The organism is Streptococcus sp. 477 (genome assembly GCF_013277295.1).
Taxonomy (GTDB): Bacteria; Bacillota; Bacilli; order Lactobacillales; family Streptococcaceae; genus Streptococcus; species Streptococcus pseudopneumoniae.
Genome location: NZ_VMMQ01000007.1, coordinates 6,701 through 61,268, shown reverse-complemented (window position 1 = coordinate 61,268; position 54,568 = coordinate 6,701). Strand labels below are relative to the sequence as shown.

Annotated in this window: 41 protein-coding genes and 3 pseudogenes; 35 read left to right on the top strand and 9 right to left on the bottom strand. The window is 40.4% G+C overall.

Features of this window, described 5'->3' with window-relative positions; translation table 11 throughout:
• Positions 1–120: 120 nt before the first annotated feature.
• The 5 genes from HT691_RS00865 to HT691_RS00845 form a co-directional block, all read right to left on the bottom strand.
• Complete coding sequence (locus HT691_RS00865; protein ID WP_119941694.1) at positions 121–1,779, bottom strand: iron ABC transporter permease; 1,659 nt, start codon at positions 1,777–1,779, stop codon at positions 121–123.
• The gene (locus HT691_RS00860) at positions 1,769–2,860 is read right to left on the bottom strand and encodes an ABC transporter ATP-binding protein (RefSeq protein ID WP_023939666.1); all 1,092 of its coding nucleotides are present in this window, start codon (positions 2,858–2,860) and stop codon (positions 1,769–1,771) included. The genes HT691_RS00865 and HT691_RS00860 overlap by 11 nt, the downstream gene beginning before the upstream one ends.
• A gap of 12 nt (positions 2,861–2,872) precedes the next feature.
• Complete coding sequence (locus HT691_RS00855) at positions 2,873–3,919, bottom strand: ABC transporter substrate-binding protein (protein ID WP_023935593.1); 1,047 nt, start codon at positions 3,917–3,919, stop codon at positions 2,873–2,875.
• Between the two features lie 111 nt (positions 3,920–4,030).
• Positions 4,031–4,804 (bottom strand): response regulator, encoded by a 774-nt coding sequence (locus tag HT691_RS00850; RefSeq protein WP_023935595.1) that lies wholly within the window; start codon positions 4,802–4,804, stop codon positions 4,031–4,033.
• Positions 4,797–6,446, bottom strand: a complete 1,650-nt coding sequence (locus HT691_RS00845) for a histidine kinase (protein ID WP_138705966.1) — start codon at positions 6,444–6,446, stop codon at positions 4,797–4,799. Before HT691_RS00845 ends, HT691_RS00850 begins: the two co-directional genes overlap by 8 nt.
• A 147-nt stretch (positions 6,447–6,593) precedes the next feature.
• Here HT691_RS00845 and leuS point away from each other — a divergent pair, with 147 nt between their 5' ends.
• From leuS to HT691_RS00825, 4 genes are read left to right on the top strand one after another with little or no spacing between them, the layout of a single operon-like run.
• Positions 6,594–9,095: a leucine--tRNA ligase gene (gene leuS, locus HT691_RS00840; protein ID WP_138705967.1), complete on the top strand. Its 2,502-nt coding sequence runs from the start codon at positions 6,594–6,596 to the stop codon at positions 9,093–9,095.
• Positions 9,096–9,136: 41 nt separating this feature from the next.
• On the top strand, positions 9,137–9,979 hold the full coding sequence (locus tag HT691_RS00835; RefSeq protein ID WP_138705968.1) for a hypothetical protein: 843 nt from the start codon (positions 9,137–9,139) through the stop codon (positions 9,977–9,979).
• A 55-nt stretch (positions 9,980–10,034) separates the two neighbouring features.
• Positions 10,035–10,730: a GNAT family protein gene (locus HT691_RS00830; protein WP_001144903.1), complete on the top strand. Its 696-nt coding sequence runs from the start codon at positions 10,035–10,037 to the stop codon at positions 10,728–10,730.
• Between the two features lie 11 nt (positions 10,731–10,741).
• Positions 10,742–11,158 carry a GNAT family N-acetyltransferase gene (locus HT691_RS00825; RefSeq protein WP_000628388.1) on the top strand — a complete coding sequence of 139 codons (417 nt, stop codon included), beginning with the start codon at positions 10,742–10,744 and terminating at the stop codon, positions 11,156–11,158.
• An 823-nt stretch (positions 11,159–11,981) separates the two neighbouring features.
• Here the strand turns inward: HT691_RS00825 and HT691_RS00820 are convergent.
• Positions 11,982–12,074, bottom strand: coding sequence for a type I toxin-antitoxin system Fst family toxin (locus tag HT691_RS00820; RefSeq protein WP_000970294.1), 93 nt, complete (start codon positions 12,072–12,074; stop codon positions 11,982–11,984).
• A 115-nt stretch (positions 12,075–12,189) separates the two neighbouring features.
• Here HT691_RS00820 and HT691_RS11190 point away from each other — a divergent pair.
• Positions 12,190–12,631 (top strand): annotated as a pseudogene (locus tag HT691_RS11190) (winged helix-turn-helix domain-containing protein); the annotation flags it as partial.
• Between the two features lie 228 nt (positions 12,632–12,859).
• Complete coding sequence (locus HT691_RS00810) at positions 12,860–13,513, top strand: DUF4352 domain-containing protein (RefSeq protein WP_050207592.1); 654 nt, start codon at positions 12,860–12,862, stop codon at positions 13,511–13,513.
• Between the two features lie 595 nt (positions 13,514–14,108).
• Here the strand turns inward: HT691_RS00810 and HT691_RS00805 are convergent.
• Complete coding sequence (locus tag HT691_RS00805) at positions 14,109–14,201, bottom strand: type I toxin-antitoxin system Fst family toxin (RefSeq protein WP_000970381.1); 93 nt, start codon at positions 14,199–14,201, stop codon at positions 14,109–14,111.
• Positions 14,202–14,332: 131 nt separating this feature from the next.
• Here HT691_RS00805 and ruvB point away from each other — a divergent pair, with 131 nt between their 5' ends.
• The 20 genes from ruvB to HT691_RS00705 all read left to right on the top strand — a co-directional run bounded on the left by ruvB (position 14,333) and on the right by HT691_RS00705 (position 37,137).
• Positions 14,333–15,331, top strand: coding sequence for a Holliday junction branch migration DNA helicase RuvB (gene ruvB, locus HT691_RS00800; RefSeq protein WP_188109878.1), 999 nt, complete (start codon positions 14,333–14,335; stop codon positions 15,329–15,331).
• Positions 15,312–15,884, top strand: a complete 573-nt coding sequence (locus HT691_RS00795) for a nucleotidyltransferase family protein (protein ID WP_023932518.1) — start codon at positions 15,312–15,314, stop codon at positions 15,882–15,884. The genes ruvB and HT691_RS00795 overlap by 20 nt, the downstream gene beginning before the upstream one ends.
• Positions 15,885–16,114: 230 nt before the next feature.
• A complete protein-coding gene (locus HT691_RS00790) occupies positions 16,115–16,873 on the top strand; it encodes an isoprenyl transferase (RefSeq protein ID WP_000466722.1) in 759 nt (252 codons plus the stop codon).
• A gap of 8 nt (positions 16,874–16,881) precedes the next feature.
• Complete coding sequence (locus HT691_RS00785) at positions 16,882–17,685, top strand: phosphatidate cytidylyltransferase (RefSeq protein WP_000189868.1); 804 nt, start codon at positions 16,882–16,884, stop codon at positions 17,683–17,685.
• A gap of 21 nt (positions 17,686–17,706) precedes the next feature.
• A complete protein-coding gene (gene rseP / locus HT691_RS00780; RefSeq protein WP_000900657.1) occupies positions 17,707–18,966 on the top strand; it encodes an RIP metalloprotease RseP in 1,260 nt (419 codons plus the stop codon).
• Positions 18,967–18,978: 12 nt separating this feature from the next.
• Complete coding sequence (locus HT691_RS00775) at positions 18,979–20,832, top strand: proline--tRNA ligase (protein WP_054392882.1); 1,854 nt, start codon at positions 18,979–18,981, stop codon at positions 20,830–20,832.
• 98 nt (positions 20,833–20,930) lie between these two features.
• Positions 20,931–22,310: a 6-phospho-beta-glucosidase gene (gene bglA, locus HT691_RS00770; RefSeq protein ID WP_023932520.1), complete on the top strand. Its 1,380-nt coding sequence runs from the start codon at positions 20,931–20,933 to the stop codon at positions 22,308–22,310.
• 191 nt (positions 22,311–22,501) lie between these two features.
• Positions 22,502–24,310, top strand: coding sequence for a glutamine--fructose-6-phosphate transaminase (isomerizing) (gene glmS / locus HT691_RS00765; RefSeq protein ID WP_000334290.1), 1,809 nt, complete (start codon positions 22,502–22,504; stop codon positions 24,308–24,310).
• A gap of 444 nt (positions 24,311–24,754) precedes the next feature.
• Complete coding sequence (locus tag HT691_RS00760; RefSeq protein ID WP_172925226.1) at positions 24,755–26,524, top strand: PTS mannitol-specific transporter subunit IIBC; 1,770 nt, start codon at positions 24,755–24,757, stop codon at positions 26,522–26,524.
• A 23-nt stretch (positions 26,525–26,547) separates the two neighbouring features.
• A complete protein-coding gene (locus tag HT691_RS00755; protein WP_001864364.1) occupies positions 26,548–28,503 on the top strand; it encodes a transcription antiterminator in 1,956 nt (651 codons plus the stop codon).
• 1 nt (position 28,504) lies between these two features.
• Complete coding sequence (locus HT691_RS00750; RefSeq protein WP_000764149.1) at positions 28,505–28,942, top strand: PTS sugar transporter subunit IIA; 438 nt, start codon at positions 28,505–28,507, stop codon at positions 28,940–28,942.
• A gap of 61 nt (positions 28,943–29,003) precedes the next feature.
• A complete protein-coding gene (locus HT691_RS00745) occupies positions 29,004–30,140 on the top strand; it encodes a mannitol-1-phosphate 5-dehydrogenase (RefSeq protein WP_000682964.1) in 1,137 nt (378 codons plus the stop codon).
• A gap of 251 nt (positions 30,141–30,391) precedes the next feature.
• Positions 30,392–31,441, top strand: a complete 1,050-nt coding sequence (locus HT691_RS00740) for an LLM class flavin-dependent oxidoreductase (RefSeq protein WP_031243218.1) — start codon at positions 30,392–30,394, stop codon at positions 31,439–31,441.
• 206 nt (positions 31,442–31,647) lie between these two features.
• A complete protein-coding gene (locus HT691_RS00735; RefSeq protein WP_172925225.1) occupies positions 31,648–32,655 on the top strand; it encodes a uroporphyrinogen decarboxylase family protein in 1,008 nt (335 codons plus the stop codon).
• Between the two features lie 9 nt (positions 32,656–32,664).
• Complete coding sequence (locus tag HT691_RS00730; RefSeq protein WP_000823549.1) at positions 32,665–32,868, top strand: hypothetical protein; 204 nt, start codon at positions 32,665–32,667, stop codon at positions 32,866–32,868.
• Between the two features lie 2 nt (positions 32,869–32,870).
• Positions 32,871–33,869 (top strand): uroporphyrinogen decarboxylase family protein, encoded by a 999-nt coding sequence (locus tag HT691_RS00725; protein ID WP_050222822.1) that lies wholly within the window; start codon positions 32,871–32,873, stop codon positions 33,867–33,869.
• An 11-nt stretch (positions 33,870–33,880) separates the two neighbouring features.
• Positions 33,881–34,759 (top strand): transporter substrate-binding domain-containing protein, encoded by an 879-nt coding sequence (locus HT691_RS00720; protein ID WP_023932529.1) that lies wholly within the window; start codon positions 33,881–33,883, stop codon positions 34,757–34,759.
• Between the two features lie 185 nt (positions 34,760–34,944).
• The gene (locus HT691_RS00715; protein ID WP_172921644.1) at positions 34,945–35,637 is read left to right on the top strand and encodes an amino acid ABC transporter permease; all 693 of its coding nucleotides are present in this window, start codon (positions 34,945–34,947) and stop codon (positions 35,635–35,637) included.
• Positions 35,638–35,640: 3 nt separating this feature from the next.
• Positions 35,641–36,363, top strand: a complete 723-nt coding sequence (locus HT691_RS00710) for an amino acid ABC transporter permease (RefSeq protein ID WP_023932533.1) — start codon at positions 35,641–35,643, stop codon at positions 36,361–36,363.
• A 9-nt stretch (positions 36,364–36,372) separates the two neighbouring features.
• Positions 36,373–37,137 carry an amino acid ABC transporter ATP-binding protein gene (locus HT691_RS00705; protein ID WP_166728064.1) on the top strand — a complete coding sequence of 255 codons (765 nt, stop codon included), beginning with the start codon at positions 36,373–36,375 and terminating at the stop codon, positions 37,135–37,137.
• 75 nt (positions 37,138–37,212) lie between these two features.
• Here HT691_RS00705 and spuA read toward each other — a convergent pair whose 3' ends face one another.
• Positions 37,213–41,073, bottom strand: a complete 3,861-nt coding sequence (gene spuA, locus HT691_RS00700) for an LPXTG-anchored pullulanase SpuA (RefSeq protein WP_172925224.1) — start codon at positions 41,071–41,073, stop codon at positions 37,213–37,215.
• 580 nt (positions 41,074–41,653) lie between these two features.
• Between spuA and HT691_RS00695 the strand changes: the two are divergent.
• Positions 41,654–43,650 (top strand): annotated as a pseudogene (locus tag HT691_RS00695) (thiol-activated cytolysin family protein).
• 273 nt (positions 43,651–43,923) lie between these two features.
• Here HT691_RS00695 and HT691_RS00690 read toward each other — a convergent pair.
• Positions 43,924–44,070, bottom strand: a pseudogene (locus tag HT691_RS00690) (IS30 family transposase); the annotation flags it as partial.
• A gap of 290 nt (positions 44,071–44,360) precedes the next feature.
• Here HT691_RS00690 and rpsL point away from each other — a divergent pair.
• From rpsL to HT691_RS00650, 8 genes are all read left to right on the top strand, one after another.
• Entirely contained in the window at positions 44,361–44,774 is a 414-nt protein-coding gene (rpsL, locus tag HT691_RS00685; RefSeq protein ID WP_001142332.1) for a 30S ribosomal protein S12, read from the top strand.
• Positions 44,775–44,793: 19 nt separating this feature from the next.
• Positions 44,794–45,264 (top strand): 30S ribosomal protein S7, encoded by a 471-nt coding sequence (gene rpsG, locus HT691_RS00680; RefSeq protein ID WP_000087873.1) that lies wholly within the window; start codon positions 44,794–44,796, stop codon positions 45,262–45,264.
• Positions 45,265–45,542: 278 nt separating this feature from the next.
• Positions 45,543–47,624, top strand: coding sequence for an elongation factor G (gene fusA / locus HT691_RS00675; RefSeq protein WP_000090347.1), 2,082 nt, complete (start codon positions 45,543–45,545; stop codon positions 47,622–47,624).
• Positions 47,625–47,727: 103 nt separating this feature from the next.
• Positions 47,728–52,119, top strand: coding sequence for a PolC-type DNA polymerase III (locus tag HT691_RS00670; RefSeq protein WP_054392888.1), 4,392 nt, complete (start codon positions 47,728–47,730; stop codon positions 52,117–52,119).
• Between the two features lie 9 nt (positions 52,120–52,128).
• Complete coding sequence (locus tag HT691_RS00665) at positions 52,129–52,833, top strand: hypothetical protein (protein WP_023935610.1); 705 nt, start codon at positions 52,129–52,131, stop codon at positions 52,831–52,833.
• A gap of 13 nt (positions 52,834–52,846) precedes the next feature.
• Positions 52,847–52,999, top strand: a complete 153-nt coding sequence (locus tag HT691_RS00660) for a hypothetical protein (protein WP_031222513.1) — start codon at positions 52,847–52,849, stop codon at positions 52,997–52,999.
• A 21-nt stretch (positions 53,000–53,020) separates the two neighbouring features.
• Positions 53,021–54,262, top strand: a complete 1,242-nt coding sequence (locus tag HT691_RS00655) for an aminopeptidase (protein ID WP_054392889.1) — start codon at positions 53,021–53,023, stop codon at positions 54,260–54,262.
• Between the two features lie 9 nt (positions 54,263–54,271).
• Entirely contained in the window at positions 54,272–54,502 is a 231-nt protein-coding gene (locus HT691_RS00650) for a GlsB/YeaQ/YmgE family stress response membrane protein (protein ID WP_000901564.1), read from the top strand.
• Positions 54,503–54,568: the final 66 nt, after the last annotated feature.

Below are 54,568 nucleotides of genomic sequence, written 5' to 3'. Positions count from 1 at the left end.
GATTTTCATTGAGTATAATCAGTCTAGACTTGCTTGCTATGAACTAGGGATTTGATAGGAATATCAAGATAAGAAAAAACAGCCGAGGGTAATCCTTTCGGCTGTTTTTGATGGGGGAAACTAAAGTGTAATGCTGTTGCTTTTAGAGATTTTCATAAATAAGAGCAAGGAACCTACTGTTAGAACAGTTAGGATAGTTGACAAGGCTGCGGCTACACCGTAATTTCCTCTGAGAACCTCTGTATAAATGGCTACAGTCATTGTTCTTGTTTTGACATTGTAGAGGAGGATAGAAGTAGAGAGTTCTGAAATCATTGTGACCCAAGATAGGATGGCTCCAGAAATAATACCAGATAGCATCATTGGAGTTGTAATCTTGGCAAAGGTATTGAGACGGCTACTTCCTAAGCTCTCAGCAGCTTCTTCAATACTTGGGGCTATTTGTTGTAAGCTAGCAACAGATGAGCGAATAGTATAAGGCAATCTTCTGACAGATAGGGACATAATCAAGATGAAAGCAGTTCCTGTAATCATAAGAAATCCACTTCCAAATAGGCCAGTATTGAAGGAAGAAATGAAGGCAATCCCTAGAACGGTTCCTGGTACAATATAAGGTACCATACTGAGGCTGTCAATTAAGTTTGTAAACAAATTCCGTTTTCTAACGGCTAGGTAGGAGATAAATGTTGCGAATAAGACAACTAGGACTAAGGCAATCAAAGGGATACGAATGGTATTGAAAATAGCAGAGCCCATACGATTGAAAGCTACCTTGTAACTGTTTAGAGAATAACCTTTGACAAATACCATACCTGATGTTTTTAGGAAAGAGGTATAAATCAAGTAGATTTGAGGTAAAACAGAGATAAAGATAATTCCGTAGACTGTTGCATAAATGGCAGCCATTTTTCCTTTTGTAGTTTTTTTAGGCTCAATTGGATGGAGCGAATTCATGCTGAAACTGTAGCGATTTGCAATGTGTTTTTGGATAAGGAAAATTGCCAAGGCAATGATAATCGCCATAATTGCTAAAGCAGATGCGAAAGCAGAATTTCCTCCAACCTCGCTAATGAATTGGGTATAAATCAAGACCGGGAAAGTCCGATATCCTTCACCAATTAACATAGGCGTTCCAAAGTCTGAGAATGCTCTCATAAATACAAGCAAGGCAGCAGCTAGTAAGGTTGGAACGAGGAGAGGTAAAACAACCGTTACGATACGCTTAAATCCGAAGGATCCCATGCTTTCAGCGGCTTCAAGTAGAGAATTATCAATACTCTTCATTGTCCCAGCAACGTATAGAAATACCAGTGGGAATAGTTGCAGTGTAAAGACAAGTACAATTCCTTTGAATCCATAAATATCGATAGCTGGAAGATGAAGGGCATTTGTCAGGAATTTAGTAATGACCCCATTTCGTCCCAGCAAGAGAATCCAGGAGTAGGCTCCCACGAAAGGAGCTGACATGGAAGCAATGATAATCAATATTTGTAGAAATTTCTTCCCCTTGAAGTCATACATAGAGAAGAGATAAGCTAATAGGGTTCCTACAACTAAGGAAGTGACAGTAGCGGTAATGGAAACCTTGAAACTGTTGACAAGTGTCTCAGAGTAGTAGGCTTTACCAAAGAAAGTGACAAAATTAGCTAGTGAGAATTGTCCTTCATGTATGAGTGCTTGCTTGAGCACGGTAACGATAGGATAAACGAGAAAGACAAGATAGGTAAGAAAGATGAAGAAAGAGGAGGCTGTCCAAATATTTAGTTTTTTACGTTCCATGGTTGACTCCTTTTATCAGGTTTTGTGAACCATCTGCAGAAAAGACGTTTAATTTTTGAGTATTGATTCGTAGACGAATACGATCGCCTTTTTGTAGATCTTCTTCAAAAGTTGATTCTTCGCTAACTTGAATTTTTGAGGCAAAGCCTGTCTCGATGAAGTACTCCGTATTTAGTCCAAGATAGACGCTATCGCTAATAGTTCCTTCAATATCTCCAGATTCATCTTTGATAAACTCTTCAGGACGAATGCTTACATGAATAGCTTGTGCTTCAGCCTGATCAAGGGCTGGCATTCGAAGAGCATAGCCATCTGAAAAGACGATATAAGCGCCGTCGCTCCGTTTTTCAAGAGTGGCAGGGATAATATTTGTGCGTCCGATAAAGGTTGCTACAAACTCATTAGCTGGTTTATGATAGAGTTCTTTTGGCCGACCGATTTGTTGAATGACCCCATCTTTCATAACAGCAATTTGATCTGAAATAGCCATAGCTTCTTCTTGGTCGTGGGTCACATAAACGGTTGTAATTCCTACTTCGTGTTGGATTTCTCGAATAGCTTGACGCATATCCAAGCGAAGTTTGGCATCTAGGTTACTAAGTGGCTCGTCCATGAGGAGAACACTTGGATTAACAGCTAAGGCACGTGCCAAGGCGACACGTTGTTGTTGTCCACCACTGAGTTTATCGGGCTTTCGATCCGCATATTGAGCAATTTGCATGAGTTCAAGATACTTGTTGGTCTGTTGAATCAATTCTTCTTTTGGAACCTTCTTTTGCTTGAGACCAAAAGCGACATTATCTCGGACAGTCAAATGTGGGAAAATAGCGTAGTTTTGGAAAACCATGCCAATATTGCGTTTGCTGGGTTCCATATTATTGATTTTTGTATCATCGAAGTAAAATTCTCCACCTTCGATACTGTTGAAACCTGCAATCATACGAAGAAGGGTCGTTTTCCCACATCCTGAAGGTCCAAGAAGGGTAAAGAGACTTCCTTTTGGAATTGTAATGTTCAAATTCTCAATAACAGGGACATCGTGGTAGATTTTTTTGGCGTTAATAATTTTGATCTCACTCATAGTGAACCTCTTTTACTGTTTAGATTGGATATCTGTAAAGACTTCGTTGTATTTCTTAACGATATCTGATTTATTTTTGATGACATAATCATAATCTTCAGTGAGTGTTTTGATTTTGTCAATTGGTTTCATGTTTTCGCTTGTTTTGGCATTTTTACGAACAGGACGGTTAGTAGTGGTTGTACCAAGTGTATCTTGTACTTCTTGAGAGATGATGAAATCGATAAATTTCTTGGCATTTTCCATGTTCTTAGCTTTTTTAACGATAGCAGCACTAGCAGGTAGGAAGACTGTTCCTTCTTTTGGATAGACAACTTTGATGTTAGCTCCGTCATTTAAGAGTTTAACAGCTGGATCTTCATAAGAGAGACCAACAGCCATTTCTCCATCAGCGACTGCTTTATAGACACCAGATGAACTTGAACCGATTTTACCATCAATAAGTGTGAAGAGATCTTTTACATAAGACCAAGCCTTATCATCTTTGTAACCACCTTGAGCTTGTAGCATATTTGTTAATTGAGCAAAGGCGCTAGAAGAGTTTGCTGGGTCAGCAGTTGCGATTTTTCCTTTTAGTTCAGGTTTGAGAAGGTCGCTATATCCTTCGATGTTCATGCCTTTAGTTAAATCAGGGTTGACGATTAAAACACTACCATCTAGTGTATAAGGAGTAGAGTAACCAGTTGTGTTTTGATATTCTTTGATAACATTATCATTTTCTTTTGAAGTATAGTTTTCAAAGAGTTCTCCGTGGGTAGCATATTGTGTATAAGAACCACCAAAGATGACATCAGCTACAGGAGCTTCTTTTTCTGACTCTAGTTTTTTGAAAAGTTCTCCAGTACCAGCTTGAATCAGTTCTACTTTGATACCATATTTTTCTTCAAAGGCAGGAATAGTTGCTCCAATTAAGCCCTCTGAGTTTGGTGAATAAACGACTAGCGAACCGCCGTCTCCTTTATCAGATGAACCGCCATCGGCAGATTCATTAGAAGAACAAGCAGTAAGACCAAAAAGAGCTAGTCCGCAAGCAGCATAATACATCCATTTCTTTTTCATGATGGATACCTCCGTTGTGTTATTTAAGTTTATTTTAAAACAGTGTAAGCGTTTTTAAAACCGACAATTCTATTCTATTAGAGTAAAATTCTCTACAAAAAGAAGAATAGCTTATTTTACTATTCTTCCGAGTGATTTCAATTCCTTTGGGGAAATATGGAGATACTTTTTAAATACTTTGGCAAAATATTTATAGTCTGAAAATCCAACTTGATCAGAGATGTCGCTTAGAGGGGAGTTGGGAGATTCAGCCATCTTATCTATAGCTTGTTTCAGGCGATATTGTAAGATATATTCATTTAGCGTCATGGGGAAGTCTTCTTTGATCACTTTATATAGGTAGCTTTCGCTATAGTTTAAAGCTTCAGCAATAGTCGCAATCGTAAAATGCTCTGCATAATGCTTGTGGACAAAGGAAATAATTTGTTGAATGATTTGGTTTTGTGTATCAACCTGTTGGATAGAGGTGAGTAAAGTTTGATATTCTTCTAAAAAAGGAGTTTCTTGATAGGTGCTACCTTGTAATCGCAAAACAATGTTTTGAAGACATTCTGTCAATTCCTTGGTATCAATTGGCTTGGATAAGAAATCAGCTGCTCCATATTGCATGGCTTTTTTGGCGTTTTGAAAATCGTTATAACCTGATAAGATAACTTTTTCATAGGAGAGGGTACGAGTGGCTTCAAACATCATAAAAGCATCCATAATTGGCATTGTGATGTCTGTTAAGACAATATGAGGTTCTTTTTCTTGGATGAGTTTCATTCCCTCTTGACCGTGACTGGCAGTTCCTACGACTTGGATACCCAAGGCAGAGTAGTCTACGGCAATCTCTAGCCATTTTCGAATGAGGTGTTCGTCTTCTACGATAATGAGCTTAAACATGAGTTAGTCCTTTCGTTATAAATTTGACCCAAGTTTCTCCTTGGCGATTGACTCCTAAATCTAGCTGGACATCAGAAAAGAAATTGCTCAATCGTTTGTAGCTGTTCACGATGCCATGCTGGGTATGAGGGCTTTCTAAAGAGTCTAAAATAGCGAGTCGCTCTTGTTTTGTGAGCCCTCCGGCATTATCCTTGATTAAAAAAGTCAGAGAATCTGCTTCCAAGGTAATTTGGATATCAATATGAAGATCAATACGGTATTGCATCCCATATTTTATAGCATTTTCTACTAGAGGAAGTAAGAAAAGTTTAGGGATAGGCTGATTATCGACAGTTTCTGGACAGACAATATCATAAGAAAAGTGCTCAAAACGAATCTTATGAATCATAAGGTAATCCTCTATAATCTTTAAATCCTGACAAATGGTTGTTTCTTTTTCTAAATCCGTGATACTGTAGCGAAGAATGCGCGTGAGATTTTGAATTAGGTCTTGTGTGAGGGCGGCATCCATTAAAGAAGTGATTTTAATCGTCTCAAGTGTATTGTAGAGAAAATGAGGATTGAACTGAGCTTCCAGCATTTTTCTTTCAAAAATCCATTTTTCTTTTTCTATGGTCAACATTTTTTGATGAAGTTGATCTAATTCGTACAACATATTGTTGATTTTTTCTGCCATAAACTCAAACTCATCACCTGTTTGTAGAGAAAGCCTTTTTTCTGCTTGTTTGGGAATTTCTTGAAGTTGGTAAACCAAACTTTCAATGGGAACAGCGTTGTGTGTGGCAATTTTATGAGCAATTCGTCTCGCTTGCCAGAAGTAGAGGAAGAATATACATAAGGTGAGGACGGAGGCTAGGCCGAGTAAGCTAGGAATGGGAAAAAAGGATTGAAAAGTATAGATTGAAAAAATAGCACCGACTTTTTCTTTTTGAACAATAAGCGGTTCATTCGCATACCAGTGGGTGCGAGAGTGTAGGAGTTTTTCATCCAATTTTTCAAGAGTGGAACGAGTAAACTGATTTGTGTTGTTGGAAAACATATTTCCAAAGCTATCGGTAATGATGTATTTGGAATTGATCATTGGGAAACTTGAGATGAAATCATTCTCATTTACGAAAGCAATAGTATAGGCCTTAACTCGTTGGTTTTGAAGTAGTGGTTTGATAAAGAGTGTGTAGTGTTGCTTGTCTGAAGAGAGAGCAATTTTTTCTGTCACTTTATCTTGAGAAGGATTTTGAATGAGTAGTTTTAGATAGTAGGGTGATAAAATACTTTCTTGATGATTGCGATTGGTACTAAATAGTAATTCACCTGTATCGTTTAGAATAATGAGGTCAGAACTAAGCTTCAATCTAGCTTTTGTCTCGTAAAATAAGCTAAAGACTTCTCGCTCTGTGTGTTTGCCGTCCAAAAATTCAGGAATCATTTTATAGTTCATAGTGGTCAGGAGCTCATTATTTGCTTCTTTCATTTCTTGAACCTGTTTGACAATCTGTCTCGTATCTTTGGAGAGTTGTTGCTTTTGTAAAAAATAGGAAAAACCAAAAAGTAAAATGAGTAGTAAGAGTGAGGTCACAAAGGCTGCGATAGAGCTTCTATGGAGAATTTCTTTTTGGAGAGATTTTTTAAAGGAATGAGACATCCGCTACCTCCTTGGAAGGGTTTTCTGTTATAAGTATAGCAGTTTAAAAATTTTAGAGCAAGGTAAAATAGAAAAGTATAGAATAGAACGAGACCAAATTCCCTCAAAAATGGTATAATAGTAACATCACAAAATTGGAGAGAGACCATGAGTTTTTACAATCATAAAGAAATTGAGCCTAAGTGGCAGGGCTACTGGGCAGAACATCATACATTTAAGACAGGAACAGATGCATCAAAACCTAAGTTTTATGCTCTTGATATGTTCCCTTATCCGTCTGGAGCTGGTCTGCACGTAGGACACCCAGAAGGTTATACTGCAACCGATATCCTCAGTCGTTACAAACGTGCGCAAGGCTACAATGTTCTTCACCCAATGGGTTGGGATGCTTTTGGTTTGCCTGCAGAGCAATACGCTATGGATACTGGTAATGACCCAGCAGAATTTACGGCGGAGAACATTGCCAACTTCAAACGCCAAATCAATGCGCTTGGATTTTCTTATGACTGGGATCGTGAAGTCAACACAACAGATCCAAACTACTACAAGTGGACGCAATGGATTTTCACCAAGCTTTACGAAAAAGGCTTGGCCTATGAAGCGGAAGTGCCAGTAAACTGGGTTGAGGAATTGGGAACAGCCATCGCCAACGAAGAGGTCCTTCCTGATGGAACGTCTGAGCGTGGAGGCTATCCAGTTGTCCGCAAGCCAATGCGCCAATGGATGCTCAAAATCACGGCTTACGCAGAGCGCTTGCTCAATGACTTAGATGAACTAGATTGGCCAGAGTCTATCAAGGACATGCAACGCAACTGGATCGGGAAATCAACTGGTGCTAATGTAACCTTCAAGGTTAAGGGAACTGATAAGGAATTCACAGTCTTTACCACTCGTCCTGATACTCTTTTCGGTGCGACTTTCACTGTTTTGGCTCCTGAGCATGAATTAGTAGACGCTATCGTAAGTTCAGAGCAAGCAGAAGCAGTTGCAGACTACAAACACCAAGCTAGCCTCAAATCTGACTTGGCTCGTACAGACCTTGCCAAGGAAAAAACTGGGGTCTGGACAGGTGCTTATGCCATCAACCCTGTCAATGGCAAGGAAATTCCAATCTGGATTGCGGACTATGTTCTTGCTAGTTATGGAACAGGTGCGGTTATGGCTGTGCCTGCCCACGACCAACGTGACTGGGAATTTGCCAAACAATTTGACCTTCCAATCGTCGAAGTACTTGAAGGTGGAAACGTTGAAGAAGCTGCCTACACAGAAGATGGCCTTCATGTTAATTCAGACTTCCTAGATGGATTGAACAAAGAAGACGCAATTGCCAAGATTGTGGCTTGGTTGGAAGAAAAAGGCTGTGGACAAGAGAAGGTTACCTACCGTCTCCGTGACTGGCTCTTTAGCCGTCAACGTTACTGGGGTGAACCAATTCCAATCATTCATTGGGAAGATGGAACTTCAACAGCTGTTCCTGAAAGTGAATTGCCACTTGTCTTGCCTGTAACCAAGGATATCCGTCCTTCAGGTACTGGTGAAAGTCCACTAGCTAACTTGACAGATTGGCTTGAAGTGACTCGTGAAGATGGTGTTAAAGGTCGTCGTGAAACCAACACCATGCCACAATGGGCAGGTTCAAGCTGGTACTACCTCCGCTATATCGATCCACACAACACTGAGAAATTGGCTGATGAGGGCCTTCTCAAACAATGGTTGCCAGTAGATATCTACGTGGGTGGTGCAGAGCATGCTGTACTTCACTTGCTTTATGCTCGTTTCTGGCACAAATTCCTCTATGACCTCGGTGTGGTTCCAACAAAAGAGCCATTCCAAAAACTCTTTAACCAAGGAATGATTTTGGGAACAAGCTACCGTGACCACCGTGGGGCTCTTGTGGCAACCGATAAGGTTGAAAAACGTGACGGTTCTTTCTTCCATGTGGAAACAGGGGAAGAGTTGGAGCAAGCGCCAGCCAAGATGTCTAAATCGCTTAAGAACGTTGTTAACCCAGACGACGTGGTGGAACAATACGGTGCCGATACTCTTCGTGTCTATGAAATGTTTATGGGACCACTTGATGCTTCGATTGCTTGGTCAGAAGAAGGTCTGGAAGGAAGCCGTAAGTTCCTTGACCGTGTTTACCGTTTGATTACAAGCAAAGAAATCCTTGCGGAAAACAATGGCGCTCTTGACAAGGTCTACAACGAAACAGTCAAATCTGTTACTGAGCAAATCGAGTCTATGAAGTTCAACACAGCTATTGCCCAACTTATGGTCTTTGTCAATGCGGCTAACAAGGAAGACAAGCTCTATGTTGACTATGCCAAAGGATTTATCCAATTGATTGCCCCATTTGCACCTCACTTGGCAGAAGAACTTTGGCAAACAGTTGCAGCAATAGGTGAGTCAATCTCTTACGTAGCTTGGCCAACATGGGACGAAAGCAAACTAGTTGAAGACGAAGTCGAAATTGTTATCCAAATCAAAGGAAAAGTCCGTGCTAAAGTCATGGTTGCTAAAGACCTATCACGCGAAGAATTGCAAGAAATTGCTCTAGCGGATGAAAAAGTCAAAGCAGAAATTGACGGTAAGGACATCGTGAAAGTGATTAGTGTACCGAATAAATTGGTTAACATTGTTGTGAAATAAAAAGAAGTAACTCTAGAGTATGAACTTTAGAATAGGTCAGAATGAATAGATTAGTGAACGATAGCAGGAAGTGTGAAATTTTATTATTTAAGATTTCTATTATTGTAGTGTCAGTTATAGTATTAGTAATGTCAATAGTGGGTGCATATTATTTTAAAAATTGTCTTTGGGACAAGGAAAGTTTAAATTTGACACTCACTTTAGACACTCTCTTTGCAGTTTTTATTACTTTCTTTAGTTTTTCAAATGATAAATCAAGCAATATTTTTGGAATATCTCCAAATGAAATTATAAGGACACAGTCTGAAGTGTATCAATTTTTATTTACAAAATCTTTTGCAACTCTATTAATAGTGACAAATTTGTTATCCATTATTCATTATTTTGGAGCCAAAAATTTAATAGTTTCTTTTAATGAAACTTATCCTCGTATTCAATCCAGTGTTGGTATCATGTGGCTACCACTGTTTGCTATTCTGATAATCTATTTTATTTGGCTCTTAATAGAGGGATTAAAATATATCAGAAAAATAAATTATATTATTCAAAATAGGGAAATAATCTATTTTTATTCGCAGGTAAAAGTTGTAGATAAACTTACTGATTCTGAATCGAAAAAATACGGTGAATATATTGATTTGTACGAATCGTGTCGTCAGAACAATTTAAGTGTTCTACTTAACTTTCTTCAAAATTCGGATGATAAACGAGGAGTTATTGCTAGTAACTCAGTGAGAATTATGTTTGAATCTTTGGATAAAGCAGACCAAATTGCGGCCCTGAATATTTGTAGAAACTATGTAGCACGAGAAAATGTTTTAAATAAAGAAGATGCAGAAAAATTGTTAAATGAAATTGATAAAAAACTTGAAATTAGCAGATAGGACAATTCAAATAGAGTTGAGTAAAAAGTTTGAAAAGTGAAACAAGGAGAAAGCTATGCCAGTAAATGAATATGGTCAGATGATTGGTGAGTCAATGGAAGGTTATACACCCGGTGCACTGCCTTCTATTGATTTCTTAGAAGGGCGTTATGCTAGGATAGAGGCTCTCTCGGTAGAAAAACATGCGGAGGATTTGCTAGCTGTTTATGGCCCGGATACTCCTCGGGAGATGTGGACCTATCTTTTTCAGGAGCCAGTAGCAGATATGGGGGAGCTGGTTAGCCTTTTAAATCAGATGTTGGCTCGTAAGGACCGTTTTTACTATGCAATCATAGACAAGGCGACTGGTAAGGCTTTGGGAACTTTTTCTCTCATGCGCATTGACCAGAATAACCGAGTAATAGAAGTCGGAGCAGTCACTTTTTCTCCAGAGCTAAGGGGTACACGGATAGGAACTGAGGCTCAGTATCTCCTAGCTCGCTATATTTTTGAGGAGCTAAACTATCGTCGCTATGAGTGGAAATGCGATGCTCTTAACCTGCCATCCAGACGAGTTGCGGAGCGTTTGGGATTTGTCTATGAAGGAACCTTCCGCCAGGCGGTGGTTTATAAGGGACGGACGAGGGATACGGATTGGTTGTCTATGATTGATAAGGACTGGCCTCAAGTCAAAGATCGTTTGGAAACATGGCTGCGTCCTGAAAATTTTGATAAAAATGGACAGCAGTACAAGAGCTTGAGAGAACTTTAAGAGGTGTTGAGATGATTACTATTAAAAAGCAAGAAATTGTCAAGCTAGAGGATGTTTTGCATCTCTATCAGGCTGTCGGTTGGACAAATTATACCCATCAACCAGAGATGCTGGAGCAGGCCTTATCGCATTCATTAGTAATTTATCTGGCACTTGATGGTGATGCTGTGGTGGGCTTGATTCGTTTGGTTGGAGATGGATTCTCATCAGTTTTTGTACAGGATTTGATTGTTTTACCAATCTATCAGCGTCAAGGGATTGGTAGTGCCCTAATGAAAGAGGCCTTAAAAGATTACAAAGATGCTTATCAAGTCCAGCTGGTGACAGAAGAGACAGAAAAAAACGTGGGATTTTATCGTTCTATGGGCTTTGAAATCTTATCCACCTATAATTGTATAGGGATGACTTGGGCGAATCGAGAAAAATAACAAAACTTGTTTTTTCTTAAGCAAAGTTTAAGGATGGTCTAGTATTATATAGTCATTAAATAAAGACCTCCTAACTTTATTTAATGAAATCCTAAAACTTTTTTTCATCATAATCTCCTAATGAAGTCACCTAATCAGGTGGCTTTTTGTGAGGTGATAGTGATAGTGATTTTCTGCAAAATGGTAGAATCTGAGAAAAGTTAAGCTAGTTTTAAGCTTCGTCTTGTATCATATAGTTATTAAATAAAGACCTCCTAACTTTATTTAATAAAATCCTAAACTTTTCTTTTTCATAATAATCTCCCTTAACTCCACCCGATTAGGTGGAGTTTTTTGGCTCTATTTCAGGCTTTTGGGGACTATTCTAAAAATCATTTTTCGATATTTTTCGGTATTTTTCGGATTTTGGTCGGGGAATTGGCGGGGGCTTTTTTAGCGAATATGATTAAGAAATAGGTCTGTTGTACCTTCAGCTACTTCAACCTCACTTTGAATGTAAGTGACTGTTAATTGAAGGACTAGAACTACTGTAATAATGATTTTGCTTGTCCAGTAGTGGCGTATTAAATGAGGAGTGACATATAAGATTGTCTCTTCGTTTACTAAATCAAAATTTCTATGAAATTGATAGAATCCCTAATTTTCTCTTAAACTTGAAAGTCTTGTTGTAAAGTGGTTAAAGCTTGAGAAGCTGAGGATGTAAAGTTTTGACAAATTTTGTGAACTGTGAGATAATGGAGAGGAATTAAGGATTAGTTCTATATCATGGACTAGAAAAGACCCCAAGCTAACTTCCACATTAAGCTTGGGGTCTTTTTTGACACTATCTATCTTTGTTTAGCCATTTATCGACTAAGCGAAGGATGACACCGACCACAATCGGTCCGATGATAGTTTTAAGGATTAGTTCCATCATGGGCTATCTCACCTCCTTTCGCAGGCGGTGTAGCAGTTCCGTAGAATATTATACCATAAAGTAATCTACTCTCTCATATTATACTAAAGTCAAAAAACATCTTATAATAGTAGTTATGAAACTCACAAACGAAGAAACACAAAAAATTGAAAAACTCCTAAGAGATTCATCGTACGCCGAATACCACAAACGTCTATAGATTATATTTTATTCAAAAGAGTTATAAGGAAATCATGGATCTGCTAGATTGCAATAAAACAACTGTTTGGAGGAATTTGAAAAATATAAGGAGTTTGTATGCTCTTCTTCAAGAGACTCGTGGTGGACGTCATAGAGAATATAGGACTTACGAAGAAGAACAAGCATTTCTAAAACGTCATATAGAAACTGCTCAAGCTGGGGAATTTGTAACTGTCAATCAGTTATTTGCATCCTATCAAAAAGAGATTAGTCGCACTTTTACACGTGATGGTTGCTATTATCTCCTGAAATGCCATGGTTGGCGAACGGTCACTCCTCGACCTGAACATCCCAAGAAGGCAGACGCTCAGACAATTGAGTATGAACAAGAATCACCTCATTTGTCTTAGAGTGCTATATTTTAGAAAAATTGAAATGGCAAAGTTCTTTTGAGATAATTTTGTTAGTTGAAATTGTTTAGCTAGGCTCAGTGATTGAAACTTTTTAAATCGCATTTATTTAAAAAAATTAAAATTACCCTCAAAAATGCTTTTTTTTTTAGGAAATATAATATAATAGTTGAAAAAGATTAAAGGAAATTTCTTATGGCTAAGAAAATCAAAGATGAAAATGGGAATGTATATGTGAAAAAAACACCTTTTTATAAAAAATGGTGGTTCATATTGATTGTTATTATTGTTGTATTTGGTGTAGTTAAAGGTGGAAGTGGAAGTAACTCCACTAAGCAGGAAGTTGCATCTAGTTCAAGTACGCAAACAGCAGCATCAGAAGAAACTGCTCAAACAAAGGCAACAGAAAAAAATAAAAATAAGGAAGAGGAGACAAAAGCTAAGGCAGAGAATAAAATCGGAGAAGTTGTTAAAGTTGGAGATGTTGAATATATCGTGAATTCAAAATCTCTGTCTCAAAATGTTGGAGGAGAATTTGGCAAAAACGCAAATGGTATTTATTTAATTCTGAATGTGACGGTAAAAAATAATGGTAAAAAATCTATAACTGTTACGGATGATTTCTTTAAGCTTTTAAAAGATGATACAGAGTACTCAACTGATAGTACAGCTGGTATCTATGCAAATCAGGAAGCAAAATTCTTTTTGTCAGAATTAAACCCTGAAAATAGTATCACAGGAAATGTGGTATTTGATGTGAATACGGAGACTGCAGATGCTTCAGGCTTACAGTTACAAGTACAAACAGGTGTTTTTGGAACTCAAAGAGGAAAAATTAGTCTAGATTAGTCTGAATTAAAAATGCAAAATGTCTATTTTTTAGTAGATGTTATGCATTTTTTCTTATTCTTTACATTTGTTTTTATGTTATGGTTTTAAAAAATTAGTAATCTAGGAATTATGTTGAAGTGGAGAAAATGGTGCAAATTGGATTTTGAAGCCTTATCCACCTATAATTGTATAGGGATGACTTGGATCAACAGAGAAAAATAATAAAACTTGTTTTTGCTTAAGCAAAATTTAAGGCTAGTCTAGTATTATATAGTCATTAAATAAAGACCTCCTAACTTTATTTAATAAAATCCTAAACTTTTCTTTTTCATCATAATCTCCCTTAACTCCACCGGAACTGGTGGAGTTTTTTTGCTCTATTTCAGGCTTTTCGGAAGTTTTCTAAATATCATTTTTCAATAGCTTTCTCTAAATCTTATAAACTTTATTGGACAGATTCTAAAGTTGGAGAAGCTGAATGGATGAGGATATAAACCTTTGACAAAATTCGTGAACTATGGGATAATAAAAAGGAATTGAGTACTAGTTCTATATCATAGGCTAGAAAAGACCCCAAGCTCACGACCAAATAAGCTTGAGGTCTTTTTTGACACTATTTGTCCTTGTTTAGCCATTTATCGACTATACGAAGAACGACACCGACCACAATTGGTCCGATGATAGTTTTGAGTACTAATTCCATCATGGGCTATCTCACCTCCTTTCGTAGGCGGTGTAGAAGTTCCGAACAATATTATACCACATAAGTGCTAGACTCGGGAGTCACAATCCAGTGGCTTTTTTGTTTGTGGCTTGGTTTTTTGATATAATAGAGCCATGAGTAGAATTTTAGACAATGAGATAATAGGGGACGAGGAGTTAGTAGAACGCACGCTCCGTCCTCAGTACTTACGTGAATATATTGGACAGGATAAGGTCAAGGAACAGCTCCAAATCTTTATCGAAGCTGCCAAAATGCGGGATGAAGCGCTGGATCATGCCCTCTTATTTGGCCCTCCAGGTTTGGGAAAAACGACCATGGCTTTTGTTATTGCCAACGAACTAGGTGTCAATCTCAAGCAGACTTCGGGTCCAGTCATTGAAAAAGCCGGAGATCTGGTAGCGATTTTGAATGACTTAGAGCCTGGGGATGTCCTTTTTATTGATGAGATTCATCGCTTGCCCATGTCGGTGGAGGAGGTGCTTTATAGTGCCATGGAGGACTTCTACATTGATATCATGATTGGGGCTGGTGAAGGTAGTCGCAGTGTTCATTTGGAGTTACCACCTTTTACCTTGATTGGTGCGACGACTCGGGCTGGTATGCTCTCAAATCCGCTACGGGCACGTTTTGGGATTACAGGTCATATGGAGTATTATGCTCATGCTGATTTGACGGAAATTGTCGAGCGGACGGCAGATATTTTTGAGATGGAAATCACCCATGAGGCAGCATCCGAGCTGGCCTTGCGTAGTCGTGGAACTCCCCGTATTGCCAATCGTCTCCTCAAGCGCGTGCGCGATTTTGCCCAGATTATGGGGAATGGGGTTATCGATGATCTTATTACCGATAAGGCTTTGACCATGCTGGATGTTGACCATGAAGGTTTGGACTATGTGGACCAAAAAATCCTTCGCACCATGATTGAGATGTACGGTGGTGGTCCTGTCGGATTAGGAACTCTTTCTGTTAATATTGCCGAGGAGCGCGAGACTGTCGAAGACATGTATGAGCCTTACTTGATTCAAAAAGGTTTTATCATGCGGACGCGGTCTGGACGGGTGGCGACTGCTAAGGCATATGAGCATTTAGGTTATGAATACAGTGAAAAATGAGCAAGAAATTCTAGAGGTTTTTAGAGAGAATCCGGATATGATGGCTATTCTAGAAACTATCCGAAACCTTGGTCTGAAAGACTCGTGGTTGGCAGCAGGTTCTGTCAGAAATTTCATCTGGAATCTCTTGTCAGACAAATCACCTTTTGACTTTGAAACAGATGTAGATGTGATTTTCTTTGATCCGGATATTTCTTATGAGGAAACCTTATTACTGGAGAAAAAACTGCGAGAGGACTTTCCTCAGTACCAGTGGGAATTGAAAAATCAAGTCTATATGCACCAGCACAGCCCTCATACTGCTCCCTATACCAGTTCCCGTGATGCTATGAGTAAGTATCCAGAACGATGTACGGCTGTTGGACTGCGCTTGAATGAAGAATCTGCTTTGGAACTCTTTACTCCATACGGTCTGGAGGATATTTTGAATTTTCAAGTTCGTCCAACTCCTCATTTTTTAGAGAATCAAGAACGAATGGAACTCTATCAAACACGTTTATCCAAGAAAAATTGGCAGGAGAAATGGAAAAATTTGATTTTTAAAAATACTTAAGGAAACTTTAAGCTAGGGAGTGTACACTAAGTTCATAAGTTAAGAAGACCTTAACTTAAACTCCTAAAACTTTTTCATAATAATCTCCCTATAAAAATAAAGTCGCCCAATCAGGCGGCTTATTTTTTTGAAAAATGGGCTTGGTGCCTGAGAATAAATAGCTTAGTGATAGAAGAAAATGGGGAAATATGGTATAATGAAACGATAGATTTTTGAATAGGAATAAGATCATGTTTGGATTTTTTAAGAAAGATAAGGCTGTGGAAGTAGAGGTTCCGACACAGGTTCCTGCTCATATCGGCATCATCATGGATGGCAATGGCCGTTGGGCTAAAAAACGTATGCAACCGCGAGTTTTTGGACATAAGGCGGGCATGGAAGCATTGCAAACTGTGACCAAGGCAGCTAACAAACTAGGCGTTAAGGTTATTACGGTCTATGCTTTTTCTACAGAAAACTGGACCCGTCCAGATCAGGAAGTCAAGTTTATCATGAACTTGCCAGTAGAGTTTTATGATAATTATGTCCCGGAACTGCATGCGAATAATGTTAAGATTCAAATGATCGGAGAAACGGACCGCCTGCCTAAGCAAACCTTTGAAGCTCTGACCAAGGCTGAGGAATTGACTAAGAACAACACAGGTTTGATTCTTAATTTTGCTCTTAACTATGGTGGACGTGCTGAGATTACACAGGCTCTTAAGTTGATTTCTCAGGATGTTTTAGATGCCAAAATCAACCCAGGTGACATCACAGAGGAGTTGATTGGTAATTATCTTTTTACCCAGCATTTACCTAAGGAGTTACGAGACCCAGACTTGATTATCCGTACCAGTGGAGAATTGCGTTTGAGTAATTTCCTACCATGGCAGGGGGCCTATAGTGAACTCTATTTTACAGATACCTTGTGGCCTGATTTTGACGAGGCGGCCTTGCAGGAAGCCATTCTTGCCTACAATCGTCGTCATCGCCGATTTGGAGGAGTTTAGGAGGAAATATGACACAGGATTTACAGAAAAGAACCTTGTTTGCAGGGATTGCACTGGCTATTTTCCTACCGATTTTGATGATTGGGGGACTCTTGCTTCAGATAGCAATCGGAATCATAGCCATGCTAGCCATGCATGAACTTTTGAGGATGAGAGGTCTAGAGACCATGACGATGGAGGGCCTCTTGACCCTCTTTGCAACCTTTGCATTGACCATTCCCTTGGAGAATTACCTGACTTTTTTGCCAGTTGATGGGAATGTGGTTGCCTATAGTGTTTTGATTTCAATCATGTTAGGAACGACCGTTTTTAGCAAGTCTTATACGATTGAGGATGCGGTTTTCCCTCTTGCTATGAGCTTCTACGTGGGCTTTGGATTTAATGCTTTACTAGATGCTCGTGTTGCAGGTTTAGATAAGGCGCTTTTGGCCTTGTGTATCGTCTGGGCGACAGACAGTGGTGCCTATCTTGTTGGGATGAACTATGGGAAACGAAAGTTAGCACCAAGGGTATCGCCTAATAAAACCCTTGAGGGTGCCTTGGGTGGTATTTTAGGAGCGATTTTAGTAACCATTATCTTTATGATAGTTGACAGTACAGTTGCTCTTCCATATGGAATTTACAAGATGTCAGTCTTTGCTATTTTCTTTAGTATTGCTGGACAATTTGGTGATTTACTAGAAAGTTCGATCAAACGTCATTTTGGTGTTAAGGATTCTGGGAAATTTATCCCTGGACATGGTGGTGTTTTGGATCGTTTCGATAGTATGTTGCTTGTATTTCCAATCATGCACTTATTTGGACTCTTTTAATCAAAAGACGGAGGAAACGCTATGCTCGGAATTTTAACCTTTATTCTGGTTTTCGGGATTATTGTAGTGGTGCACGAGTTCGGGCACTTCTACTTTGCCAAGAAATCAGGGATTTTAGTACGTGAATTTGCCATCGGTATGGGACCTAAAATTTTTGCTCACATTGGCAAGGATGGAACGGCCTATACCATTCGAATCTTGCCTCTGGGTGGCTATGTCCGCATGGCCGGTTGGGGTGATGATACAACTGAAATCAAGACAGGAACGCCTGTTAGTTTGACACTTGCTGATGATGGTAAGGTTAAACGCATCAATCTCTCAGGTAAAAAATTGGATCAAACAGCCCTCCCTATGCAGGTGACCCAGTTTGATTTTGAAGACAAGCTCTTTATCAAAGGATTGGTTCTGGAAGAAGAAAAAACATTTGCAGTGGATCACGATGCAACGGTTGTGGAAGCAGATGGTACTGAGGTTCGGATTGCACCTTTAGATGTTCAATATCAAAATGCGACTATCTGGGGCAAACTGATTACCAACTTTGCAGGCCCTATGAATAACTTTATCTTGGGTGTCGTTGTTTTTTGGATTTTAATCTTTATGCAGGGTGGCGTCAGAGATGTTGATACCAACCAGTTCCATGTCATGCCCCAAGGGGCCTTGGCTAAGGTGGGAGTGCCAGAAACGGCACAAATTACCAAGATTGGCTCACATGAGATTAACAACTGGGAAAGCTTGATTCAGGCTGTGGAAACAGAAACCAAAGATAAGACGGCCCCGACTTTGGATGTGACTATTTCTGAAAAGGGGAGTGACAAACAAGTCACTGTTACACCCGAAGAAAGTCAAGGCCGTTACCTTCTAGGTGTTCAACCGGGAATTAAGTCAGATTTTCTATCCATGTTTGTAGGTGGATTTACAACTGCAGCCGACTCGGCTATCCGAATCCTATCAGCTCTGAAAAATCTGATTTTCCAACCGGATTTGAACAAGCTAGGTGGACCTGTTGCCATCTTTAAGGCAAGTAGTGATGCTGCTAAAAATGGAATTGAGAATGTCTTGTACTTCTTGGCAATGATTTCTATCAATATCGGGATTTTTAATCTTATTCCGATTCCAGCTCTGGATGGTGGTAAGATTGTGCTCAATATCCTGGAAGCCATCCGCCGCAAACCATTAAAACAAGAAATTGAAACCTATGTTACCTTGGCCGGAGTGGTCATCATGGTTGTCTTGATGATTGCTGTGACCTGGAATGACATTATGCGACTCTTTTTTAGATAATCGAGGAATATTATGAAACAAAGTAAAATACCTATCCCAACGCTTCGCGAAATGCCAAGCGATGCTCAAGTTATCAGCCATGCTCTTATGTTGCGTGCTGGTTATGTTCGCCAAGTATCTGCAGGTGTTTATTCTTACCTACCACTTGCTAATCGTGTGATTGAAAAAGCTAAAAATATCATGCGCCAAGAATTCGACAAGATTGGTGCCGTTGAGATGTTGGCTCCTGCCCTTCTCAGTGCAGAATTGTGGCGCGAATCAGGTCGTTACGAAACTTACGGTGAAGACCTTTACAAACTAAAAAACCGTGAAAAATCAGACTTTATCCTAGGTCCAACACACGAAGAAACCTTTACAGCTATTGTCCGTGATTCTGTTAAGTCTTACAAGCAATTGCCACTCAACCTTTACCAAATCCAGCCTAAGTATCGTGATGAAAAACGCCCACGTAATGGACTTCTTCGTACACGTGAGTTTATCATGAAGGATGCTTATAGTTTCCACGCTAACTATGATAGTTTGGATAGTGTTTATGATGAGTACAAAGCAGCCTATGAGCGTATTTTCACTCGTAGTGGTTTAGACTTCAAGGCTATTATTGGTGACGGTGGAGCCATGGGTGGTAAGGATAGCCAAGAATTTATGGCCATTACATCTGCTCGTACAGACCTTGACCGCTGGGTTGTCTTGGACAAGTCAGTTGCCTCATTTGACGAAATTCCTGATCAAGCGCAAGAAGAAATCAAGGCAGAATTGCTCAAATGGATAGTCTCTGGTGAAGATACCATTGCTTACTCAAGTGAGTCTAGCTATGCAGCTAACTTAGAAATGGCAACAAACGAGTACAAACCAAGCAACCGTGTTGTCGCTGAAGAAGAAGTTACTCGTGTTGCAACGCCAGATGTTAAATCAATTGATGAAGTTGCAGCCTTCCTCAATGTTCCAGAAGAACAAACGATTAAAACCCTCTTTTACATGGCAGATGGTGAGCTTGTTGCAGCCCTTCTAGTTGGAAATGACCAACTCAACGAAGTCAAGTTGAAAAACTACTTGGGAGCAGATTTCTTTGACGTTGCTAGCGAAGAAGAAGTGGCGAATCTTGTTCAAGCAGGATTTGGTTCACTTGGACCAGTTGGTTTGCCAGAGAATATTAAAATCATTGCAGACCGTAAGGTACAAGATGTTCGCAATGCAGTTGTCGGTGCTAACGAAGATGGCTACCACTTGACTGGTGTGAATCCAGGTCGCGATTTTACTGCAGAATATGTGGATATCCGTGAAGTTCGTGAGGGTGAAATTTCCCCAGACGGACAAGGTGTTCTTAACTTTGCGCGTGGTATCGAAATTGGTCACATCTTTAAACTCGGCACTCGCTATTCAGCAAGCATGGGAGCAGATGTTTTGGATGAAAATGGCCGTGCTGTGCCAATCATCATGGGATGTTACGGTATCGGTGTCAGCCGTCTCCTTTCAGCAGTGATGGAGCAACACGCTCGCCTCTTTGTTAACAAAACACCAAAAGGTGAATACCGTTACGCTTGGGGAATCAACTTCCCTAAAGAATTGGCGCCATTTGATGTGCACTTGATTACTGTTAATGTCAAGGACGAAGAAGCACAAGCCTTGACAGAAAAGCTTGAAGCAAGCTTGATGGGAGCTGGTTATGAAGTCTTGACAGATGACCGTAACGAACGTGTCGGAGTTAAATTTAGCGACAGTGACTTGATTGGATTGCCAATCCGTATCACTGTTGGGAAGAAAGCGGCCGATGGCATCGTAGAAGTGAAGATTAAAGCGACTGGTGACACCATCGAGGTTCATGCAGATAACTTGCTTGAAACGCTTGAAATTCTCAGCAAGAAATAAAAACTATAATCAGAAGAAAAACAAGGAAAAAATGTAACTAGTTTTTACCTTGTTTTTTCTGTATAATGGGAAAAATGAGTAGATAAAGAGGTAAATGTATGCTAAGATTTCCAAAGGATTTTGTCTGGGGATCCTCTACTTCTGGACCACAAACAGAAGGACGTGTAGCTGGTGACGGTAAGGGAGATAATCTCTGGGATTATTGGTACCAAGTGGAGCCAAACCGTTACTATAATGGGATTGGTCCAGATAAGACATCGACCTTTTATGAAAATTGGGAACAGGATATCGACCTCCTGTTAGAAACTGGTCACACGGCCTTTCGAACTTCTATTCAGTGGTCACGGATTTTTCCACAAGGACGTGGAAAAGTCAATTCTCAGGGTGTAGATTTTTACCGTAAGGTTTTTGAGGCTATTAAGGCCAAAGGGATTCGTCTGTTAGTCAATCTTTATCATTTTGATTTGCCTTTTGCCCTTCAAGAGGATGGGGATGGTTGGGAAAATAAGGCGACAGTCTCAGCCTATGAAGACTATGCTCGTTTTTGTTTTGAGACTTATGGAGATTTAGTGGATCAATGGATTACCTTTAACGAGCCAATCGTTCCAGTAGAATTTGGCTATTTTTACGATGCCCATTATCCACATAAGGTGGATGCAGAGGTAGCGGTTAAAGTAGCTTATTATACACAATTGGCCAGCAGTCGGGCGGTTAAGGCCTGTCATGAACTCTTGCCTGATTCCAAGATTGGGATTGTCTTAAACTTGACACCGGCTTATCCACGTAGCCAGCATCCTGCTGATGTCAAGGCGGCTCGTATTGCGGACCTTTTTCAGGCCCAATCTTTCTTAGATCCGTCTGTTTTGGGGACTTATCCACAGGAGTTGGTAGAAATCTTGCATGAATACGGGCTCTTGCCTGATGCTACAGAGGAGGAGTTGGAGCTCATTCGTGACAATACGGTGGACTTCCTTGGTGTCAACTACTATCAACCTTTGCGTGTTATGGCTCCTCGATTTGCGAAGCATCCAGAGAGTCCACTCTTACCAGAACATTTTTATGAGCCTTATGTGATGCCTGGACGTAAAATTAATCCTCACCGTGGCTGGGAGATTTATGAGCAAGGGATTTATGACATTGCCCAAAATATCAAGGAAAACTATGGCAATATTGAGTGGATGTTGACAGAGAATGGTATGGGTGTTGAAGGGGAAGAAAAATTCCGTGAGAATGGAATGATTCAAGATGATTACCGTATTGACTTTGTAAAAGGTCATCTTCGCGAACTTTACCGTGCTATTGAAGACGGAGCCAATTGTAAGGGCTACTTAATTTGGACCTTTATTGACTGTTGGTCATGGCTCAACAGCTATAAAAATCGCTATGGTTTGGTTGAATTGGACTTGAAAACGCAAGAACGCCGTCTGAAGAAATCAGGGCACTGGTTCAAGGAATTAAGCGATAATAATGGATTTTAAAAAGGACTCTGACTGATTATCCTAATTGGTCAGAGTTTTTTGTTTACAAGAAGTTAATGTGAACTATACCAATTTTTACTCTTGACAAGTGAAAAAAACAAGTATATACTGTTTTTGCTGATTCTATAAAAGAAGAATTAGACTATACCAATTTTAAGGAGAAAGCACAGCTTGTCTGTGTCGTATATACTATGTGTGGAATTGTTGGTGTTGTTGGAAACACAAATGCAACTGATATTTTGATTCAAGGGCTTGAAAAGCTTGAATACCGTGGCTATGATTCTGCGGGAATTTTTGTCCTAGGTGGTGCTGAAAATCATCTGGTCAAGGCGGTTGGCCGTATTGCAGAATTGTCTGCTAAGACAGCTGGTGTGGAGGGAACAACTGGTATTGGACATACTCGTTGGGCGACTCACGGAAAACCAACGGAAGACAATGCTCACCCACACCGCTCTGAGACTGAACGTTTTGTCTTGGTGCATAACGGGGTGATTGAGAACTATCTTGAAATCAAGGAAGAATACCTTGCGGGGCACAACTTCAAAGGGCAAACAGATACGGAAATCGCCGTTCACTTGATCGGAAAATTTGCGGAAGAAGATGGCTTGTCAGTTCTTGAAGCTTTCAAAAAAGCTCTTCACATCATCCGTGGTTCTTATGCTTTTGCCTTGGTTGACTCACAAGATCCTGAAGTTATCTACGTAGCTAAGAATAAATCACCACTTTTGATTGGTCTTGGAGAAGGCTATAACATGGTCTGTTCAGATGCTATGGCTATGATTCGTGAGACTAATCAATATATGGAAATTCATGACCAAGAGTTGGTAATCGTCAAGGCAGATAGCGTAGAAGTTCAAGACTATGATGGCAATCGTCGTGAACGTGCTAGCTATACTGCAGAACTTGACTTGTCAGATATCGGTAAGGGAACTTATCCTTACTACATGCTCAAGGAAATTGACGAGCAACCAACGGTTATGCGGAAACTTATCCAAGCCTACACAGATGAGGCTGGTCAAGTTGTCGTAGCCCCAGCTATTATCAAGGCTGTTCAAGACGCAGACCGTATCTACATCCTTGCAGCTGGAACATCTTACCACGCAGGATTTGCTTCTAAGAAAATGTTGGAAGAATTGACAGATACGCCAGTTGAACTTGGAATCTCATCTGAGTGGGGCTACGGTATGCCACTTCTCAGCAAGAAACCACTTTTCATCTTTATCAGCCAGTCTGGTGAAACAGCGGATAGCCGTCAGGTTTTGGTCAAGGCTAATGAAATGGGAATCCCAAGCTTGACAGTGACAAATGTCCCAGGTTCAACCCTTTCACGTGAAGCTAACCATACCATGCTCCTTCACGCAGGTCCTGAAATTGCCGTAGCCTCAACCAAGGCCTATACAGCGCAAATTGCAGCCCTTGCCTTCCTTGCAAAAGCAGTCGGAGAAGCAAATGGCAATGCCAAAGCGCAAGCCTTTGATTTAGTTCATGAGTTGTCAATCGTAGCTCAGTCTATCGAATCAACTCTTTCAGAGAAAGAAACCATTGAAGTCAAGGTTCGTGAGCTACTTGAAACAACTCGTAACGCCTTTTACATCGGACGTGGTCAAGATTACTACGTAGCCATGGAAGCAAGTCTCAAACTTAAAGAGATTTCTTACATCCAGTGTGAAGGCTTTGCGGCAGGAGAACTCAAGCACGGAACTATTGCCTTGATTGAAGAAGGAACACCTGTTTTGACTCTCTTGTCAGATCCAGTCCTTGCCAACCACACTCGTGGAAATATCCAAGAGGTGGCAGCCCGTGGTGCAAAAGTCCTCACTATCGCAGAAGAAAATGTTGCTAAAGAGACAGACGATATCGTCCTTACGACTGTACACCCTTACCTCTCACCAATTTCAATGGTCGTACCAACACAATTGGTCGCTTACTTTGCAACCCTCCACCGTGGTCTTGATGTGGACAAACCACGTAACCTTGCTAAATCAGTAACGGTAGAATAGAATCTATGAATATACGGGCGTAAAGCCATAGGTTTATCCTATAAGGTTTTACAGCCTATTTTTTATGTTACAAATGATGATAGGGGTTTACTTTTCAATAATTATAGCAGATTGAATTTAGAACAGTACACAGGAATACTAAAATATTTCTAGAAATTAATTTGAATTTTCCAATTGATTTGTTCGTATCTTATTTCAAACTACTATAAAAAGAGGAAGCTGGGCAAAAACTCAATTTGAAGAGAAAATTCAGTAAATCTTTCCATGATAAAACGCATCATATTAAGGTTTTGTACACCTGATATGATGCGTTTTATCATTTTTAAGCCTTTTTGCCCAGCCTCGTCAAAAGTAAAGTTTTGGCACAAAATCTGTGACAAAACTTTAGTTTTAAAGGTTTTTAACTTTGTATATACTAGTTTTAAGAAAAGGAGGATGATCCTAATGGAAGAAAAAGTATCATTGAAAGTCAGAGTTCAAAAACTAGGGACATCGCTTTCAAATATGGTTATGCCCAATATTGGAGCATTTATTGCTTGGGGAGTGTTGACTGCCCTCTTTATCGCTGATGGCTATCTGCCAAATGAACAGTTAGCTACTGTTGTTGGTCCTATGTTAACGTATTTATTGCCAATCCTGATTGGTTACACAGGTGGATATATGATCCATGGTCAACGTGGTGCCGTTGTAGGAGCTATTGCTACTGTTGGTGCAATCACAGGTTCTAGTGTTCCTATGTTTATCGGAGCTATGGTAATGGGCTCACTGGGAGGATGGACTATCAAGAAATTTGATGAAAAGTTCCAGGAAAAAATTCGTCCCGGATTTGAAATGTTAGTTAATAATTTCTCAGCTGGTCTCGTTGGTTTTGCATTATTGCTTTTGGCTTTCTACGCAATCGGTCCAGTCGTATCGACTCTTACTGGAGCTGTTGGGAATGGTGTTGAGGCTATTGTTAATGCTCGCCTCCTTCCTATAGCTAATATTATCATCGAACCGGCTAAAGTCCTTTTCCTCAATAATGCCCTCAATCATGGCATTTTTACTCCTCTGGGAGTAGAACAGGTAGCTCAAGCTGGTAAGTCAATTCTCTTCCTATTGGAAGCTAATCCTGGACCAGGCCTGGGAATTCTATTAGCTTATGCTGTATTCGGTAAAGGTTCTGCTAAATCTTCTTCTTGGGGGGCAATGCTTATTCATTTCTTCGGAGGGATTCATGAAATTTACTTTCCTTATGTTATGATGAAGCCTACTCTATTTTTAGCTGCTATGGCAGGAGGTATCTCTGGAACTTTTACTTTTCAACTCTTAGACGCTGGTCTTAAATCTCCAGCTTCACCAGGTTCTATTATTGCGATTATGGCTACGGCGCCAAAAGGCGTTTGGCCCCATCTAAATGTTCTTCTAGGTGTTTTAGTGGCAGCAGTTGTTTCTTTCCTTGTAGCAGCCCTTATTCTTCATGCAGACAAGTCAACTGAGGATTCGCTCGAAGCTGCTCAGGCGGCTACCCAAGCAGCTAAGGCTCAGTCTAAAGGTCAGTTAGTATCAACTTCTGTTGATGCAGTTGTTTCGACAGACTCAGTGGAAAAAATCATTTTCGCCTGCGATGCTGGTATGGGAAGCTCTGCTATGGGAGCTAGTATTCTTCGAGATAAGGTTAAAAAAGCAGGTCTAGAGATTCCAGTATCTAATCAGGCAATCTCAAATTTGCTTGATACACCAAAAACATTAATTGTTACTCAGGAAGAACTGACACCAAGAGCTAAAGACAAGAGTCCAAGTGCTATTCATGTTTCTGTTGATAATTTCTTAGCGTCCCCTCGTTATGATGAAATTGTAGCTTCATTAACAGGAGCTTCTCCAATAGCAGAAATTGAAGGAGATATATCAACTTCAGCATCAGTAGATAGTCAGGAAATTGACCCTAACCATATTGATGCTGTAGTAGTTGCTTATGGTAAAGCACAGGGATCTGCAACTATGGGCTGTGAAACGATTCGGGCTATCTTTAGAAACAAGAATATTCGTATTCCAGTTTCTACTGCCAAAATTTCAGAATTAGGTGAATTTAATTCTAAAAACATAATGATTGTAACAACTATTTCTTTACAGGCAGAAGTGCAGCAAACAGCACCGAATTCTCAATTTCTTATTGTGGATAGTTTAGTAACAACACCAGAATATGACAAAATGGCTGTTAGAATGTACAAATAGAACTAGAGGTTTCTAAATTACGAATGCTATTAACCAAACGAGAAGAACAATTATTGAAGGCTTTCCTACATGTAGGGAAGCTTTCAATGCAAGACATGACTGAAATCTTACAGGTTTCATCTAGAACAATTTATCGAACTTTATCAGATTTGACAGATAGCATGGAGCAATATGGAATCGAAATAACGAAGCATGGGAAATACTATATTTTGACTGGAGAGTTGGATGATTTGCCGACAGAACTTGAAGTGTTAGTTGAGTATAGTCCCCAAGAAAGACAAGAGTTGATTACCTATCGCCTTCTGACTGAGAGTGGTTTTGTCACCAATGAAGCATTGCAAGAGTGCATGAAAGTCAGTAATGTAACTATTATTCAGGATATTTCAGATATTGATAAGCGTCTTTTAGACTTTGATCTGAAAATTGAACGACAAAAAGGTTATCGTATTTCTGGTGATTCAGTTGGTAAGAGAAGATTTTTGGCTATTTTACTGACAAACTGTATCTCAGTAGCAGATTTTTCAACCGGTAATTTTGGGAGCTTTGATATTTTAGAAGCAGATAGAACTAGGCTGGCCAGTCAGATTGTTAATAAGCAACTGTCAGGTTTTCCAGATATGGATGCTAGGATGAAGATGTTTTTTGCGATCTTGTTATCTCTTATAGGTCAGGAGCAAAACATTGAAAATTCACCTAATACTAGTAAGCAGGCTTTGGAAATTTCTCAAAAAATTTTTCAAGCTTACTCTAAGCAGACTGCACAATTTTATAGTATTCAGGAAATTATCTATTTTGCGAGCATCTTGGATGAATTAATCATTAAACGTCAGGACAATCCGCTCTTTACGGAGAAATTTGATGGTGAATTTTTCTACAATATTTCAAATCTGATTGATACGGTTTCCATGTATACCAAGATTGACTTTTTTAAGGACAAGGTTTTATTCAATTTTCTTTTCCATCATATTCGGCTCAGTTTAGGCGTCCCTATCCTTTTTCAGGGTGAAAATTTGCCAGAATCTGTCCAGATTTTAGTTGAAAGGAATAAATTTCTTTATACAGTCATCAGTCTTTTAGTAAATGATATTTTTCCGAAATATCTTCATACAGAGTATGAGTATGGCATGATTGCCCTACATTTTATCTCTAGCTTAGGCCGTAGTCCAGAGATTTATCCAGTCCGTGTTTTGCTTTTAACGGATGAACGTCGGGTCACTAGAGATTTATTAGTCAGTAAAATTAAGAGTGTTGCTCCTTTTGTAGAGTTGATAGATATTCAGTCTCTAGTAGATTACCACAGTATTGATCTCAGTCAGTATGATTATATTTTATCTACCAAGCCGCTGACTAATCAGGAAATCGATGTAATTTCTAGTTTTCCAACCGTCAAAGAACTGCTTGAATTACAGGAACGACTTCAGTATGTACAGGCACATCGTACAATTGTCGCGCGTGATGCTATCGCTCCAGAGAAAAGTTATGACTTGCAAGATTATTTAATATCTAGTAGTCAGCTTTTGAGTCAATTCGAGTTGGTTCAATTGGAGAATAATCAATCATTTGAGCACACGGTAGAACAAATCATCCAATATCAGAAGAATGTGAGTGACAGAGATTACCTAACAAGAAAATTGTTATCTCACTTCCAGAATAGTCCTATGGCTATTCCTAATACTGGTCTGGTGCTTTTACATAGTCAGTCTAGCAAAGTAACAACAAATAGTTTTACTATGTTTGAACTCAAACTACCTATCTCCGCATTGTCAATGAAACGAGAGGAAGAAGAGGTCAAAAGGTGTCTGCTAATGCTAATGTCTAAAGAAGCTAGCGAGGAAGCGAGAGATTTAATGACAGCTATCAGTCAGTCGATTATTGAAAATCATCTTTATACAGAGATTTACAAGACGGGAAATCAATCCATTATTTATCAGATGCTAAATACTATTTTTAACGAAAAAATTAAGAAATTGGAGAACTAATATGAAACTTGAAAAACATTTGATTAAGCTTAATAAACAATTTTCTAACAAGGAGGAAGCTATTTGTTATTGTGGGCAAGTTCTTTATGAGGGTGGATATGTTAATGAAGACTATATTGAAGCCATGATTGAGCGAGATAAAGAGCTATCTGTTTACATGGGTAACTTTATCGCCATACCGCATGGAACAGATGCAGCAAAAAATGATGTCCTCAAGTCTGGTATTACAGTCGTTCAAGTCCCTAGAGGGGTTGATTTTGGGAATGTATCTAACCCTCAAGTGGCAACGGTTCTTTTTGGTATTGCTGGTATTGGTAATGAACACTTAGAAATTATTCAGAAAATTTCTATCTTCTGTGCAGATGTAGATAATGTTCTTAAACTAGCAGATGCTCAGTCAAAAGAGGAAGTATTGCGCTTATTTGATGCTGTTGAATAATTGAATTTAGTCATTTGTTATCTAGTATATATGTCCCTCAAATAGGAAAAGGAGAAATTGAATGAAACATTCTGTTCATTTTGGTGCCGGTAATATCGGTCGTGGTTTTATAGGTGAAATTCTATTTAAAAATGGTTTCCATATTGATTTTGTGGATGTCAATAATCAGATAATTCATGCTCTAAATGAAAAGGGCAAGTATGAAATTGAAATTGCACAGAAAGGACAGTCTCGTATAGAAGTAACTAATGTGGCTGGCATTAATAGCAAAGAAGACCCTGAGCAAGTCATTGAAGCGATTCAAAAGACGGATATTATTACTACTGCAATCGGACCTAATATACTCCCTTTTATCGCTGAACTTCTAGCCAAAGGAATCGAAGCTCGCCGAGTTGCAGGAAATACACAGGCATTGGATGTTATGGCCTGTGAAAATATGATTGGCGGGTCTCAATTTCTTTATCAAGAAGTCAAGAAATATTTAAGTCCGGAAGGTTTGACATTTGCTGATAACTACATAGGTTTTCCAAATGCTGCAGTAGACAGGATTGTTCCAGCACAAAGTCACGAAGATTCCCTTTTTGTTGTGGTCGAACCCTTTAATGAATGGGTCGTGGAAACCAAGCGTCTTAAAAATCCAGATTTACGTCTAAAAGATGTGCATTATGAAGAAGATTTAGAACCCTTTATTGAGCGAAAACTTTTTTCAGTCAATTCTGGACATGCAACTTCAGCTTACATTGGTGCGCATTATGGTGCCAAGACAATTTTGGAAGCTCTTCAAAATCCTAATATCAAATCTCGGATTGAATCTGTATTAACTGAAATTCGGAGTCTCTTGATTGCCAAATGGAACTTTGATAAAAAAGAATTGGAGAATTATCACAAAGTCATTATAGAACGGTTTGAAAATCCTTTCATAGTGGACGAGGTTAGTCGCGTAGCTCGTACTCCAATCCGAAAATTAGGCTATAATGAACGATTCATCCGGCCGATACGTGAATTGAAAGAACTCAGTTTGTCATATAAAAACCTACTTAAAACAGTTGGCTATGCCTTTGACTATCGCGATGTAAATGATGAAGAAAGTATTCGATTAGGTGAATTGTTGGCTAAACAATCAGTCAAAGATGTTGTTATACAAGTTACAGGTTTAGACGACCCAGAATTGATTGAGCAAATTGTAGAGTATATTTAATCTTTTTCGAAAATCTCTTCAAATCAGGTTAGCATCCATCTGCAACCTCAAAACAGTATTTTGAGCTGACTTCATCAGTTCTATCTACCACCTCAAAGCAGTGCTTTGAGCTGACTCCGTCAGTCTTATCTGCAACCTCAAAACAGTGCTTTGAGCAGCCTGCGGCTAGCTTCCTAGTTTGCTCTTTGATTTTCATTGAGTATTAGAATAATTTTTCAAATTGGAGGACAGAGTAGATAGGGATAATGGATATGGTAGAATTGGGAATTTCAACATTTGGGGAAACAACGGAGCTTGAAGGGATTGGGCAAACTTACAGTCATGACGAACGCATTCGCCAGTTGCTAGCAGAGGTTGAACTGGCTGACAAGGTTGGTTTGGATGTGTATGGGATTGGTGAGCACCATCGAGAGGATTTTGCAGTATCAGCCCCAGAGATTGTCCTGGCAGCTGGGGCAGTCAATACCAAGAAAATCCGTTTGACCAGTGCAGTCAGCATTCTCTCGAGTATGGATCCGATTCGCTTATTCCAACAATATGCCACTATCGATGCTTTGTCAAATGGACGTGCGGAGATTATGGCTGGAAGGGGTTCTTTCACGGAATCATTTCCTCTGTTTGGCTATGATTTGAAAGACTACGAAGCCCTTTTTGATGAGAAATTAGACTTGCTCCAGTTAGTCAATGAAAAGACAAAGCTAGACTGGAAAGGTCGATTGACCCAAACGATTGCTGGTAAAGAAGTTTATCCTCGTCCAGTTCAGGACAAATTACCCTTGTGGATAGTGACAGGTGGTCATGTCGAATCAACAGTAAAGATTGCTCAGGCAGGCCTACCGATTGTCTATGCCATTATTGGTGGTAACCCTCGTTATTTTAAAAAGTTGATTCAGGCTTATCGTGAGATTGGGAGCGAAGCAGACCATGCCAGTCAGGAACTAAAGGTTGGGGTCCATTCTTGGGGTTGGATTGCTGAAGATGGCGAGCAGGCTGTGAAAGATTATTTCCATCCGACCAAGCAAGTAGTGGATGCTATTTCCAAAGACCGTCCACACTGGCAAGAATTGCGTTATAAGCAATATTTGGAGCAGGTAGGATCAAATGGCGCCATGTTTGTGGGCAATCCAGATCAGGTGGCCGAAAAATTGATTCGCATGATTGAAGACTTAGGTTTGGACCGCTTCATGCTCCATCTACCGCTTGGTTCCATGCCTCATGAACAAGTCCTGAGAGCTATTGAACTCTTCGGCACACAAGTGGCTCCCAAAGTCCGGGCTTACTTTGCCATGAAAGAGGCTTAATAAAAAATACTAATCAGGCTGATAAAAAATCTATATAACAACTATTTTAAAAAAGCAATAAACAGAAAAAAATCTCTGAAAANNTTTTCAGAGATTTTTTTCTCTATTGATATAAACAATCCCAATCAAGTCGATAGTCAATATATATTGGGAAAAGGTCAAAAGGAGTGGTAAGATGGTTTCAATCCAAATGGAAGGAGAGAAGTATGACAAGTAAAAGAGAGCTAGTTTTTAGAGCTATTCGAGGAGAAGAGGTGGAACGGGTTCCTGTTGGCTTTTGGTTTCATTTTGTAACACTGGAGGAAAAAGGACAAGGTTTAAATAATCCACGTATCTTTCAAAAAAGTGTAGAGGGACATCGGAAGTACGTTGAAAGAATCCATCCTGATTTTGTCAAAATGATGAGTGACGGATTTTTCATTTATCCAAGTAATGTCTACAGTCCTAAGGTTACAAGTCTTCAGGAGTTAGCTTCTATTGAGTCGATTGGTGAAAACCATCCTTGGATTCAGCAACAAGTAGAAGTGGTAGAGGCTATTCGAGCAACCTTCACTGAGGACATTGCATCATTTTACAATATTTTTTCTCCGATCTCCTATTTGAAAAGGTGGTTTCGTACAGAGACTTCTAGAGGTGATAAGGAGGTTTCAGATCTTTTTCTTGAAAATCCAGAGCTATTCAGGAATGTTTTAGACGTGATAGCTGAGGATATCGCTATCCTAACTAAAAAAATCATTCAGGATGGTGGAGCAGATGGAATCTATCTCAGTACACAAGAAATTCAGGATGAGCGCATCACAGCAGAATTGTATCAGACCTATATTGAGCCAAGTAACATAAAGGTTTTAGAAGCTGCCAATCAGGTAGGTGGGGTAAATATCCTGCATATCTGCGGTTTCCAAGGTGCCAGTAACAATGTGACTATTTTCAAAGATTATCCAGCCCAGGTTTTCAATTGGGCAACCCACCATGAAGCAGTCAGTTTACCTCAAGGTCAGGAGCTATTTCATGGCAAAGCGGTCTTGGGTGGTTTTGAAAATGGGAAGCAGAGCCTGCTTTATGGAGGTAGAAAGGCTGCACTACAAGAGGAAACCAAACGATTGTTGGCTGAAGCTGGGACTAGAGGAGTCCTTCTTGGAGCGGATTGCACGGTTCCAGATGACTTTGAATTAGAAAGATTGGACTGGATTCGTCAGGCTGCTATGTTAGAATAGGAGAGCCTTATGAAAAGAAAAAAGTGGCTATTGGTAGGGACGGCCCTCGGATTTGTCATCTTACTTGCGATCAGTCTTACAAAGGGACTTGCTTGTAAGGAAGGGCCAAGATGTCATGGGATTCAGGATTTTCAGAAGAGAAGTCTTCCCTTTATTCAAACCAATGATATTGCCAGTGTTTTATTAGTTGAAAAAGAAAGAAATGGAAAATAGAGATGTCAGAAAAAAGAGACTGGGTTTTAAAAGCATTTAGAGGAGAAGTGGTTGGCCGTGTACCTGTAGGTTTTTGGCACCACTTTACATCAGAAGAGGAATGGTTAAAGGGATTTTCCAATCCTGTGATTATTGAAAAGAACATACAAGGTCACAAACGTTTTATCCGTGACCTACATCCAGACTTTATCAAGTTGATGAGTGATGGCTATTTTGCTTATCCAAATCCAGTTATTGCTAAAGGGAAGTCACTCCAAGAGCTGTCGGAGGTTCAACCTCTGGGTAAAGATCATCCGTGGATTAGAGAGCAGGTAGAATTAGTGAAGAAGATTAAGCAGGAGTTTACGGAAGATATTGTTGCTATTTACAATATTTTTGCGCCTGTGACCTACCTCAAATGGTTACTTGGAGAAGTGTCTGGTGGAGATGATCTCATTGCAGATTTCTTAGTTCAAGATTCTCAGAAATTGAAAAAAGTCCTTGATGTGATTGCGCAAGATATCGCTAGCTTGAGTCAAGCTATTATTAAAGATGCAGGAGTAGATGGTATTTATCTCAGTGTGCAAAGTATTCAGGATGCGCGTGTTTCTGCTGAAGCCTATCAGGAGATTATTGAGCCGAGTGAACTGACTGTTTTAAATGCGGCTAAGTCGGTTGGTGGGGTAAATATCCTTCATATCTGTGGCTATGAAGGAGCTCGAAACGATATTCATATCTTTGCAGACTATCCAGCTCATGTTTTTAACTGGGCAGTTGGTCCAGAAGGGATTAGTCTAAAAGAAGGTCGTGAGATTTTCAAGGGTCGTGCTGTTCTGGGAGGATTTGAAAACGGTAAAGATGGCCTTCTCTATCGAGGCAGTAAGGAAGAAATTCAGGCTGAAACCAAACGATTGGTAGAAGAAACAGGGAAAGATGGCCTCATACTTGGAGCAGATTGTACCATTCCAAACGATATTGCAGTGGAGCGTATCCAGTGGGTGAGAGAAGCAGTAGCTAAATAAAGGAGAAGAATATGAGTAAGAAAACATGGATTGTTGGTGGAGTTGCGGTTGTGGCAGTGCTTGGAGCAACGATTATTGGTAGGACTTTGTCGGGAGCATCTGCTAAAGGTGCAGATGCAGCTTCGTCTGGACAAGTAACAACTTTAAAAGTTGCCCATACTCAAAACTATGTCCCTTATGATTTTATTGACGAAAAAGGGGAATCAGATGGTTATGAAGTCGCTGTTTTAAAGGCGGTGGATGAGAAATTAGCAGATTATAAATTTGAGTATACTGGAACTAGTGATGATGATCTCTTGATTGGACTTGAGTCTGGCAAGTACGATATTGGAACTAAAGGTGCTTGGTATACAGATGAACGGGCTAAGAAATTCATTATTCCATCTGAGCCAGTAGGAGCCAGCATTATTGGTTTTACTGTCAGAAAAGGAGATGAAGCTAAATATAAGAATATTGATGATTTCGCCAAAAATAAAGGGAAATTAGTACCCATCTCTCCTCAAAATGCCCAGTGGAATGTGATTAATAGCTATAATGACAAGCACAAGGATACACCAATTGAGTTGACAGCTGCTGAATCTTTCAAGGTGGCAGATGCTTATGCTTGGGTTTTAGAAGGACGTTATGATGCTTTCTTTGACATCAAGTTGTCTTTTGAAAAAGCAGTGACAGCAGAGGATGGTTCTTACCACCAATATGCGGACAAACTTAGCTGGTTCCCTTATAAAGGAATTCCAACCTATCCCTTGATTCACCGTGATGAAAAGGGTGAGAAGTTTGCTAAAGAGTATGAAAAAGCGATTAAAGAATTAAAAGAAGATGGAACTCTAGCTAAACTTTCTCAAAAATACTTCAAAGAAGATGTTTTTAGCTACGTTGATAAAGATTAGATGAGCAATCAGGCGTGTTATACTCTTCGAAAATCTCTTCAAACCACGTCAACGTCGCCTTGCCGTAGGTATGGTTACTGACTTTGTCAGTTCTATCCACAACCTCAAAACACTGTTTTGAGCAATATGCGGCTAGTTTCCTAGTTTGCTTTTTGATTTTCATTGAGTATTAGAAAGAGGTTTACATGGTTTCATATGATTTTTCAAGAGTGTTCCAATTTTTACCAACCTTATGGCAGGCTCTTCCTATGACCTTGTCCATTCTCTTTTTTACTACAGTCCTCGGTTCCCTTTTCGGTGGCTTACTGGCTTGGGCTCAAGTGGGAGAAGACAAGACTTTTGCAGGTCTTTCTAAGGGCTATATTTTCACTCTTCGCTGTACTCCCCCTATTGTTTTACTATTCCTTGTCTTTTATGGTTTACCTGAATTTTTAAAATGGTGGCTGAATTTAGATATCAACAACTGGTCTAAGACGGTCTTCGTCTTATTCACCATGGTCTTGCTATTTGCGGCTATCATTGCAGAAGTATTTAAGGCGTCCTATCAGGCAATTCCCAAAGGTCAGATGGAAGCTGGAGTCAGTATTGGTCTGACCCCTAGTCAGACATTTTGGAGAATCATTTTTCCTCAGGCTTTTCAAGTGGCTCTTCCAAATATGACGACCGCTATTCTAAATTTGATGCGGGACGCTTCCCTAGCCTATACGATTGGTTTTGTGGATGTCATGGGAGCTGGGAATCTCTTAATCAGTCGCAATTTGGGGAATTACTCTCTTGAAACCTATACAGCGGTTGCCATTATTTATTGGGGTGTAGCCTTGGCTGTTTCCTTCTTGAGTCGCTTGTTAGAAAAATCTTTGGAAACGAAAGGGAGATAGGATATGGATTTAGACTATATTGCGAAAACTTTTTTAGAGACCTTAAAAGGGGTGCCAACCACCTTAATCATTATGATTGTAGCCATGGTCTTAAGTTTTGGACCAGCCTTGTTTTTAGCTCTGGGACAAATATATAAAGTCAAAGGTGTTCGAACTTTCTCTCTCGTGTATCTAGCTTTTATAAGAGCAACACCTCCGATTTTGCTGATTCTTTTCTTTTATAGTTTGTTTCCGAGTTTGCTCAATCAATTTCTCAAAAGCATAGGGAGTGATGTTGATATCTTTAAACTCAATCCGATCTATTATGCTTTTATTATCTATAGTTTGATGACAACAGGTAGTTTATCAGAAATCTTACGTTCGGCTATTTTGACTGTGGATAAGGGACAATTAGAAGCTGCACAAGCGATTGGTTTAACCACTAGTCAGGCTTATGTGAGGATTGTTTTTCCACAGGCCTTGCAATCAGCCTTGCCCAATCTGGCTAATCTAGTCATAAATATTGTAAAAGGAACCTCTTTGGTCTTTGTGATGACCATTAAGGATATTACAGCCATTGCCCGTGTTGAAGCGTCTTATGGTTATCAGTATTTTGAATCCTATTTTGTGATCTTTTTACAGTACATTCTTATTTGCGGATTGATTCAATGGGGCTTTTCAATCTTAGAGAAACGCTATATTCAAAGAAAAAAGGGACAAGTAGTGCCCAGTACAGGTTTAGCATAGGAGGAGACAATGTTACAAGTAGAACATGTTGCAAAAAAATTTGGAGACAGACAAGTCCTGGAAGATGTTAATCTCAAGGTCAACCAAGGGGATGTGGTTGTAATATTGGGGCCATCTGGATCAGGTAAAACGACTTTTCTCAGATGTCTCAATCATTTAGAAAAAGCCGATAGTGGCTCTTTGAAGCTTGCTGATAAAGAATACGACCTTGGAAAATTGACTAAAAAAGATATTTTAGAAATTCGCAAGAAGACTGCTTTCGTTTTTCAACATTATAATTTATTTGCTAATAAAACGGCCTTGGAAAATATTTTGGAGGGCTTGATTATTGCTCGGAAAATTCCTAAGGAAGAAGCAACAAAACGTGCGGAAGCTGCCTTAGAAAAAGTTGGTTTACTAGCTTATAAAGCTTACTATCCCTCTCAGCTTTCTGGAGGCCAGCAACAACGAATCGGTATTGCGCGTGCCATTGCTGTGAAACCAGAGGTCATTTTATTAGATGAGCCAACATCGGCCTTGGATCCAGAGTTGGTAGGGGATGTTTTAGATGTTTTAAAACAGTTAGCTAAAGAAGGAGTTACTATGGTAGTAGTGACTCATGAGATGGGTTTTGCTAGAGATGTAGCCAATCATGTTATTTTTATGGACGGTGGGAAAATTGTTGAAGAAAATAATGCCCATGATTTCTTTAGTCGTCCAAAAGAAGAACGAACCAAGCAATTTTTGGCACGAATACTCTCGGATGCGACCTATAGTGTAGAATATATGATTTGATAGATAGACTTATCAGGGCAAAAATCAATCCCCCGAGCGTTAAGGCTTGGGGGATAGTTCTATAGGAGGGCTAGTTTAGTTCTCTTTTTTATTTTTTAGTAAGAAACCGAGACCAAGGAGCGCAAGGAGGCTGATTCCTGCAAATAGGAGTTTGTTTTCGTTTTTGATTCCTGTATTTGGAAGTTCAGCTTGTTTATCTGGGGTTGCAGGTATATTTTCCTTGCTAGAGCTTTCTACCGATTCGTTTCGAACCGCTTCTTTTACAGATGATGCTTGTGCTTCTTGTGCTGGTTGTGAAGCTTGTGAACCAGTTGTAGCTTGGCTAGGTTTATTTTCTGAATCAGCTACTGTTGCAGATGGTTTAGTAGAATCAGGTTTAGCTTGTGGAGCTGGATCTTGATGTGCAGGGAGAGAAGCTTCATTTTGATGTTCAGGCTTGGAAGGGCTTGAGTCTGGTTTCTCTTCTGCAGTTGACTCATGGCTAGTTCCATTTTGAGAGACTCGAAGAACAGTAGCTGTAAGGGCATTCAATTTCAAGCCTTTTTCAGTCCATTCAAGTCCTTTCGGGTTGGCAATTCCGACTGGTCCTGCTTGGTTCTCATCTGCCAAAACTTCAGCATTTCTTAGATGGGCAAAGGCAGTTCCCAAATTAAATTCGCGAGCTTTTTCGTCCGCATTGACAAAGACTGCGTAGATATCACCGTTTGGAGCAGTGATTTGGTAGCCAATCACTACATCCTCTTTTTCTACACCATTTTGACCTGGGACAGTGATGAGGTGGACACGGTCTTTAATATCTTGGAGACTCTTAAGTCGGAAGGCATCTGTAGATTGACGAAGGGCAATCAAACCTTTCATGTAGTCACGGCTCTTGACATTTTCAGGATATGCTTTTCCATCTGTAGCCTTAGTCCAGTCAAACTTGTTGACTGCATCGCTAGAATCGTAAGAGTCATGGATGAAGTAAGGATAGTCAAACGGATTGCCATCCTTATCACGCAACAAGTGAGATTTGTTTGGTTGTTTGTCCTCTGCTACTGGAGTCTTGTAGGCTGGGTCACGGAATTGTTTAGTACGTCCATATTCCTGACCGGAGTGGATAAATGGAGTTCCTTGAGCTGTCAAGACCATGAGATTTCCAAGTCGTAAACGACGGTGGATTTCAGCATAGTTCTCAGCCTTGCTTGGGTCTTTTTTGATAGACTGGGCAATGATGTCAAAGAGGGTCAAGTTATCATGGGCTGCGATGTATTGGATGACATCTCCAGGACTGTCTGCTTCAAAGTTGGTTGGTTGAGCAATGAGATTTTTGAAGACAGTGTTGACATCACGCTTGCCACCTGTGATAAAGGCAGGTTGACCTTCGTTTGGATAACCAGATTTGAGGTTGTTACGGATGTCATCTGAAAAGACAGCGACAGTATCGGTATGTTTCATCCAATCTTGGTCAGCAGCTTTAGTAGGCATATTTTCATCACCAGCATAGGTTCTCCAACCTTCACCAAGCATGATTAGGTTTGGATTGAGGGCGCGTGCAGCCTTGTAAGCTTCTTCGATAGAAGCGGCGTCATGGTCTCCCATCATATCGAAACGGAAGCCATCCACTTTGTAGGTATCAACTAGATATTTGATAGAGTCAACTAGGATCCGTTTGCTCATATGGTGGGTTGTCCCCAAGCGTCCACCACCAAAGCTAGTTCGAGGTGTCCCATCAGCATCCATAAAGTGGTAGTAGTTTGGTTCTAAATCTTCAAAGAGATCGACTTTGGCTGTATGGTTATAAACTACGTCTAGGATAGCTCCCATGCCACGTTTGTGGATTTCGTTGATGAGGTTTTTAAATTCTGCGATTCGTTTTTCTGGATTCTTAGGATCGCTTGAGTACATACCAGTCAATGAGAAGTAGTTTTGAGGGTCATATCCCCAGTTGTAGTTGCTGTTGCTTGAAGCATAGTCAGACAAGCGTTCATGGTTTTTCAATTCATTGACAAAGTAGTAAGACAAGACTGGAAGGAGCTGGATGTGGGTCACACCTAAGTCTTTGAGGTAGTCTAGTTTTTCAATAAAGGCTTCAAAGGTACCAAATGGTTTGGTCAAGTCTTTTGCAATGGCAGGATCTGAAGTGAAATCACGCACATGAGCTTCGTAGATAACGGCGTCTTCACGAGTCTTGAAATTGTGAATCTTACCATAAGTTAAGTCTTGCGGTCCGAGTTTAGCTGGATCTACAAAGGCGGCTTTAGCCACTTTATGGGCATCGTCAATCTTGGCATCGTCGCTATTCCAAGCAGCAAGAGATTTAGCGTAAGGATCGAGTGCAAGAACAGTTTTCCCCTGACGCTCGATTTGGTATTGATAGTAGTATCCAGTGAAATCGGTGATTCCGAGTTTGTTTGTGCTGTCTAGAGTTTGTTTCCAAGTTCCTCTTTCCCCTTTTTCAAGAGCGACAGTTCCAACTACTTTGTCAGGGTCATTCTTGTCGTAGACAACGACAGAAACCTTATCAGCACTTGGTGACCAGAGGGTCAAATCAACTTGTTTTCCTTCTTCTTTAAGATCAGCTCCAAGTTTACCATCATAGCTGTAAGCCTCATCTTTCAGGCGCCAGCTTGTTTTGGTAGTGAATTGGCCGGAATTGTAGCTAACAGTATATGGGTGTTTTGTGTCAGAGAAATCTCCGCTGTAGGTCACTTTTTTACCAGCTTCATCTATTGCAACATCGGTGATAGCTACTTTATTTCCTAGGTGATTAGTGATGTTGGAGTGTTTGAGGATATCCTCTTTTTTAGCACCGACAAGTGTTGAAAAACTACTTTCAATGCTAGAAGTTCCTACGTGTTGGGCACCTGTCATACGGATATCATGGACATAGTATGGATTTGTGTAAATTGATTCGTCATCGTCTTTTAGGAAAATTTGGCTATGATTTTTCAAATCTGTAAACTTATAATCTTCTTTACGGATTTTCACGTCGTCTCCTTCTTTGCTCTCATCTAGTAATAAAAATCCAAATTCTCTTGCGGCTTCATTAAGAGGAATGTCGATATAGCGGCCATATTTGCCTGTAGCCGTAAAGTCTGTTCCGTCAGGCCATTGAGCGCTACTTGGATTTTTCACATCTCCCCAGTACCAGAGAGATTTCTTGTCATAGTTGCCATCTGTGCGGTAGTAGTTGACGCGAACAGTTCCTGCAGGCTGTGGCTCGTAAGAGAAAACCTTGTAATCTTGGTCTAACCAAGCCTCGTTCATTTTTGGAACTAGTTTTTCTATAGATTTATCGCCGGTTAGATTTTTTCCAGCTGTATTGTTGATGAGGAAGCTAATTTTCTTGGCTTCTTCTCCCTTTAATTTGACATCTAGGTAATAGCCGTAGTCATCTTTTTTGGCATCCTTGAAGGACAAGGCTCCGTTTGGCCAATTTTCAGATGGTTTTTCAACATCGTCCCAAGTCCATAGTCCTTGAGCATCCTTGTTTTTTTCAGGAAGTTTTTTGACATGGATACGGAAGTAGTTATCTTCGATGGGCTCTTCTGCCTTAGTTTCAGTCGTTACTGGACTAGTGGAAGTAGTTGTCTCACTTGAACGATCTTGTCCAGTTTGTGGTGCTGGATCGGCTGGGCTTGCAACAGGAGTGGTTGCCTCTGTTGCAGGTTTTTCTTCTTTCTCTAGGGAAGCGCTTGCATTATTAGGTGAAGAAAAATCGCTTTCTTTCTTACCAGTGCTAGTTGCTGTATCAGTAAGAGGCTGGGCAAGGGCAGTAGTAGTTTCACTATTATTTGCGTTAGTGGTTGGTGTACTTTCGTCGGCTGAGATAGTTGGTGTAGCCATGGCAAGCAAGACAAGGCTTGCGCCGATAAGGACAGAACCAGTTCCATTTTTGAGGGAACGGATGCTGTAGACCATTTTTTTCTCAGTTTGAGCTGGTGTTTTTCTCATGATGATTCTCCAATCAATAAATTTCTATACCAGTATAGCATGTAGTAAAACAATATGCAAGCGTTTTCCTTTGTTTGTAAAAGAAATTCTTACTTTTGAGAAGTTTTCCGTACTATTTTGTATATCAGTATAAATGATGGAGATAATACTCAATGAAAATCAAAGAGCAAACTAGGAAACTAGCCGCAGGCTGTACTTGAGTACGGCAAGGCGACGTTGACGTGGTTTGAAGAGATTTTCGAAGAGTATAAAATGTCACATAAGACAAGACGTATTATTAGGAAGATGATGTGTTCCCAGCTATTTTTATTCAGAAATTGATCTCTAATATTTCTTTTAAAAAGCTCATCTAGTGAAACTATAAATAGGAAAAGAAAAAAGTTAGTGTTTTTCAAGTGTTATCTAGTTTCCAAACTATAGTATTTACTGGAAATCGAAAGAAAATATCAGAAAAATTCAGCAAACGTTTTCTTCTTATTTTCTTGACTTTTTTGCTGGTTTGTGCTTGACTTTTACTTGAAATTTGATAGACTATAAACAAATAGGAAAACGTATTCATTTAAAAACGGAGGAATAAGGAATGAATCAAGAAAAACGTTTGCATCGCTTTGTCAAAAAGTGTGGACTCGGTGTGTGCAGTGCTGTTGTTGCGGCCTTTTTATTGAACGCTCAGGGAGTAGCTTTGGCTACAGAGCAAGGGAATCGTCCAGTTGAGACAGAAAACATCGCTCGTGGAAAACAAGCTAGTCAAAGTTCTACTGCTTATGGAGGAGCTGCTATACGAGCAGTGGATGGTAATGTTGATAGTGACTATGGGCACATTCTGTAACGCACACAAACTTTGAAGACAATGCTTGGTGGCAAGTTGATCTTGGAAAAACAGAGAATGTTGGAAAAGTTAAACTTTACAATCGTGGAGATGGGAATGTAGCTAATCGTCTTTCCAATTTTGATGTTGTTTTGTTAGATGAAGCAAAACAAGAAGTTGCTCGTCAACACTTTGATAGTTTGAATGGGAAGGCAGAACTTGAAGTTTTCTTCACCGCCAAAGACGCTCGTTATGTAAAAGTGGAGTTGAAAACTAAAAATACTCCATTGAGCTTGGCAGAAGTGGAAGTATTCCGTTCAGCAACAACTCAAGTTGGACAGGACAGAACCGCACCAGTAGTAAATCAAACATCAGCATTGAAAGACTACCTTTTTGGTTTAACTTATAATCCTTTGGATATTTTAACTCGCAAGGGAGAAACCTTAGAAAATCGCTACAACACAAGTGCTAAGGAACAAAATGGAGAGTTTGTCGTTGTAGAAAAAATCAAGAAAACCCTCTCTACAGGCACAGCAGATGTTTCCATCAATGGAAATCAAAATGTCTTCCTAGGTGGCTTGTATAAAGCCAACCAAAATCTGCTAGAAAATCAGCCAGAATTGATTAGTCTTGCCCGTGCAAAGGGGACAGTCAGCGTCGATTTACCTGGTATGATTCAGTCTGACAGCCGAATTGAAGCAGATCCTACAACTAGTGGTATGCAGTCTGCGATGAATACCTTGGTTGAAAGATGGACAAAGAATTACTCATCTAGCCATTCCGTTCCTGCCCGTGTTCAGTATGAATCAACTACAGCCTATAGCATGAACCAATTGAAAGCAAAATTTGGTGCAGACTTTGAAAAAGCAGGCGCACCGCTCAAGATTGACTTTGAGGCTGTGCAAAAGGGTGAAAAGCAAATTGAAGTTGTAAACTTTAAACAAATTTACTATACAGCGACATTTGATGCACCGACCAATCCAGCAGCTGTATTTGACAAGAGTGTGACACCTGAAGATTTAAAACAAAGAGGCGTTGATTCACAAACTCCACCTGTATATGTATCAAACGTTTCTTACGGACGTCAAATCTATGTTAAGTTTGAGTCAACAAGTAAGTCTACTGAATTAAAAGCAGCTATTAATGCGGTTATCAAAGGTGCAACAATTGCTCCAAATTCTGAATGGAGCCGTCTATTGAAGAATACTTCTGTAACAGCAGTAATTGTAGGAGGTAATGCTAGCGGTGCTGCCAAAGTTGTCACAGGAACAGTCGAAAACTTGAAGGAACTCATCAGAGAAGGAGCTAACTTTAGCGCTCAAAGTCCAGCTGTGCCAATCTCATATAAGACTGCCTTCCTAAAAGATAATGCCCAAGCAACTTTACAAAATAGTACAGACTATATCGAAACGAAGGTTACTTCTTACAAAAATGGTTTCTTGAAACTTCATCATAAGGGTGCTTATGTTGCGCGTTACTACATTTATTGGGATGAAATTACATATGATGAACAAGGAAATCCAGAAATCCGTTCACGTCAATGGGAAGATAACGGAAAAAACAGAACTTCAGGCTTCCAAACAGAGATTCAATTTAGAGGAAATGTCCGTAATCTTCGTATCAAGGTTCAAGAAAAGACAGGTCTTGTATGGGAACCATGGCGTACAGTTTACAACCGCACAGACTTACCACTAGTACAACAGCGTACAATTACACATTGGGGAACAACTCTAAACCCTAAAGTTGATGAAAAAATTGTGAATGAGTAACGATTTGATTTACTTGATTCGATAGTAAACAGTGAAGAGGAGGAACTTCGATTCCTCCTCTTTTATGATTGACTTTTGAGAGAATGAAAAGATGAAAAGATGAAAAGAGGAACTTCTATAGTAGCTTGAAACTAGAATAGTACGTTGTTGCTATTAAAACATTTCTAGAAATTAAGTTGACTTTCCCAATAGATTTGTTCATGTCTTATTTCAATTCAATATAAAACTAACTTCCAGTTTTCCACAACCTAGCTTTTAGTAAGAGAAAAACGCGTTGTTACAGATATCAGGAGCTTTGTCGAGTAGTGGGCAATCCGTGTAATCAGATTTGACGGATGTTGGATGCATGATGCGATTGCGCTTGATTTCCTTTGAAATCTTTGACGGGCCTTTTCCCATATTCTCAACGATGGAACGGAAAAGTCTCATACTTAATTCCACTATAAAAATCCGTTTTAGACTAATTTCCACTTTGGTCAGGCAAATGGAAGTTACTTTGAGAAGTTAGCTTAGGAAAAGATTAACAATAAAAAAGAAAAATATCTTGACAATGAAGCGGAAATTGTGTTACAATAATAGACGGTACTTTTTACTTTTGGTCTCTCAAGAGTGTACAGGGACGTGCTGACAAATGTTGCAAAAGTACACACAGATGATAGCTGTCACCAAGTGTATCATCACCAAAAATAAAAAAACACAGGAGAATGTAGATGCCTACAATTAACCAATTGGTTCGCAAACCGCGTAAATCAAAAGTAGAAAAATCTAAATCACCAGCTTTGAACGTTGGTTACAACAGTCATAAAAAAGTTCAAACAAACGTTTCTTCACCACAAAAACGTGGTGTTGCAACTCGTGTTGGAACAATGACACCTAAAAAACCTAACTCAGCCCTTCGTAAATTCGCTCGTGTACGTTTGAGCAACCTTATCGAAGTTACTGCCTACATCCCAGGTATCGGACACAACTTGCAAGAACACAGCGTGGTTCTTCTTCGTGGTGGACGTGTAAAAGACCTTCCAGGGGTACGTTACCATATCGTCCGTGGTGCACTTGATACTGCAGGTGTTAACGATCGTAAACAAGGCCGTTCTAAATACGGTACTAAACGTCCAAAAGCATAAGGAAAGGGGATAAAGAGAAATGAGTCGTAAAAATAGAGCTCCAAAACGTGACGTATTGCCAGATCCGCTTTACAATTCACAACTAGTTACTCGTCTTATCAACCGCGTTATGCTTGACGGTAAACGTGGTACAGCTGCTTCAATCGTTTACGGTGCTTTTGAGCAAATCAAAGAAGCTACTGGCAACGATGCACTTGAAGTATTTGAAACAGCTATGGAAAACATCATGCCTGTACTTGAAGTACGTGCACGTCGTGTTGGTGGTTCTAACTACCAAGTCCCAGTTGAAGTTCGTCCAGAACGTCGTACAACACTTGGACTTCGTTGGTTGGTAACAATCGCTCGTCTTCGCGGTGAACACACAATGCAAGACCGTCTTGCAAAAGAAATCTTGGATGCTGCTAACAACACTGGTGCAGCTGTTAAGAAACGTGAAGACACTCACCGTATGGCTGAAGCTAACCGTGCATTCGCACACTTCCGTTGGTAAGATTAAGATACTAAGGGCGTTAAAAAAGCGACTGAAAATTAGGAAGCTTGACGAAGAATCGAAGATTCTAGGAGAGCTTATCTATTTTCCGAGCTTTTAGCCCGGGTTCAAATTAGCTAAATCGATTAGTATTAGCTATAACTCAACTTACCAGCTCGTAAGTTGAAACCAACAATAGCATGAAAACATTGAGAACGGGTAGGTCCTGCCTATCCGTTTTTATTAAAATCGTGTTATAATAGAATAGAAATCAAAAATAAATAGGAGAAACAAACCTCATGGCACGCGAATTTTCACTTGAAAAAACTCGTAATATCGGTATCATGGCTCACGTCGATGCCGGTAAAACAACAACTACTGAGCGTATTCTTTACTACACTGGTAAAATCCACAAAATCGGTGAAACTCACGAAGGTGCGTCACAAATGGACTGGATGGAGCAAGAGCAAGAACGTGGTATCACTATCACATCTGCTGCAACAACAGCTCAATGGAACAACCACCGTGTAAACATCATCGACACACCAGGACACGTGGACTTCACAATCGAAGTACAACGTTCTCTTCGTGTATTGGATGGTGCAGTTACCGTTCTTGACTCACAATCAGGTGTTGAGCCTCAAACTGAAACAGTTTGGCGTCAAGCAACTGAGTATGGAGTTCCACGTATCGTATTTGCCAACAAAATGGACAAAATCGGTGCTGACTTCCTTTACTCTGTAAGCACACTTCACGATCGTCTTCAAGCAAATGCCCACCCAATCCAATTGCCAATCGGTTCTGAAGATGACTTCCGTGGTATCATTGACTTGATCAAGATGAAAGCTGAAATCTATACGAACGACCTTGGTACGGATATCCTTGAAGAAGACATCCCAGCTGAATACCTTGACCAAGCTCAAGAATACCGTGAAAAATTGATTGAAGCAGTTGCTGAAACTGACGAAGAATTGATGATGAAATACCTCGAAGGTGAAGAAATCACTAACGAAGAATTGAAAGCTGGTATCCGTAAAGCGACTATCAACGTTGAATTCTTCCCAGTATTGTGTGGTTCAGCCTTCAAAAACAAAGGTGTTCAATTGATGCTTGATGCAGTTATCGACTACCTTCCAAGCCCACTTGACATCCCAGCAATCAAAGGTATTAACCCAGATACAGACGCTGAAGAAACTCGTCCAGCATCTGACGAAGAGCCATTTGCAGCTCTTGCCTTCAAGATCATGACTGACCCATTCGTAGGTCGTTTGACATTCTTCCGTGTTTACTCAGGTGTTCTTCAATCAGGTTCATACGTATTGAATACTTCTAAAGGTAAACGTGAACGTATCGGACGTATCCTTCAAATGCACGCTAACAGCCGTCAAGAAATCGACACTGTTTACTCAGGTGATATCGCTGCTGCCGTTGGTTTGAAAGATACTACAACTGGTGACTCATTGACAGATGAAAAATCTAAAATCATCCTTGAGTCAATCAACGTTCCAGAACCAGTTATCCAATTGATGGTTGAGCCAAAATCTAAAGCTGACCAAGACAAGATGGGTATCGCCCTTCAAAAATTGGCTGAAGAAGATCCAACATTCCGCGTTGAAACAAACGTTGAAACTGGTGAAACAGTTATCTCAGGTATGGGTGAACTTCACCTTGACGTCCTTGTTGATCGTATGCGTCGTGAGTTCAAAGTTGAAGCGAACGTAGGTGCTCCTCAAGTATCTTACCGTGAAACATTCCGCGCTTCTACTCAAGCACGTGGATTCTTCAAACGTCAGTCTGGTGGTAAAGGTCAATTCGGTGATGTGTGGATTGAATTTACTCCAAACGAAGAAGGTAAAGGATTCGAATTCGAAAACGCAATCGTCGGTGGTGTGGTTCCTCGTGAATTTATCCCAGCGGTTGAAAAAGGTTTGGTAGAATCTATGGCTAACGGTGTTCTTGCAGGTTACCCAATGGTTGACGTTAAAGCTAAGCTTTATGATGGTTCATATCACGATGTCGACTCATCTGAAACTGCCTTCAAGATTGCGGCTTCACTTTCCCTTAAAGAAGCTGCTAAATCAGCACAACCAGCTATCCTTGAACCAATGATGCTTGTAACAATCACTGTTCCAGAAGAAAACCTTGGTGATGTTATGGGTCACGTAACTGCTCGTCGTGGACGTGTAGATGGTATGGAAGCACACGGTAACAGCCAAATCGTTCGTGCTTACGTTCCACTTGCTGAAATGTTCGGTTACGCAACAGTTCTTCGTTCTGCATCTCAAGGACGTGGTACATTCATGATGGTATTTGACCACTACGAAGATGTACCTAAGTCAGTACAAGAAGAAATTATTAAGAAAAATAAAGGTGAAGACTAATCCGTCCTCACTCTAGAAGGAAGTCACTTAGTGGCTTCCTTTTGTCTTTAGAAAATACCTCTAAATATGGTAAAATAGTAGAAGAATAATGTGAGGAAAATGAATGTCAAATAGTTTTGAAATTTTGATGAATCAATTGGGGATGCCTGCTGAAATGAGACAGGCTCCTGCTTTAGCACAGGCTAATATTGAGCGAGTTGTGGTTCATAAAATTAGTAAGGTATGGGAGTTTCATTTCGTATTTTCTAATATTTTACCGATTGAAATCTTTTTAGAATTAAAGAAAGGTTTGAGCGAAGAATTTTCTAAGACAGGCAATAAAGCTGTTTTTGAAATTAAGGCTCGGTCTCAAGAATTTTCAAATCAGCTCTTGCAGTCCTACTATAGGGAGGCTTTCTCTGAAGGTCCATGTGCTAGTCAAGGTTTTAAGTCCCTTTATCAAAATTTGCAAGTTCGTGCTGAGGGTAATCAGCTATTTATTGAAGGATCTGAAGCGATTGATAAGGAACATTTTAAGAAGAATCATCTTCCTAATTTAGCCAAACAACTTGAAAAGTTTGGTTTTCCAACTTTTAACTGTCAAGTCGAGAAGAATGATGTCCTGACCCAAGAGCAGGAAGAGGCCTTTCATGCTGAAAATGAGCAGATTGTTCAAGCTGCCAATGAGGAAGCGCTCCGTGCTATGGAACAACTGGAGCAGATGGCACCTCCTCCAGCGGAAGAGAAACCAGTCTTTGATTTTCAAGCGAAAAAAGCTGCAGCTAAACCCAAGCTGGATAAGGCGGAGATTACTCCTATGATCGAAGTGACGACAGAGGAAAATCGTCTGGTATTTGAAGGGGTTGTTTTTAATGTGGAGCAAAAAGTGACTAGAACAGGTCGTGTTTTAATCAACTTTAAAATGACGGACTATACTTCAAGTTTTTCTATGCAAAAGTGGGTTAAAAACGAGGAAGAGGCCCAGAAGTTTGACCTCATCAAGAAGAATTCTTGGCTCCGAGTTCGAGGGAATGTGGAGATGAATAACTTCACACGCGATTTGACTATGAACGTACAGGATCTGCAGGAAGTTGTTCACTATGAGCGGAAGGATTTGATGCCAGAAGGTGAGCGTCGGGTTGAGTTTCATGCTCATACTAACATGTCGACTATGGATGCTTTGCCAGAGGTCGAAGAGATTGTTGCAACAGCTGCTAAGTGGGGACACAAGGCGGTTGCTATCACGGACCATGGGAATGTCCAGTCCTTTCCACATGGCTATAAGGCGGCTAAGAAAGCGGGAATCCAGCTGATCTATGGAATGGAAGCCAATATCGTGGAGGACCGTGTCCCTATCGTCTATAACGAAGTGGAGATGGACTTGTCAGAAGCAACCTACGTGGTCTTTGACGTGGAAACGACGGGACTTTCAGCTATCTATAATGACTTGATTCAGGTTGCGGCCTCTAAGATGTACAAGGGGAATGTTATTGCTGAATTTGATGAATTTATCAATCCTGGGCATCCCTTGTCAGCTTTTACTACAGAGTTAACTGGAATTACAGATGATCATGTCAAAAATGCCAAACCACTAGAACAAGTTTTGCAAGAATTCCAAGAATTTTGCAAGGATACGGTCCTAGTTGCCCACAATGCTACCTTTGACGTTGGCTTTATGAATGCTAATTATGAGCGTCATGATCTTCCAAAGATTAGTCAGCCAGTTATTGATACGCTGGAGTTTGCTAGAAACCTCTATCCTGAGTATAAACGCCATGGTTTGGGGCCTTTGACCAAGCGTTTTGGTGTGGCCTTGGAACATCACCACATGGCCAACTACGATGCGGAAGCGACTGGTCGTCTGCTTTTCATCTTTATCAAAGAGGTAGCAGAAAAACATGGTGTGACCGATTTAGATAGACTCAACATTGATCTAATCAGTCCAGATTCTTACAAAAAAGCTCGGATCAAGCATGCGACCATCTATGTCAAGAATCAGGTAGGTCTAAAAAATATCTTTAAGCTGGTTTCCTTGTCTAATACCAAGTATTTTGAAGGAGTGCCACGGATTCCGAGAACGGTTCTAGATGCCCATCGAGAGGGCTTGATTTTAGGTTCAGCCTGTTCAGAGGGTGAAGTTTTTGACGTGGTCGTTTCTCAAGGTGTGGATGCGGCGGTTGAGGTGGCCAAGTATTATGACTTTATCGAGGTCATGCCACCGGCTATCTATGCGCCCTTGATTGCCAAAGAGCAGGTCAAGGATATGGAGGAACTCCAGACCATTATCAAGAGTTTGATAGAGGTTGGAGATCGCCTTGGCAAGCCTGTTCTGGCTACGGGAAATGTTCACTATATCGAACCGGAAGAAGAGGTTTATCGTGAAATTATCGTCCGTAGTTTGGGACAGGGTGCGATGATTAACCGAACTATCGGTCATGGTGAACATGCCCAACCAGCGCCACTTCCAAAGGCTCATTTTCGAACGACTAATGAGATGTTGGATGAATTTGCCTTTTTGGGAGAGGAACTGGCTCGTAAACTGGTTATTGAAAACACCAATGCCTTGGCAGAAATATTTGAACCCGTTGAAGTCGTTAAGGGTGACTTGTATACGCCTTTCATCGACAAGGCTGAAGAAACAGTTGCTGAGTTGACCTATAAGAAAGCTTTTGAGATTTATGGGAATCCGCTGCCAGATATTGTTGATTTGCGGATTGAAAAAGAATTAACATCCATACTGGGGAATGGATTTGCTGTGATTTATTTGGCATCGCAGATGCTGGTGCAACGTTCTAATGAACGGGGTTATTTGGTTGGTTCTCGTGGATCTGTTGGTTCCAGTTTCGTTGCGACTATGATTGGGATTACGGAGGTTAATCCTCTCTCTCCTCACTATGTCTGTGGTCAGTGTCAGTATAGTGAGTTTATCACCGATGGATCTTACGGTTCAGGTTTTGATATGCCCAATAAGGACTGTCCAAACTGTGGTCACAAACTCAGCAAAAATGGGCAAGATATTCCTTTCGAGACCTTCCTTGGTTTTGATGGGGATAAGGTTCCTGATATTGACTTGAACTTTTCGGGAGAAGACCAGCCTAGCGCCCACTTGGATGTGCGTGATATCTTTGGTGAGGAATATGCCTTCCGTGCAGGAACGGTTGGTACGGTGGCTGCCAAGACTGCCTATGGCTTTGTAAAGGGCTATGAGCGAGATTATGGCAAGTTTTATCGTGACGCAGAGGTAGAACGCCTCGCTCAAGGTGCCGCTGGTGTCAAGCGGACAACAGGACAACACCCGGGGGGAATCGTTGTTATTCCTAACTACATGGATGTCTATGATTTTACGCCTGTCCAGTATCCAGCAGATGATGTGACGGCTGAATGGCAGACCACTCACTTTAACTTCCACGATATCGATGAGAATGTCCTCAAGCTAGATGTTCTAGGACATGATGATCCGACCATGATTCGGAAACTTCAGGATTTGTCTGGGATTGACCCTAATGAAATTCCTATGGATGACGAAGGCGTGATGGCACTCTTTTCTGGGACTGATGTGCTAGGAGTAACACCTGAGCAAATCGGAACGCCTACGGGTATGCTGGGGATTCCAGAGTTTGGAACCAACTTTGTCCGAGGCATGGTAGATGAAACCCATCCGACGACTTTTGCGGAGTTGCTTCAGCTCTCAGGTCTATCCCATGGTACAGATGTCTGGTTGGGAAATGCCCAAGATTTGATTAAGCAAGGAATAGCAGACCTATCGACTGTTATTGGTTGTCGGGACGACATCATGGTTTACCTCATGCATGCTGGTCTCGAACCTAAGATGGCCTTTACCATCATGGAACGGGTACGTAAGGGCTTGTGGCTCAAGATTTCCGAAGAGGAGCGAAATGGCTACATCGAAGCCATGAAGGCCAATAAGGTGCCAGAGTGGTATATCGAATCCTGTGGGAAAATTAAGTACATGTTCCCTAAAGCCCATGCGGCAGCCTACGTTATGATGGCCTTGCGTGTAGCTTACTTCAAGGTTCATCATCCCATTTATTATTACTGTGCTTACTTCTCAATCCGTGCTAAAGCCTTTGATATTAAGACTATGGGTGCGGGCTTGGATGCCATCAAACGCAGAATGGAAGAAATCTCTGAAAAACGGAAGAACAATGAGGCCTCTAATGTGGAGATTGACCTCTATACAACTCTTGAGATTGTCAATGAAATGTGGGAACGTGGTTTCAAGTTTGGCAAACTCGATCTCTATCGTAGTCAGGCGACAGAGTTCCTTATCGATGGGGATACCCTCATTCCGCCATTTGTAGCAATGGATGGTCTGGGAGAGAACGTTGCTAAGCAGTTGGTGCGAGCGCGTGAAGAGGGAGAATTCCTCTCTAAAACAGAACTACGCAAGCGTGGAGGGCTCTCATCAACCTTGGTTGAAAAGATGGATGAGATGGGGATTCTCGGCAATATGCCAGAGGATAACCAGTTGAGTTTGTTTGATGAGTTGTTTTAATAGTTTGAAATGTCTTGTGTAGGTTTGAGGTTGTATCATGATGGAAAAGAAAAAAGAGCAACACCCTGGAAACCAGGGAAAGTTATTTCCATAAGTTTGCGAAATGGCGTTTACGTATTAGCACAAATGGTGCGTGATCCCTATCTGGTATTTTTCAACCATTTTAACGAGGAAAATAATTGGAAGGGAGTGACCTTGAAAGAGGAGGATATCCTCTTTTGTAAGGCTGTTACTCGCCAGTTTCTACGCTATAGTCCTGTAGCGATTGTCAAAGAAGTTACCCCCCTGTTAAATTATGAACTGCCTAAAGAATGGATTTATAGCCATATTGGAGGGCATCCTATTACTGTTTCGGTAAAGGGAAGGGAGCGCCAACTTGTTGGTTTTGGTAGACGTTGTTCTTTGGTCCTGGCGGATAAAGACAGTGGACTACCAGAAGATAATCCACTTATGGGACTCTTCCAAACCTATATCATATCAGATATCAAAGAACAGGATTGGGATCGGGTAGGTCAGGCTGAACTTATGTCTATTGAAGTATTTCCAACACTCAACGAACGTCTCTATCTTTGCTTTCTTTATGGAAAAAATATAAATCCAGAACAAGATATCTCTTTAGGAAAGCCTCTGCCTGATGACTATGAAACCTATATAGATATCCTCACAAATAGTCCAGAGGCACGACGCCTCTACCTAGGAGAGCATGAAGAATAAGAAAGGACATTTCATGAAACTAAGAATTTTTGCGGAAGATAAACCAGCTGAAAAAGTCTTTGAGTATCAATTAGACCTTGCTGATCAGACAATTCTTCTATCAACAGCACTTTTGTCAGGTGTCATTGCTTTAGCAGGATTATTCTCTGCTGTGAAAGAAAAATAAAAATAGAAAAGAGAAAATTACATGGTTTTACCAAATTTTAAAGAAAATCTAGAAAAATATGCGAAATTGTTGGTTGCGAACGGAATTAACGTGCAACCTGGTCACACTTTGGCTCTCTCTATTGATGTGGAGCAACGTGAATTGGCTCACTTAATCGTCAAAGAAGCTTATGCCTTGGGTGCGCATGAGGTTATCGTTCAGTGGACAGATGATGTCATTAACCGTGAGAAATTCCTCCATGCCCCGATGGAGCGTTTGGACAATGTGCCAGAATACAAGATTGCTGAAATGAACTATCTCTTGGAGAACAAGGCTAGCCGTCTTGGAGTTCGTTCATCTGATCCAGGTGCCTTGAACGGAGTGGATGCTGACAAGCTTTCAGCTTCTGCTAAAGCTATGGGACTTGCCATGAAGCCTATGCGTATCGCAACTCAATCTAACAAGGTTAGCTGGACTGTAGCAGCTGCAGCAGGACTTGAGTGGGCTAAGAAAGTCTTTCCAAATGCTGCGAGCGATGAAGAAGCAGTCGATCTCCTTTGGGACCAAATCTTTAAAACTTGCCGTGTCTATGAAGAAGATCCTGTTAAGGCTTGGGAAAATCATGCAGCTATCCTTAAGAGCAAGGCTGATATGCTTAATAAAGAACAATTTTCAGCCCTTCACTACACAGCGCCAGGGACTGATTTGACCCTTGGTTTGCCGAAGAACCACGTTTGGGAATCAGCTGGTGCTATCAATGCACAGGGCGAAGGTTTCTTGCCAAATATGCCGACAGAAGAAGTCTTTACAGCTCCAGACTTCCGTCGTGCAGATGGTTATGTAACCTCTACAAAACCGCTTAGTTATAACGGAAACATTATTGAAGGTATTAAGGTGACCTTTAAGGATGGAGAAATCATAGATATTACTGCTGAGAAGGGTGATCAGGTTATGAAGGATCTTGTCTTTGAAAATGCGGGTGCGCGTGCCTTGGGTGAATGTGCCTTGGTACCAGATCCAAGCCCAATTTCTCAGTCAGGTATTACCTTCTTTAACACTCTTTTCGATGAAAATGCGTCAAATCACTTGGCTATCGGTGCAGCCTATGCGACTAGCGTCGTTGGTGGAGCGGAGATGAGCGAAGAGGAGCTTGAAGCTGCAGGGCTTAACCGTTCAGATGTTCACGTAGACTTTATGATTGGTTCTAACCAAATGGATATCGATGGTATTCGTGAGGATGGAACGCGAGTACCTCTTTTCCGTAATGGGAATTGGGCAAATTAAGGAGATAATATGTTAGGAAGTATGTTCGTTGGTCTCCTAGTGGAATTTTTAGCAGGTACTCTGACCAATCGTGGAGAGCGAATGGGATGTTTTGGAAAAATGTTTCTCGGTTGGATCGGAGCCTTTCTAGGTCACTTGCTCTTTGGAACTTGGGGGCCAGTTTTATCAGGAACAGCTATTATCCCAGCTGTTTTAGGTTCCATGATTGTCTTAGCAATTTTCTGGAGACGAGGAAGTTAATTTCTTAAATCTGATACTCAATGAAAATCAAAGAGCAAACTAGGAAACTAGCCGCAGGTTGCTCAA

Bases quoted from the DNA above. Each gene is read 5' to 3' on its own strand.
- HT691_RS00865 (WP_119941694.1), bottom strand. From the start codon at position 1,779: ATGGAACGTAAAAAACTAAATATTTGGACAGCCTCCTCTTTCTTCATC.
- HT691_RS00860 (WP_023939666.1), bottom strand. From the start codon at position 2,860: ATGAGTGAGATCAAAATTATTAACGCCAAAAAAATCTACCACGATGTC.
- HT691_RS00855 (WP_023935593.1), bottom strand. From the start codon at position 3,919: ATGAAAAAGAAATGGATGTATTATGCTGCTTGCGGACTAGCTCTTTTT.
- HT691_RS00850 (WP_023935595.1), bottom strand. From the start codon at position 4,804: ATGTTTAAGCTCATTATCGTAGAAGACGAACACCTCATTCGAAAATGG.
- HT691_RS00845 (WP_138705966.1), bottom strand. From the start codon at position 6,446: ATGTCTCATTCCTTTAAAAAATCTCTCCAAAAAGAAATTCTCCATAGA.
- leuS (WP_138705967.1), top strand. From the start codon at position 6,594: ATGAGTTTTTACAATCATAAAGAAATTGAGCCTAAGTGGCAGGGCTAC.
- HT691_RS00835 (WP_138705968.1), top strand. From the start codon at position 9,137: ATGAATAGATTAGTGAACGATAGCAGGAAGTGTGAAATTTTATTATTT.
- HT691_RS00830 (WP_001144903.1), top strand. From the start codon at position 10,035: ATGCCAGTAAATGAATATGGTCAGATGATTGGTGAGTCAATGGAAGGT.
- HT691_RS00825 (WP_000628388.1), top strand. From the start codon at position 10,742: ATGATTACTATTAAAAAGCAAGAAATTGTCAAGCTAGAGGATGTTTTG.
- HT691_RS00820 (WP_000970294.1), bottom strand. From the start codon at position 12,074: ATGATGGAACTAATCCTTAAAACTATCATCGGACCGATTGTGGTCGGT.
- HT691_RS00810 (WP_050207592.1), top strand. From the start codon at position 12,860: ATGGCTAAGAAAATCAAAGATGAAAATGGGAATGTATATGTGAAAAAA.
- HT691_RS00805 (WP_000970381.1), bottom strand. From the start codon at position 14,201: ATGATGGAATTAGTACTCAAAACTATCATCGGACCAATTGTGGTCGGT.
- ruvB (WP_188109878.1), top strand. From the start codon at position 14,333: ATGAGTAGAATTTTAGACAATGAGATAATAGGGGACGAGGAGTTAGTA.
- HT691_RS00795 (WP_023932518.1), top strand. From the start codon at position 15,312: ATGAATACAGTGAAAAATGAGCAAGAAATTCTAGAGGTTTTTAGAGAG.
- HT691_RS00790 (WP_000466722.1), top strand. From the start codon at position 16,115: ATGTTTGGATTTTTTAAGAAAGATAAGGCTGTGGAAGTAGAGGTTCCG.
- HT691_RS00785 (WP_000189868.1), top strand. From the start codon at position 16,882: ATGACACAGGATTTACAGAAAAGAACCTTGTTTGCAGGGATTGCACTG.
- rseP (WP_000900657.1), top strand. From the start codon at position 17,707: ATGCTCGGAATTTTAACCTTTATTCTGGTTTTCGGGATTATTGTAGTG.
- HT691_RS00775 (WP_054392882.1), top strand. From the start codon at position 18,979: ATGAAACAAAGTAAAATACCTATCCCAACGCTTCGCGAAATGCCAAGC.
- bglA (WP_023932520.1), top strand. From the start codon at position 20,931: ATGCTAAGATTTCCAAAGGATTTTGTCTGGGGATCCTCTACTTCTGGA.
- glmS (WP_000334290.1), top strand. From the start codon at position 22,502: ATGTGTGGAATTGTTGGTGTTGTTGGAAACACAAATGCAACTGATATT.
- HT691_RS00760 (WP_172925226.1), top strand. From the start codon at position 24,755: ATGGAAGAAAAAGTATCATTGAAAGTCAGAGTTCAAAAACTAGGGACA.
- HT691_RS00755 (WP_001864364.1), top strand. From the start codon at position 26,548: ATGCTATTAACCAAACGAGAAGAACAATTATTGAAGGCTTTCCTACAT.
- HT691_RS00750 (WP_000764149.1), top strand. From the start codon at position 28,505: ATGAAACTTGAAAAACATTTGATTAAGCTTAATAAACAATTTTCTAAC.
- HT691_RS00745 (WP_000682964.1), top strand. From the start codon at position 29,004: ATGAAACATTCTGTTCATTTTGGTGCCGGTAATATCGGTCGTGGTTTT.
- HT691_RS00740 (WP_031243218.1), top strand. From the start codon at position 30,392: ATGGTAGAATTGGGAATTTCAACATTTGGGGAAACAACGGAGCTTGAA.
- HT691_RS00735 (WP_172925225.1), top strand. From the start codon at position 31,648: ATGACAAGTAAAAGAGAGCTAGTTTTTAGAGCTATTCGAGGAGAAGAG.
- HT691_RS00730 (WP_000823549.1), top strand. From the start codon at position 32,665: ATGAAAAGAAAAAAGTGGCTATTGGTAGGGACGGCCCTCGGATTTGTC.
- HT691_RS00725 (WP_050222822.1), top strand. From the start codon at position 32,871: ATGTCAGAAAAAAGAGACTGGGTTTTAAAAGCATTTAGAGGAGAAGTG.
- HT691_RS00720 (WP_023932529.1), top strand. From the start codon at position 33,881: ATGAGTAAGAAAACATGGATTGTTGGTGGAGTTGCGGTTGTGGCAGTG.
- HT691_RS00715 (WP_172921644.1), top strand. From the start codon at position 34,945: ATGGTTTCATATGATTTTTCAAGAGTGTTCCAATTTTTACCAACCTTA.
- HT691_RS00710 (WP_023932533.1), top strand. From the start codon at position 35,641: ATGGATTTAGACTATATTGCGAAAACTTTTTTAGAGACCTTAAAAGGG.
- HT691_RS00705 (WP_166728064.1), top strand. From the start codon at position 36,373: ATGTTACAAGTAGAACATGTTGCAAAAAAATTTGGAGACAGACAAGTC.
- spuA (WP_172925224.1), bottom strand. From the start codon at position 41,073: ATGAGAAAAACACCAGCTCAAACTGAGAAAAAAATGGTCTACAGCATC.
- rpsL (WP_001142332.1), top strand. From the start codon at position 44,361: ATGCCTACAATTAACCAATTGGTTCGCAAACCGCGTAAATCAAAAGTA.
- rpsG (WP_000087873.1), top strand. From the start codon at position 44,794: ATGAGTCGTAAAAATAGAGCTCCAAAACGTGACGTATTGCCAGATCCG.
- fusA (WP_000090347.1), top strand. From the start codon at position 45,543: ATGGCACGCGAATTTTCACTTGAAAAAACTCGTAATATCGGTATCATG.
- HT691_RS00670 (WP_054392888.1), top strand. From the start codon at position 47,728: ATGTCAAATAGTTTTGAAATTTTGATGAATCAATTGGGGATGCCTGCT.
- HT691_RS00665 (WP_023935610.1), top strand. From the start codon at position 52,129: ATGTCTTGTGTAGGTTTGAGGTTGTATCATGATGGAAAAGAAAAAAGA.
- HT691_RS00660 (WP_031222513.1), top strand. From the start codon at position 52,847: ATGAAACTAAGAATTTTTGCGGAAGATAAACCAGCTGAAAAAGTCTTT.
- HT691_RS00655 (WP_054392889.1), top strand. From the start codon at position 53,021: ATGGTTTTACCAAATTTTAAAGAAAATCTAGAAAAATATGCGAAATTG.
- HT691_RS00650 (WP_000901564.1), top strand. From the start codon at position 54,272: ATGTTAGGAAGTATGTTCGTTGGTCTCCTAGTGGAATTTTTAGCAGGT.